A 57,671-nucleotide genomic window follows, 5' to 3' on the forward strand; every position below is an offset into this window, starting at 1 on the left:
TCTCATCGATAGGATCACCCAGAACGTCCATAATGCGTCCCAGGGTTTCTTTACCCACTGGCACCTGAATCGGAGCGCCAGTGTTATTGACAGCCAGCCCACGGGAGACCCCTTCAGTGGAACCCATAGCAATGGAACGCACAATACCGTCGCCCAGCTGCTGCTGAACTTCCAGAACCAGACTTTTTTCGTCCACTGTCAAAGCATCATACACTTTGGGAACACTTTCCCTTGGAAATTCGACGTCGATGACGGCGCCGATTATTTGTACGATACGACCGCTACTCATAACCTACCCTCTACCTTTTTCTTTTTTACAGCCGTGCGCTACAGACAGCAGCGCTTTAAACGGCCGCGGCGCCGCTCACGATTTCTGACAATTCCTGTGTGATCGCTGCCTGACGAGCCTTGTTGTAAACCAGTTGCAAATCGTCAATCAGGTTTCCGGCGTTATCGGTAGCACTCTTCATAGCGACCATTCGGGCCGCCTGTTCACAGGCATTATTTTCTACCACAGCCTGAAAGACCTGGGATTCGATATAACGCACCAGCAAACCATCCAGCAAAGCTTTAGCATCGGGTTCGTAGATGTAGTCCCAGGGCTTCTTCAGTGAATCATCGTCGTCTGCCACCAGAGGCAGCAATTGCAAGGACGTCGGTTTTTGCGTCATGGTGTTCACGAATTCACTGTGTACCACGAACAAACGATCAATCTTGCCTTCCTCATAACTGTCGAGCATCACCTTTACGCCACCAATCAGGTCGGCAATATTGGGTGAGTCGCCAATGTGGGTCATAGCTGCCACAACGTTGCCGCCATAGCTGCGAAAGAACGACACTGCCTTGCTGCCGATCAGGCAAAGGTCAATCTCAACGCCTTTGTCTTTCCAGCCACTCATTTCAGAAACGGCTTTCTTGAACAGGTTGATGTTAAGACCACCACACAAACCACGATCTGTTGAAACGATAATGAAACCAACCCGCTTCACTTCCCGCTCAAACATATAAGTGTGCTTGTACTCGGCATTAGCGTGAGCAACATGCCCGACAACCTGACGGATACGTTCAGCATAGGGGCGGCTGGTTTCACGCCGGTCCTGTGCTTTACGCATTTTGCTCGCTGCCACCATTTCCATGGCGCTGGTGATCTTCTGCGTACTTTTAATGGACGATATCTGCGTCCTAATCTCTTTTGCGCCTGCCATTTTCAGTCCTCAAGCCAGCTACCGTTACCAGAAGCTGGCTTTGATACACAGATGTTTACCAGGTCTGGGTGGCCTTGAACTTTTCAATGGCTTCCTTGATACCTGCCTGAATGTCGTCGTTGTAGTCTCCGGTTTCATTCACTCTGGAGATCAACTCACTGTATTCAGCCCTGGCAAAACTGAGCAGAGCAGCTTCGAAATCACCAATCTTGTTCAGGGCAACATCTTCCAGATAGCCATGTTCTGCCGCATAAATAACAAGCCCCATTTCCGCCACTGACAACGGTTCATACTGCTTCTGTTTCATCAGCTCAGTCACACGCTGACCGTGTTCAAGCTGTTTACGTGTCGCTTCATCAAGATCGGAAGCGAACTGGGCAAATGCCTGAAGTTCGCGATACTGAGCCAGTGCCAAACGAATACCGCCACCCAGTTTCTTGATAATCTTGGTTTGTGCCGCACCACCTACCCGGGATACCGATACGCCAGCGTTCATCGCCGGACGAATACCCGCGTTGAACAGATCGGTTTCAAGGAAAATCTGACCATCGGTAATAGAAATAACGTTGGTAGGTACAAAGGCCGATACGTCACCCGCCTGAGTTTCAATGATGGGCAGAGCCGTTAATGAACCGGTCTGGCCTTTAACTTCGCCATCGGTAATTTTTTCTACGTAGTCAGCATTAACACGGGCAGCACGTTCCAGCAGACGGGAGTGGAGATAAAAAACGTCACCGGGATAAGCTTCACGACCGGGAGGACGACGCAGCAACAGGGATATCTGCCGGTATGCCCAAGCCTGCTTGGTTAAATCATCATAAACAATCAGGGCATCTTCACCGCGATCACGGAAGTACTCGCCCATGGAACAACCACCAAAAGGCGCAAGGAACTGCATCGCAGCCGGATCAGCAGCACCGGCAGCCACAACAATGGTGTGTTCCATCGCACCGTGTTCTTCAAGCTTGCGTACAACGTTGGCAATGGTGGATTGCTTCTGGCCGATGGCGACATAGACACACTTAATGCCTGTGCCTTTCTGGTTGATGATGGCATCAACGGCCAAGGCGGTTTTACCAGTCTGGCGGTCACCAATGACCAGCTCACGCTGACCACGCCCAATGGGTACCATTGAGTCAACGGACTTGTATCCGGTCTGTACCGGTTCATCCACCGACTGACGGGCAATAACCCCCGGTGCGACCTTTTCAATGGGTGAGCTTGCAGAGGCTTCCAGAGGCCCTTTGCCATCAACCGGATTACCCAGTGCATCCACCACACGACCCAGCAGTTCTCTGCCCACCGGAACTTCGAGAATTCGACCTGTACACTGGACACTCTGACCCTCAGCCAGATGACCGTAGTCGCCTAAAACAACAGCACCTACGGAGTCCTGTTCCAGGTTGAGAGCCATGCCGTATACGCCACCGGAGAATTTGATCATCTCCCCGTACATAACGTCGGCCAGACCATGGATTCGAACGATACCGTCGGTCACGCTGACAATGGTACCTTCGTTTTGTGCTTCACTGGACACATCAAGTTGCGCAATGCGGCTTTTGATGATGTCACTGACCTCGGAAGGATTCAGTTGCATAGCTTACCTGCCAAATTTGTAGCTATTGAAAACAGCCTTGAGCTGGAAAAGCCTGAGCTGATAAATAGCTAAAAAATAACTATGAAATCATTGCATCAGCCAACTTGGTCAAGCGGGTACGAACACTGCCATCGATCACAAGATCGCCAGCTTTTACAATCACCCCACCCACCAGTTCGCTGTCTATTTGTGTGTGCATCCGGACACTTCGCCCCAGACGCTGCTCAACTTTCTTAGCGATCTTCTCTTCCTGAGATTCCGTCAGAGGGAACGCTGAAGTTACGACTACATCCTGATAACTCTGATCTTGTGATTTCATCTGCTCGAACAGCGCATCAATATGCGGCAGCAGAGAAATACGTTTTTTATTGGTAAGAATTCTGATGTAATTTTCGACTTCAACCGTAAGGCTGCCTTCACACAACTGGATAAAGGCCCCTGCCTTCATGTCACCGTTTGTCGACGGATCTTTCAGTATCCGGTCAACGGCCTCACGCCTGGACACACTGGCACAGAGTGTCAGCATCTGAGACCACTCATCCAGCTGGTCAAGCTCCTTGGCCAGTTTGAATGCGGCTTTAGCGTAGGGACGGGCGCATGTGGTCAATTCCATGGATAACCCTCTTTATAGTTCCGCAACCAGGTCATCAACCAGACGGCTGTTGGCGGACTCATCCAGATTTTCACCAAGAATCCGTTCAGCTCCGGCGACAGCAAGAACCGCTACCTGGGCGCGTAATGTTTCACGAGCCCGGTTGAGTTCCTGTTCGATATCAGCCTGGGCTGCTGCTTTCACTCTTTCAGCTTCTTCTCTGGCCTGCTCTTTGGCTTCATCAACAATCTGCCCTGCACGCTTGTTGGCAAGATCAATGATTTCCTGGGCCTGCTCACGCGCACCCTGAAGCTGTTCAGTGACTTTCAGTTGTGCAACTTCCAGCTCCTCGTTGCCACGGGCGGCGGCAGCCAGACCATCAGCAATTTCTTTTTTCCGGGTGTTCAGAATCTGCATAATGGGTGGCCACACATACTTCATGCAGAACCAGACAAACACCGCAAACGCAATTGACTGACCAATAATGGTCGCATTTATATTCATGCAAACTCCTGTGCTCCAGTTGTTTCAAAAGATGTTTCAAATCAACCCGCACTGTTTTTTCTTATCAGCCTGAAACAACATCACCATCAAGGTTCCTGCTCAAACTGTTTGGCTCCCAGTAAGCCGGCTGTACTGCTTAAACCTTCTAGCCGGGTCTTTGAATCAGCTTACTGCAACTGCCAGATACAAGGTGCTGCTGATTATTGAGCACCTATTGAACGAGAGCCACAAACGGATTAGCAAAGGTGAAGAACAGAGCGATACCCACACCAATCATGGTCACGGCATCAAGCAGACCAGCTACGATGAACATTTTCACCTGCAGCATAGGTACCATTTCCGGTTGACGGGCTGCACCCTCAAGGAATTTCCCCCCCAGAATACCGAAGCCTATAGCGGTTCCCAATGCGCCAAAGCCAATCAACAGGGCAACTGCAACTGCGGTCAGACCTACTACCAAGTCCATATTTCCTCCCGACATTCGTCGTTTAGTATTACTTCTCGAGTTAAAGATTCGTTTTATGGTTTATAAACAAAGCAACACATACAGCCGTGAAGCTCCAGCTTGCAGAAGCCTGTCAGCCAGACTCCTAATGATCTTCATGGGCCATACTCAGATACACCACTGTCAGCATCATGAAGATAAATGCCTGCAGCGTGACCACCAGAATATGGAACACCGCCCAACCGAAATGCAGTGGCAACTGGAAGTAACCAATCATTGCAATCAGGATGAAGATCAACTCACCGGCATACATGTTGCCGAACAGTCGCAACGCCAGAGAAACAGGTTTTGCAATCAGGGTGACGAATTCCAGCACGAAGTTAATTGGAATCAGCAGCGCCTGAACCGCCTTATTCGGGCTATTGAATGGATGAAGTGTCAGCTCAGCAATAAAGCCACCAACACCTTTCATCTTGACAGAGTAGAAGATAATCATCGCAAAGACGGTAAGAGACAGTCCAAGCGTAATATTCGGGTCGGTGGAAGGTACAACCTTCATGTAAGGAATGCCCAGCAGGGTGGCAAGTCCAGGAATCCAGTCCACAGGCACCAGGTCCATCAGGTTCATAAAGAACACCCAGACAAAAATAGTCAGGGCCAGCGGCGCAATCAGGTTGCTCTTTCCGTGGAAGGTGTCTTTAACACTGCCGTCAATAAACTCAATGATGGTTTCAACCACATTCTGTAAGCCACTGGGGGTACCAGAGGTAGCACTTTTCGCGATTTTTCTGAACAGGAAAACAAAAATCCCGCCCAGAAATACCGACCAGAACAGACTGTCCAGATGAAATGCCCAGAAGCCCATTGCCTGCGCCTCATAGGCACTATGGGCAATAGTCCAGACAGGTTCAGCCAAAATAGAACCGTCAGCCCGTTCGAATCCGGCTGGCAGTTGGCCAAAGGTCAGATTCTGCAAATGGTGCTGAATATATTCAGAAGCAGTTGCTGCCATGGAGTTCCCCGTTAACCATCAAAAGCTAATCGTTCTTTACTGACGACGCCCGACCAGCAAAGGTGTAAACCAGTTAACCGCCTGAACCAGTACGAATGCGCCAAACAGCGACAGCGGCTCAACCGGTTTCACCAGAGTAAAAATCAGGACAAAAGCCAGCATGGTTAATGCAAACTTACCTGCTTCTCCCTGGTAAAAAGACCTGGCAATTTTTTGTGCAGCGTTTGCACCCCTGTAACGAAATGCCTTCCAGACCAGATAAGCATTAGGAATAGAGCACGCCAGCCCGCCCAGAAAAGCGGAAGTAGCATGGATAATTCCCATCGGTAACAAAAACAGGGACAAGCACAATGTAGTCAACAACTGGGCAAGCACAACCCGATGAACCGCAGGGCGGCGCAAATGCGGATAGCGGCTTACGTTACTGTATTTCCACGCCCTGACTTCAGACATAGAGTTCACTGCCCACTGGACTGTTATGCGTAAATAAAAGGTTACGCATTCTGGTTTGCACAATTCGGACACCGGCATTGATTATTTTTCGTTCACCGGTTATTGCAGGGTTTTCAACTGCAGCTTCTGGTCAGAAAAAACTCTCTTTCCGAAAGCCCGAATCACCTTAAGGGAGTTCAGTTATTAGTCTGATGCAACGTTTTTGTCTATTTTTTGTTACATCACACTGAATTTTTAGCGTTTTTTCTCTCCCCTAGCGGCGAGCAGTATAATGTGTAGAAGTACCTACATTCAACCGATAGATTAACAGTAATTAACTATTACTCTTCGAGGTAGAGCATCATCTACTTAGAAAACAGTACAAACAACACCCAACACGGTTACTTATTCATCATCAGAAAACAGGCTGAAAAATAAACGACATCTCTACAGCCCTTTATATATGCACATTAAATGCATGTTCAAATTTTTTTACATACTAAAGCCAGGCCTGTTTTTTTTGACCTGGCCCTGTCCGGCTAACCCTGTCAAAAAGTCAGTCAGTCTTGAGAGTGGATAGTATTTACTGCTGGCTCTCTCTTTTAGAAAGAATAAAGTCGGTTGTTTTTTGAACAACACCGCTGCGGTATTTATTCCGATTAAGCAGAAGATAGAAATACCTTTTAAGGGTAAGGTCCCTGACATTAATGATCGACAGCAGGCCACCATTTACTGCACGCCAGACGGCCAGCCTGGAAATGCACGCAATCCCCAAACCGTCCATAACGGCCTGTTTGATGGCTTCTGAGCGATTCAGGCTCATCAGTATTCTGGGGGTAACCAGCTGTGAAGCGATGACTTCATCAAACAGTTCCCGCGTACCAGAACCCGACTCTCTCAGAATCCAGCTCTCGTCTTTCAGGTCTTTAAGCCCAATATCCTCTTTGTTCGCCAGAGGGTGGTCCGGGTGCGCAATAATAACCAGCTCATCCTCCCGCCAGGTGTGAACATCGATATCCGGATGCAGACAAGTGCCTTCAACAACTGCCATATCAATATCCATAGCCACCAGGCTATTGACGATACTGCGCGTGTTATCAATCGTCAGTTCGGTGCGGATTCTGGGAAACTCTCTGGAAAAATCCCCAAGGATTCCGGGCATCAGATTGTTTCCAACCGTAGAGCTGGCACTGATTTTAAGAACGCCCTGCTCATAGCAGCTGCCATCAACAAACTGCTGCTCTATCTCTTTTGCCCGGTCAACCAGCTCACAGGCCATGGGCAGCAATGCACGACCAGCATCGTTTAAAGTCATGGATGCCCCCTGGTGTCGATCAAACAGCGATCCCAGGTGTTTTTCAAGCTCAGACAGCGCCATACTGGCCGCAGGCTGGGAAATAAACAGCAACTCGGCTGCAGCCGTTACCCTTCCACACTGCGCAACGGCCTTAAAAATCTCCAGCTGCCGCAAAGTGATATGCATATACTCTCTCCACTATCTCTGTTAACTGGTCACTTCAGGGATAAGAATCATTTATATCTCCCTGATTATTTATTGATTATTCAGGTCTACACTTAGTTCATATACTGCGCCCATAAATTGCCAAGGCAGTTTTCCTTTTTGTCTTTGTTAATAAGGAAAGGGCATGAAACATACTTCAATTAAATCCTGGGTGGAATTAAAGAAGCAGACTCCCGTCTTTGAGCAGATTGTTCATTTAAAAAGGCGTCAGAGAAATGCGACTTGCTGGAATCACATGTCCCTGTTTTTTCGCGAAGCGGATAAACATTTGAAGTGACTCCCCGCAGGGCTTTGCAGAATCGCCTGAGGCCCTGATATACCAGCATTCTGACAGGTAAACGAAGCCGTAACAATAATGAGCAAAAGGCTATCGCGCTTTACTTCCTGAATAAACAGGGTGTAAAGCCCGGCAGCTTTATAGCTTTCGGACTTTGACGTTACCGCAGAAGACTTAGCCGCAATTGATTGCGGCTTTTTTTGACTTTAGGAGCCGTACCCCACTCCAGCATAATCTGCCTTATCATCAGTCCCGTCCTTCCGAAACCACCTTCACACGTATGGTGATTGACTACCCCTCATTTAATCTAACCATAAAGACGACACTTATCGTTTTATTGTGACACCTGTCAAAGAGGCTTATCCAGAGATAAAGGCGTGCATATGATCACTTTCACCTCCTGATCATGGACGACTGTGTTGAGATGACAGACTCACTTCATATTGGAAAGCACTGATATTTGAAAAAAAGCCAAACCATTACTAAAAATATTGATGCAAATAATTATCATTTGTTTTTATGGTGTGAAATGAAAAAAAATCAGGCAGATGTCCAACAGCGACAGAGTCGTGTACTTAAACAACTGGCATTTCTAACTGCTTTGGCTGGTGCGCCCAACTGGAACAGTCAGGCTGAAGTCATTCAGCTTGATAACAGCAATTTTGTTCAATACCTGAATGCGGATCAACCGGTTAATGGTACCTACCAATTATCCGACAACATTGACCTTAGCCGATACGCCCCGTGGAAGCCGGTAGGGAATGCTTCTACACCACTAACTGTCACATTAGACGGCAATTATCGTATTATCTCCGGTTTGAACGTAGCAACCTCTTCTAATAACACAGCATCGGGACTGTTCGGAATGCTGCTGGACAGCCAGGTTCGACAGATCATACTCAGGCAACCGCAAGTCTCCAGTTCCGGTCCATCAAGTCCGACAGGCGCTCTGGTTGGTGAGCTGTGGCGGAGCCGGGTGGAAGAGATTGTCAACTTTAACGGAACGGTCACTACTACGGGTGATGTGAGTGACACCGGGGGAATTACGGGAAAAGCCCGGGATAACAGTGTTGTACGCAACACGATCAATACTGGCAGCATAACGGCAATAACAAAATCCAATGTGGCCGGTATCTCAGGATCAGCAGATCAACAATCCTCCGTTGCAAGCAACCTGAATGAAGTTAGTGATATGACGCATTTTAACGGAAAGGTGTATCTAACAGGAAAGGCGGGAAACCATACGCTTATCGGGCTCTATCTCCTTCATAATCAAATTTATTATTCTACAAAGGGTGCAAGATACGAAGAAGAGCTGGGGCAGCGTATCGTGATGTCACCAGATGGCAAAAAGCTGTATGTTGCCGGTGTCGGACGAGATGGGGGAAATCCCTATTCTGTGTTTGTTCGGCAGTAGTCACCTCATTTGGTGATGAAGGCGAGAGCATTGTCACCAACAATAAACCTGAAAAAAGCCAGCAGGATATTCTGGTTCATGGCGACTGGGTCTATGTTGCGACGGTCAGCCCTGAGGGGGAACAGTATTCAATCCGCAGGTTCGCAACGGATACAGGCCAGATGGACGGCGGTTTCATCATAGAGGATACCATCGATGAACCTGCAAGTTCGTCTGATTCATTTTCAATGGTGAGATTAACCGCCAGTGAAAACACCATTCGTACCCTCATTTACAACAGTGATGAGCAGTTCTCTGTAATCACCTATGAGGACGGACAGAAAATTAATCAGGGCAGCAGGAAATTTGACCACCTTGCTATGAACTTCATTCATCCGGTTATGGTTGGTGACAAAGCGTATCTGGCAGTTTTGTACCATGATAAATCCGCAGGTCGCAGCTCTGTCGTCTTTATGTTAGAAATTTCGCTGGATTCTCAAAGTTATCTGTCAGGGCAAACGACTGCCGTTGTCACATCGCCCAAAGGCCTGGCTGACTGGGTCATTCCGGTTGCTGTCGCAGCACCAGTGGTAGCAGTTGTTTCGATAATTACGATCATCCTGGTCGCCAAAAACAAGGGAAGGTCATTGCGTTTGCAAGGAGATATGGAAATGCAAGGAATGGCCCTGCTGGAGTAGTCACCTTTTTGAAGAACATAATGCCAGAGCTTGCTCCCGGAGTCGTTGCTGTCATTGCGTACAGGGCGACTCCGGGGATGCGGGAGACAGGGTTGTTCTCACGAAGGCGGGGATTCACCATGGACAGGGGATTTTCGCTGTGAGAGCGTTTGCAGATTTTCTACAATAAGCTAGTTTTCAGGGAGGATATTTAAGAGTTCAACTCATCCCTCAGTACAATAATGAAATCATTACATAATACGAAGCCAGACCGTTTTACATCGGGTTCAGAACACTTCTCTAATGTCTTTTATAGCTGGTTATATGGCTGCTTACTGATTATTCTGATTTTGCTTTCCCCTCCTGCACTGTCATACAACGTTTTTTTACAGGATGCAGCCGAATTCAGACCCGGGTCGGAGGAACATGACCACATACTCATGTCAGCTACCCCCCAAAGTTTAAATGTTGCCCATGTTAATGACAGCTCACTGGGCGCCCTGGTTAATATTTTATTCAATGACCTGAGACGAAGACTGGCCTCTTCTGAACAGACAAATCACAACCCTTCAACCTACCCGCTTGCCGAGCTTTACCCTGATCGTGAACGGCAACATGTTGTGTTCATGGATTTTTACAACAACTTTGGCGGCGTGGAGTTTGAAGTCGTTACTTGTGACAGGTTTGGAAATCACATCTCTTTCAACTTCGCAGAACTCCTTAACCACATGCGAGTTACGAACAATGTGTCCTTGTCTTCCCAGGATAACTTTGGCGTACCGGGACTGAATATTTTTAACGTCCTGATAAGGGAGGATGTGATGGGAAGTATTGTCAACATGCTTCAGAATCATTCTACTCAGAATACTGCCACCATCGAAGTTCCCGCATTCTTGCCGGTTGGACAACCCCCTTATTTTGATACCAGAACGTGGACATCCTATGTTGCTGCTTTCGGTCAGGGCGAGCAGCAAGGCAACCTGATTTACAGCGAATACCCAAGAGTGTTTGAAAGGGCTCCGGAACCGAGGCGTCAGGGGCTGCTGGTCAGAATACGTCATTTAAGTGCTGATGAAATGCAAACCCATCGACACAGAGGCAACATGACAAACCGCCTTTACAATGCGTTGACCGGTGGTTGGAATACGCTCTCCTCCTGGTTATTCGGCTCTGGCAACTCAAATACAGCCGACACCGGGGTTGACGACACAACCTTTGAATCAAATTTCGATGGAGATATAGCTTCATTACAAAAGTGGCTTACTCATCAAATAAGAGAAGTGAAATCCTGGGGTGGGCAACTGACCACTTTGAAGCACTGAGTCAACACCAGCCAGCAGACCCCCGAACAACATACGTCTCAAGCTCCGATAATGCTGAGTCATATTGGTAACGTCCAACAGCCTTTGAAAGCTTTCGGACTTTGATATAAACGAAGAAAGTTCAGCCACACTGCATCGCGACCTTAATTCTCAGTTTTAACGTGACGCTGGGTTTTACTTCTGGCTTTCTGCAACAGCCTGAATATATTCAAGCTGTTCAGAAATCGTAAATGCATTGGGCCGTTGAGCCTTGATCAGATCAATCACATTGTCCAGGGGCATACCCCGCTCCAGCATAATCTGACCGGCCATCAGTCCTGTTCTTCCCGAACCGCCCTTACAATGAATAGCTATAGACTGTCCGTTGTTCAGTAACTGATGAATGTCGTCTGCATACTTTGCCCATGCAGAAAAAAACGGTTCACGTGGGCCTTCATCGTCGACAATTGGCAGGTGGAACCACTGCATACCGGCCTTTTTAACCTCAAGAGGCAAGTCAGCTACGCCACTTTCGTTCAGGTCTACTGTTGGCATCAGTGTTAAAACCGCACTTGCCCCCCACTCTCGCAGTGTTGTCAGCGAATCAACAAGTGACTCATTCCGGGTACCCGGACAAGGGGTTAAACCGATTTTTCCATCAGAATTAATAACAGGCACAAACCAGACAGGGTGTGATGAACTCATCGCGCTCTCATTCAGGGTTATTGCAAAAGTGCTGGATTCTAAGGGGTTTACGATAAAATTACCGCTATTTCATGACTGCAGGATAACGCCTGGTTCAACCGCTGCCGAAGACGATCAGATAGAGGGGCGAAGCCCCGGAACGAACTGGAACCATTTGTTACATTTGTGGCAGGCTACGAACCAAAAAGCTGGGCTACTGTTTTCATGGGTAGGAACATGCGAACTCTACCATTATGTTCACACAATACATCAAAGCCATATTTTGCATAAAATGTCTCTGCAGCATCCGTTAAGCAGTCAACAATAATGGCGTATGCGCGCATATGAGAGTTTATTGCCCACAGGTACTTTAGGGCATTTATCAGGCATATTTTTCCTAATCCCTCACCATGAAATTCTCGATGAACCGCAAGCTGTGCGATCAAAAACACAGGGACGGGATATCGTGGCAACTTCTTTGCTAAAGCTTCAGGTAAAGTATTTCGACAGATAGAGCCTGGCGCAATGCTGTAAAATGCACAGATTGGTATTTTTTGATTTGGCAAAGGGTTTGATGCAGGCAGAACCATTGTACGACTGATACCTGCCTGCATATGTTTTGCAGCTTGAGTTTGGATGAACAAATTTAATTCAGTCTCACCAGAATCAAATGATGCTCTATCGTGGATATCTTTATCGAGTTCCACAAACTCCTTTGACCAGCTCACTTGACACCTTTCTCCTCGGTAAATGCTAAGGCATCCACCAAAGCTTTATTTGGAGCCTTTGCCTTTTCGCAGGCTTCTGTAAAGCGATCAAAAACATCGTTTTCGACTGTAATGCTCTCATATTCAGAAATAACCTGAGTAGAGTCTTCATCCATGAGCCTGACAACGTATTCGGTCAAACTCCTCAGCCCCAGCAGGGCTGAAGCCTTCTCTGCTTTAGCCTTGATCTCCTCATCAAGTCTTAGGTCTAAGCGTGCAGTAGCCATTTTTTACCCTCCATTTGTACGGATATATTCCGTATAGAAAGAGTTTAGACCTGAGAGCTCCTATAAACAAGTTGTACGGATGAATGACGGATTATTTTAGCGACTATAACAATCTCAGTAACAGCATTAATCTTCTTTTAAGTCGATTGTGTACACTGCAAAACCTGAGTCATCCTTATCAATCTGCTTCATCTCGTATACCGCATACTCTTTGATGAAATCAGCCGCTTTCCTGCTCGGAGACGTTTCAATCACAATTTCCAGGTCGGTATCGGTCTTGATCGGTGCCAGCTTCCAGTTATTGGTTGCAGTGGGTTTTACAGAGCCCGTTTCTTCCGTTGCTTTAGCGATGTAATGAGACAACACCTGCCTGTTTTCATCGGGCGAGGCAAAAGCAATATGATCGTCACCTGTTCCGGCAAAATTATCACTACCAGAAGCCCTGAAGTTATTGGTAGCAATGATAAATTCCTGATCGTCTCTGACCGGCCTCCCTTCAAAGGTCAGATCTACAATCCTCTCTGACTGAGGATGAATCAAGCGGCCATCTCCATCATATTTAGCGGGTTTAGTGACATCGATCTGATATTCAACGCCATCGATGACATCAAAATTGTAGGTTCTGAAACCATCCCAGTTAATCAGGTGTTGCCGTCTGGTACTGTCAGGATCAATCTGGTTAAACTGCCCGGCAGACATTTCCAGCCAGTCTTTCAGCTCTTTACCATTAATTTTTAAAGCGACCAGGGTGTTCGGATAGAGATAAAGATCTGCAGCATTACTGAATGTCAGAGTACCAGCTTCCACTTCGGTATAACGACTTGGATCATTTTTGTGTCCACCCACTTTGAAGGGCGCTGCAGCTGAGATGACCGGAAGTCTGTTCAGGTCCGGATCCCCCTCAATAACCTCTTTTACATAGTCAATCTGGGCATCATTAACAATCTGAATGGTTGGGTCATCCTGAACGAGAGCCAGATAGCTGTACATCACATCATCAGCTTTACCAATAGGCTGACTGGCAAATTCTTTAGTGCCTTTATGTTCAACTTCCACGGCTTTGATAACATCCGGATCGGCTTCAACCAGAGCTTTATTGCGACGCCCATCATAGACCGGGCGGGCCTGAGAGTGAGCAGAAACCACCTTCCATTCGCCACTGCTGTTGTCCAATGTTAAGTCAACAACTCCCAGATGGTCTCCCCAGCGCCCCGGCATCACAGCGGCGACACCATTAATGGTACCTTGATCAATATTGACCCCTTTAATGCCCTTATAGGCAGGCCCCGGAAACACTTCATGAGAATGACCCAACAGAATGGCGTCAATGTCTTCTACCTGCGAGAGGTAGTAAGCTGAGTTTTCAGCCATGGTGTTGTATGGGTCGGTACTGATGCCTGAGTGAGGGATTGCAATAATCACATCCGCCCCCTCTTTTTTCATCTTCGGTACCAGTTTTTTAGCGGTCTGCAAAATATCTTCGGTGACCACCTGCCCTCCAAGGTGTTTCTTGTCCCACTGCACAACCTGTGGCGGAACAAACCCGATAAAACCAACCCGCACAGGCTGTTTTTTGCCGTTGTTATCTATAAATACCTTGTCCTGAATAACATAGGCATTGAAGAGGTGCTGCCTGTTTTGTGCAGACAATAGATTAGCGCAGACGTAAGGAAAGTTGGCACCCGCCACCGCCAGTTTCAGGTACTCCAGCCCGTAGTTGAATTCGTGATTACCAATGTTGCCAACATCGTAGTTCAGCAGGTTCATCGCTTTATAAACCGGGTGGACATCACCTTTTTGCAACCCCCGCTCAGCCATATAGTCCCCCATTGGAGAGCCCTGAAGCAGGTCACCGTTATCCACCAGAATACTGTTGTCTACCTCTTTTCTGGCATTACGGATCAACGTTGCCACCCTGACCAAACCTATCTCTTCAGACTGTTTTCCTTTGTAATAATCAAAATCCATAACATTGGCGTGAATATCCGTTGTTTCCATAACTCGCAACTCTATGATCGCTGCATAGAGATCATCACTGAGAAGCCAGCTTGCCAATACTGTTATGAATACTGCCCGAAGAAACACCATAAAGAACCCGCTAAATGACTGAAGAAGGAAAGCGCGGAAGTGTAGGAAAGATCAGGAGAGAAGGAGAACAGAATGAACCTGCTTAAAGCCTAATCATCTAAAAAATAAAATAGATATAGTTATATCGTATGACCAGAAAGACAGGCCGCTCTGACCCGAAGGATCAGGTCAGAGCGGCCTCAGCTATTTTAGAACAACGGATTAAAGCTCAAAGTTGGCATCAATCAAATGACCAACAGAGTGCTTGGCTACCAGTTCCTGCTGCTCAAACCAGGCATCCAATAGCTTGCGGTGGTCTTCTGAAGAAGAAGCATACCGTTTAGCGGGTACCACAAAGCCAGAAAAACCTTCTTTAGTGCCACCGCCACCAAAGACCAGCTGGTTGGCATCGATCACATTCGTCAGAAAATCGTCAAAAAAGGCATCCATGGTTTCCTCAGTGGTGGAATCGGCAAAGGTTAAGTCCACCTCAAAACCCAGGACTTTAAATTCATCGACGTACAACTTTTTACGCAGGCGCCTGCTGCGCTTTTTAGCATCGACCTTGATCATCAGTTACAACCTTAAAGATACTCATCAAAATGATGCACTAGAAGATACGACAGATAGTCCACCTTGGCAAAGCCGTTACCAGAGTCGCTAAGTTATAGGCTAATCTTCTTGTTAACGGGCTGATAACCGCGCAGGGATGATCATGAAAGTTTCAATGGCCAGGGCATATTTCAAGCAACATATGGGCCTTGCCAGTATAAAGGAAAAATTTGCTCAAAAATTCGGGTTCAAGGTTAAAACCAATGAACAGGTCGAAGCTAAAATCCCCAAAGGCGTTGAGACAGATGCTCCCCTCACCCACCCAAAGCCTATAAAATCCCGACAAACAAAAAAAGCAAAGCCATCAGCATGGGCTAACTGGCAGATGGCGCGCAGCAAAAAGCAATCAAGGAAGCTATTCGGTGAAATGCTGCAAAACTGGATGTCAGACAAACCGGAAAAAGCGGTTCAAAGCTACGTGAAATTCCGTAGGCAGCTCGAGAAGACCATGACACTGGAAAAATATGAAGATATGTCTGCTGATGACTACGCTAACAAAACCGAATCTGTATTGATGGATTTTATTGCCTCACTTAAAACCAAAGAGCCATTAGAGAAAATAAAAAATGACTTGCGACATGGTGGCAAGATATACCGGGGGCTTTGTGCCCTGACTTATTTGCAGAACGGAACCAACGATGAGGGGAAACTGTGGAGGCATTCATTAAGCGATAAGGCAAATGCAGCCCTAACCTCTATCAATACCCTTTGTCTGGATCTTTTTAAAAACTTCCTTCCCTTAAAAAACGAAGCTCTTCAAGAAGCATTAATGAAAGAGACTGATCCTGAAAGAACCAACCAGTCCGAACAGGAAGTTGAAGACATAAAAGCTGCTTTTTCTGCTCTGAAAAAAATAAAATAATCGTTGTTTTGCAAGACTATTCCTGCAAAACAACGAAGTGACCCCGTCAATGGATATGAGCTAACACCCCATCCAGCTCATCAAGGCTGTTATAGGAAATAACCAGCTTGCCCTTGCCTTTCGCATTGTACTGAATGGCTACTTTGGCACCAATTCGGTCAGTCAGGTCATCCTCAAGGCGTTTGATATCCGGGTCAACCTTCTTCTCTTTGCCTTTTTTGCCTTGCTCTTTTTCCTGCTGAATACGACGCGCCAGTGCCTCGGTCTGGCGTACAGACAAGCCTTTTGCCACCACGGAACGAGCCGCTTCCAGCTGTTCCATCTCAGGCAGAGGCAGCAAGGCCCGGGCATGCCCCATTTCCAGATCACCATACTCCAGCAGTTTTTTCACCTCATCACCAAGGGACATCAGGCGCAGAGTGTTGGTGACCGCAGTACGGGATTTGCCCACGGCTTCAGCCACTTCCTGCTGTGTGAGTTCAAACTCTTTCTGAAGACGGGACAGGGCAATCGCTTCTTCGATGGGATTAAGATCTTCACGCTGGATATTTTCGATCAACGCCATAGCGATGGCCGCGTCATCAGGAACATCACGAATCAGAACCGGCACTTCGCCCAGACCGGCAATCTGGGCTGCACGCCAGCGTCGTTCACCAGCAATGATCTCATAACGGTTTTCAGTCAGAGGGCGAACCACGATCGGCTGCATGATTCCCTGAGCCTTGATACTTTCCGCCAGTTCTTCCAGGGCATCCGGGTGCATATCACGACGGGGCTGGTATTTACCCCGAACCACAAATTCCACCGGAAGCTCTCTAAGCTCTTTATGTAACGAGTTATCAGAAGAGTTAGAAGAACCTTCTACAAGATCGCTCACAGACGCTTCAGGCATAGCGAGATCGCCAGACACAGAAGCCGATAAATTGGCACCGCCAAGTAGTGCATTCAAATTGGTGCCGAGACGTTTTTTAGCCATTAGCTCACAGCTTCCCTTTGAGTCTTGAACTTAATGTCGTGCCTGCGGATCATCTCTCCAGCCAAAGCAAGATAAGCAATAGCACCACGGGAGTTCTTATCGTAAGCCAGTACCGGCTTACCATGACTGGGCGCTTCTGCCAGCCGCACATTCCTTGGAATCACGGTGCGGTATACCTGATCACCAAAATGGCTGATCAGCTGGCGAGACACCTCGTTAGTCAAACCAATACGGGGGTCGTACATGGTTCGCAACAAACCTTCAATATGCAACCCGGGATTGAGCGTCTGACGGATACCGGTAATGGTTTCCATCAGGGCCGTTAACCCTTCCAGTGCATAATATTCACACTGCATTGGAATGATCACACCTTCTGCTGCCACCAGGGCGTTCAGTGTCAGCATATTTAACGACGGTGGGCAATCAATCATGATGAAGTCGTAGCGATCCTGAATCCTCTTCAGGGCATCCCGCAGGCGGGTTTCCTTCCCCATAAGGTTCATCAGTTCTACTTCGGCAGCAGTCAGGTCAGAATTAGTGGGAAGAATATCGTAACCAGCGTCATCACTATGCACAATGACATCATCTATGGCATTTCGTCCGGTCAGCACATGGTAGGAAGACAGTTCCAGATCATGCTTGTTCACCCCACTACCCATGGTGGCATTGCCCTGGGGGTCCAGGTCAATCAGCAACACCTTGCGCTTGGTGGCGACCAGAGAAGCGGACAGATTCACGCAGGACGTTGTTTTGCCAACGCCACCTTTCTGATTGGTTACCGCGAGTATTTTTCCCACTGCCTTATGTTACCGTTCGTTCTATTAATTCTTTATCTGCTTCAGCATAACGAGATGACGCTGTGCCTCACAACCCGGAACCGACAAAATATGACTTTCGGTCTCTTTAATATCAGGCCGTACTGCGTACAGATCCTGTAATTCTTCTTCCGGATACAGGCCTTTCATCGCAAGAAAGGTACCTTCCGGACTCAAAAGATGATGCGTTCCTTCCACCATATCCAGCAAAGAGCTGAAGGCTCGTGACATAATAACATCAAAAGGTTGCTCACCCTGAAAGGATTCACAGCGGGTATTTTCAACCCGAACGTTTTTTAAACCCAGCTCCATTTTTGCCTGAGTCATGAATCTGGTTTTTTTACCATTACTGTCCAGCAAAGTGAATTGCTTTTCAGGGTACATAATCGCCATGATCATGCCCGGCAGACCGGGGCCGGAACCCACGTCCATCAGGTAATCTCCGGTCATGTACGGTGCAATACTCAGACTGTCGAGAATATGGCGGGACACCATCTCATTAATATCGCGCACGGCTGTCAGGTTGTAAGCCTTGTTCCATTTGGCCAGCAACTCAACATACCGGGTCAGCAAATCAGCCTGCTCTTCAGTTAACGACACAGACAGTGTATTTGCACCCCGGCAGATACTTTCACGTAGGGACATTTCAAACTAACCCGGAAAAAAATCAATAGGTTAGTTTATTGTAATTCGCCAGAAGCGTCGAACGCAGACTCATACCAATTCCGTCCTGCCTAAAGCATCAGCAACAGAAGCCGATGTGAACTTTCAGGTTCACACGAGCTAAATCTGATGGCTGACCCACAAGAACAATTCGAACAACTGATTCAGCACCTGAGTAGCATCAGTGGTCACGATTTCCCCATCAATGACAACGCCTGCACGCTGGTCAATGAAGACAATGAAGTTGCTGCGGTCATTGAGCTACCTGAAGACAGCGACCTGCTGTTAATCCATACAATGGTTGCCCGGCTACCTTCTGATCCGGAAGTACGCCATGGCAGGGCTCTGCAACTGCTGACACTGAACAGCAGCCCGGACAAACTGCGTGGAGCCTGGTTTTCCATCGATGAAGAAGGCTACGGCATTCACCTGACAACCAGCTCGCCAGTCGACAGCCTGACAACCGGTATATTCGAAAACCTGCTCTTCAATTACATCCAGCTTGCCGAAAAGCTGAAGCAGGAACTGACAGAAGAAGAGCTGGAACTTGCCAGCCCTCCTCCCCCACCGGCCGCAGGATTACAGGTATGAGTCCGGGCGGAGCCAGTTTTCCTACAACGGGACCTTCAGGGGTTGATCCAAACAGACCCTCCCTCCAGCCTGATAACGAAAAACGCTCATCTGCGCCAGTTTCAAACCCGGCCCTGAAAGAACGTCTGCAACAATTCAAATCCGGGCTCAGTGGATTACCGGGAAAGCTCAGGGGACACTTTCAGTCTCTGCACCGGCAGCCACCCGAAGTAACTCCGCAGCTTGTTTCAAAAACAGCAAAAGCCTATGCCGTTGAAGCCCCACCTCCAACCGATGCAAAACAAAAAGTTCAATTAGCCATCGATGCTGAAATTGCAGCATTTCCTTATCATCGGTCCCTGGACAAAATCGCCTCGATTTCACAAACCTCTGAGAATAACCCAGGCATCGAACCGGAAGCTGGAAAGCACCTGAAATCTGGAAAATGGGATACCGCTCGTCCTCTTGCCCTGGAGGCAGGCAAGGCTGCAGGACTTTCCACAAAGGGTTCTGAAGGCTTTATTTATAATAAAAAATCTGGCTTCACAGCCTATATTCTCCACAACCCGGCATCAAAAGAAGTACGACTTGTTTTTGGTGGAACCACATCCGGCAAAACAACCGGGGGACTCGTTAAACGTTCCCTGCTGAACCGTGGGTTCACTCTAAGGCAATGGATTGCCAACGGCAAAAATGCCGTACTTGGCAAAACACCCGACAGTTACAGACAAGCCAGTGAGCTGACTCAGGAAGTACAGCGTTTGATGGCAACAGACCCGAAATATAAGGACTATACCCTGACTGTCTCTGGTCACTCCAAAGGCGGGGGAGAAGCCGCCTATGCGGCTCTGAGCCAGAAAGAACCTGTGCACGCCATTTGTTTTTCCAGTGCAGAGCTTGGCAAAGAGATGCGAGAGTCTATCCCCGAGGAAACAAGAGCCAGTGCCGAAGCGTATGTTCACCATTATTACGTAGAAGGTGACGCAGTACCTGTTATGGGTGACAACGCGATCATTAAGAGAACGGGCAAGCCCGGACATATCGGCAAAGTGACCACACTCCCTGCAGATAATGAGGGAGCCAGTGGTCTGGATCGCCATGACAAGTTCACCCGTCATATTCATCACTTTGCAAAGTCAGGTTAATCTGAAACCCTCTTGTGCGATCCGCTCTGAAGTGACTGCTCCCCGCCCTCTCGGGGCGAGGGTTTACGGCGATTTTGCTAAAAAAGATGTGCTTCTGAATTTTCGGTAGAATCAGAGTATATTGATCTGAAATAACCTCTGGATCACTCAATATGAAAGAAAGAAGTTATAGCTTTCTGGCTTCGGCCCTCTTAGTGATTGTACTGTTAAATGGCTGTTCAGGGGGGAGAGAGTCAGTGGAACATGCAGTAAACGGCGAACTTCTTCAGACGGCCCGGCCTACCGAAAAAGAGCTGGAATTCGTTAAATCAAAAGCCAACAGACTGAGTAAAAATACATCCGGTTACTGGGAGGCCGATTTTGGCGATGGCATTACTCTCATCTATGTGCCTGCGGGATCTTTCACCATGGGAAATAATGCCCTGTCGGAAAAAGTGGTGAAAGAATCAGAACCCGCTTCACCTGAGCACAGGGTTAGTCTGGATCACTACTGGATCAGCAAAACGCCGATCACTATAGGTCAATTCAGAAAGTTTGTTGAGGACACAAAATACGTTACGGATGTGGAGCAGAAAGGAAGCGAAGGTCCCTTTATCTATGACTTTCCTTCGTCTGGATTTCTACCCAAAAAAGGGTACTACTGGGACAACGCTTTTAAAGACGTCATCAAAAAATACCCTGAAATTACCGTTAATGACCAGCACCCGGTTAACTGCGTCAGCTGGAATGATGCAATCGCCTACACCCGCTGGTTAAAAAGCAGGACTGGGCTGAAGTTTACACTGCCCACGGAAGCTGAGTGGGAATACGCGGCCAGGGGAAGTGACGGTCGTATCTATCCCTGGGGAAATGAAGCACCCGATGGGAAAAAGGCAAACTACGCAGATGATACCTTTGATAAATACTTCCCTGGTACCGAGCAGTCTATCGTGGATAAAGGAACTAATGATGGTTATGCAATCACCTCTCCGGTCGGTGTGTTTCCAGAGGGCAAGTCGCCCATTGGAGCTCTGGATATGGCGGGAAACGTGACCGAATGGGTTTATGACTCTTTCTATAAGTATGAAAATAAGCCTATGAAGAATCCGATCAGTCTGAAAGACAATAATATCAGAATGATGAAAGCCGGTTTTTGGGCAGGCTCTGCCGGAAGATCCGGAGCCGTGCCCGATGAACTTGTTTTTGGCCATAACATCCGTTCGGATGCAAGACAGGGTGATGACCAGAACAGTGCCGACGATCACCTGGGGTTTAGAATCGCAATATCCTATGTCCGGAGAGATCGGTAGCACCAGGCATTGTCGGGGAGGTCGTACAGCTGCTACCGCATTACTGCCAGCTACCCAGAATCCATTAAGAGCCTTTTATAAGATGTAGATGAAAGCATTTCTGAAAATAGTATTTGCAGTCAAGAAACAGGCTTTCTTCCAATAATCTGGACCACTCTGGTACGACCAGATTGAAAGTTTCTCACCAGATTCGACATCACCTCACTGAATCCTTCACCACGAAAAACTTTATGACTCTGCGGAAGCTCTTTCTCTTCCCTGAGTTTTTCCTGAGCTATTTCCAGCCACGCTAATGCTTCCTGGCTTTTGTCATCCCATGATAAAATCTTTAACCCGGAGTAAGTGATTGCTTGCTTTTGTTCTTCAGCACTGGCCAGAAAACTGATCTTTTCTGTTTCTGCCCAGGGAACAGGAAAGTCGATAGGCACACCGGTACCGGCAATAATGTCGTAACAGGCCAGCATCCCGTCCGGCTTCAGAACTCGCGCAAGCTCAGTAAAGAAACCCGTTTTGTTTCCAATGTTCATTGAAACGTGCTGAGTCCACACCACGTCAAAACTGTCGTCTTGAAAAGGAAGCTCAAGAACACTGCCCTGTTGATAACTGAGCCGGTCATCTAACCCGAAACGTCTGGCAAAGGATCTGGCAACATTACAAAACGTCCCTGACAAATCAATACCAGTGATATGACAACCGAACTCTGACGCGAGGTATCTTGATGGTCCGCCCAGGCCAGAACCTGCATCAAGAATTCTGGTTTCAGGCTGCAAGTTCAGAAGCTCAGCCATTTCCACTGTGGCTTCCCGCTTTCGCAGATGAAACTCGTCCAGACCTCCCAGATCTGTCCACACCAGATTGTTGAGATCTTTACCACTCTTCTGCAGTGCCTGAAGAATTTTCTCTTCAAGGTCAGTGGAACGACCACAATAGTGCTTTGCAACATCTTGCTCAATCATATTAATTACCCGTTAAATACCAGATAATATCTACAGTAAAGCCTTTAAAATAAGCTTTATTACATAAAAGCACTATTCTAGTTTAATTTAAATGGGTAACTGTTTTTTATTTTTGCTAATAAAAAACCCTTGAAAGCCAATGCTAACAAGGGTTTAAGCTTTTTTTACGACTTTTCAGTAGTTACCCAATTTGTCTAAGATTGGTTCAGCCAACTTTTCAGCTAACGACTGAGCGCTTTTTCAGATGAATAAGCAGCAGTGATACCGCTGCTGGTGTCATCCCCTGAATCCGGGAAGCCCGGCCCAGGGTTTCAGGCTGGTTATCTTTCAGCTTCTGTTTGATCTCATTGGAAAGGCCTTCAATGCCATCGTAATTCAGGCCAGAAGGGATCGCAGTGTTCTCATAACGGCGCAGACGCTCAATCTCCTCCGTCTGGCGATTGATATAGCCTTCGTATTTGGTAGCTATTTCAACCTGCTCCCTTACCTGTGGATTACTTTCAGATTCGCCTGACAGCTCCGCGACATCATCATAGGTCAGCTCAGGCCGACGCAGCAGCTCCTGCAGGTTGTATTCCCGGGTCAGAGGGTTGGACAGCGTGTCTTCAAGCTTTGTTGAAGCCTCGCTCTTTGGCTGGATATAGGTGGTACGCAGGCGTTCGCTTTCCTTTTCAATGCGCTCTTTTTTATCCACATAAGCCGTCCAGCGCTGATCATCCACAAGGCCCAGCTCACGGCCTTTTTCCGTCAGGCGCAGGTCTGCATTATCTTCACGCAGAATCAAACGGTACTCCGCACGGCTGGTAAACATACGGTACGGTTCGCTGGTACCGTTGGTAATCAGGTCGTCGACCAGTACGCCAATGTAAGCTTCGTCACGGCGAGGACACCAGCTCTCCTGATCTCTGGCACGCAAAGCAGCGTTCATACCCGCCAGCAGGCCCTGTGCTGCTGCTTCTTCATAACCCGTCGTACCATTGATCTGACCAGCAAAGAACAGACCGTCAATAGCTTTGGTTTCCAGAGAGTACTTCAGGTCACGAGGATCAAAGTAATCATATTCGATGGCATAACCCGGACGGGTAATATGCGCATTCTCCAGACCACGGATAGAGCGAATAAATTCTATCTGAACATCGAATGGCAAACTTGTGGATATACCATTTGGATACAGCTCATGTGTGGATAACCCTTCTGGCTCAAGAAATACCTGATGAGAATTCTTGTCAGCAAAGCGGGTGATCTTGTCCTCAATGGAAGGGCAGTAGCGAGGCCCTACACCCTCAATCACGCCGGTAAACATGGGTGAGCGGTCCAGACCTCCACGAATCAGGTCGTGGGTACGTTCATTGGTATGGGTAATAAAACAGGACACCTGCTGTGGATGTTGCTCCACAGAGCCCATATAAGACATGACAGGCGTAGGCGTATCACCAGGCTGCTCCTGCATCACCGAGAAGTCCACGCTGCGGGCATCAATACGTGCCGGAGTACCGGTTTTCAGACGTTCAACCCGCAGGTTCAGCTCACGCAGGCGATCCGCAAGAGCAATGGATGGAGGGTCGCCCGCACGGCCACCACTGTGATTTTCCAGACCAATATGGATGCGTCCCCCAAGGAAGGTACCAGCCGTAAGAACCACGTTATCTGCCAGGAAACGCACGCCCATATTGGTCACAACACCTGCAACCTTATCCTGATTCATCACCAGGTCATCTGCCTGTTGCTGAAATATCCACAGGTTTTCCTGATTTTCCAGAATGGTACGAATAGCCTGCCTGTACAAAGCGCGATCCGCCTGAGCGCGGGTAGCCCGTACAGCTGGTCCTTTACGGGCATTCAAAACCCTGAACTGGATACCGCCCAGATCGGTTGCCAGCGCCATGGCGCCACCCAGGGCATCCACTTCCTTCACCAGGTGGCTTTTGCCAATACCGCCAATCGCGGGATTACAGGACATCATGCCCAGAGTTTCGATGTTGTGGGTCAGCAGCAGGGTTTTAACACCCATACGTGCTGAAGCGAGCGCTGCCTCGGTACCGGCATGGCCGCCACCGATCACAATCACATCAAACTGAGTTGGAAAATCCACTGCCAAGGTCAGGTCACCTGCTTCATTAGTCTGGAAACTGGAAAAAACGGCTAAGTATACATCAGCCACTTTCCAACAACATGCTTCTGTCAACGGTTTACGTTGGAAAGAAAATCCGGTGCAAGAGCTTACTCACAAGCCTCTGTCGCTTTCAGTCGTAAAGCCCGAAGAAATCTGCGATAGCTATCCAGCTTTGAAAGTGTCAGGACCTAGGAGCCTGACCGAGAATAGACTGCCCTACTGCGGTCGTAGCAAATTGGTCTGAAAATGCGCTTTTGTTCGTTAAATAGCTCGCTATTCGCCTCACAAAATCGAATTTTCATCCTCAATTTTCTACGATCCTCGCTACGGGCGCTATTCTCGGTCAGGCTCCTAGTTGATAAGTAGTTGTTAAAAATTAAACAATTTAATTTTCCTATTGATGTTTTGTTATTTTTATTATTAATGGTGTGAGTATTTTTTGTGGATAACCCATTCAAACCCTTTACAGTCAATAGATTAGGAATTGAATAACCCTGTCAGTCTCTTGTGAGATTCCTGCTGTTAACCTGTTATTTTCCTGTAGGAAACAGTGCTTTTTATCCACATAGAGCAGCCTCGAACAAGTAAAAAATAATCCTGATAATGACTTCTATCCTGTGAATAGTTTTGTGATCAACCTCCAGATCAGTCCACAAACAACCTGGCAAGTCAGATAGAAAGCTTGCATCAACCGGGTAGGTATAAGTGCGCAGGCTATACCCAATAAGGCTCACATAAAGAGTGAACATTCGTACAAATTTGTCTGGTCAACGAAGCCGAACTATGTACAATACGCAAATGCAAATTATTCCTATTTAGAACGATTGAAAAAGTAACGGCAATGAAACTGACTAAATCTCTTCTGCTGACAGCCTGTATTGCTGCAACAGCTTCTGTATCTGCAGCCAATGAAGTTAATGTTTACTCTTATCGCCAACCTTTTCTGATAGAGCCTCTGTTTGAAGAGTTCTCCAGGGAAACCGGCATTCCTGTCAACGTGGTGTTTGCAGATAAAGGGCTGACTGAGCGCCTGCAGCGTGAAGGCCGCCTCAGTCCTGCAGACGTTGTTCTGACAACCGATATCAGTCGTCTTATGGAGCTGGTAGAAAAAGACCTGAGCCAGTCTGTGGATAGCGAAGCGCTGGATAATACGATTCCAGACCAGTTCCGTGATCCTGATGGTCAATGGTTTGCCCTGACTAAACGGGTTCGAAATATTTACACCACCCGACGGGAAGGTAAGCCGGAAAGTATTTCTTATGATGATCTGGCAGACCCGAAGTTCAAAGGTAAAATCTGTACCCGCAGCGGCAAGAATGCCTATAACGTCGGCCTGGTTGCTTCCTATGTTGCAAATTACGGCGAAGAAAGAACCAAAGAGTGGCTGGAAGGCTTCAAAACCAACCTGGCCCGTCGCCCACAGGGAAATGACCGGGCTCAGGTACGGGCAGTCAGCGAAGGCGTATGCGACCTGGCGCTGGGCAACAGCTACTACTACGGTGCCATGCTGAACGATGCAGAGCAGCGTGAATGGGCAGAATCAGTTCACATCAACTTCCCGAATCAGCAGGGCAAAGGTTCTCATGTAAACGTCAGTGGAATGGTACTCGCCAAACATGCACCTAACAAAGAGAGTGCGGTAAAATTGATGGAATTCCTGGCCAGTGACAAAGCTCAGGCAACATACGCTGAAGTTAACATGGAATACCCTGTTAACCCTGCGGTCCCTGTATCAGAGCTGGTTGCCTCCTGGGGTGAATTCAAAGCAGACGACCTGCCAATATCCAAGCTGGCCGAGAATTACTCAACCGCCCTGCGCCTGCTGGATGAAGTTCGATTCGATCTCTAACCAACCGGTGGCAACGCCCCTGAAACAGTGGCGTTGCCCCGAGCAACAAAGCAGTTAACTTTCATCTATGAAACACAGTCTTTCACTGTACTGGAAAGCCGGCAGCTGGTTGCTGGCTTTTCTGTTATTTACGCCCACCCTTTCGCTGGTGTATGAAGCCCTGGCTCCAACCGGTGAAATCTTCCAGCACCTTCGAAATACCGTACTGTCGACGTATATTTTAAACACCGTGCTTCTGATCTCCGGCGTGGGTCTTCTGGGGCTGGTACTGGCCCTTCCTGCGGCCTGGGTAATGGCATCCCATAATATTCCCGGCAAGAAGTATCTGCAGTGGCTACTGGTGCTGCCTCTGGCGATGCCTTCCTATGTCATTGCTTATATCTACACCGACCTGCTGGAATACGCTGGTCCGGTACAGCGAGCTCTGCGGGCCATCATGGGCTGGCAAAGCGCAGCAGACTACAGCTTTCCGGAAATTCGTTCGCTGGGAGGAGCCGTGGTTGTACTGGCACTGGTTCTCTACCCTTATGTTTACCTGCTGGCACGTACTGCATTCCTTGAGCAATCACAAAGCCAAGTACTGGCAAGCCGACTGCTTGGGTGTAACCCGGTACAGAGCTTTTTCAAAGTATCCATGCCAATGGCTCGCCCTGCCATCATTACCGGTCTGGCTTTGATGGGCATGGAAACTCTGGGCGACTTTGCCACGGTCAGCTATTTCGCCGTACCTACCCTGACCTCGGCGGTATACGACACCTGGCTGGGCTATGGCAGTCTGAATGCAGCGGCGAAAATATCTGCCATTATGCTGCTGGTTGTTACCGTTCTGATTTCTCTTGAGAAATACAGCCGTCGTCGTCAGCAGCTTTATCAGAAAGGCATTGGTCAGGATCACCGCGATCCTACCGACCTGAATGGCTGGAAGAAATACCTGGCAATGTTCTGGTGCTGGATGCTTGTCGTTCTGGGCTTCGCTCTACCCGCTGTTATTCTTCTGGATTATGTGGTGACTTATTTCGACGTCTCCTGGAGTCCAGAGCTTATTACCTATGGTGCGAACAGCCTGAAAGTATCCATTGCCGCTGCATTTTTCGCGACACTGGTCGCGTTGTTTCTGGGTCTTTATCAGCGTCTGCAGGCTTCACAGATGGCGCGCATGCCAGCCCGTCTGGTTTCCTCTGGATATGCTATGCCTGGCAACGTTCTGGCTATTGGTGTATTGATCCCTCTTACCCTGTCCGACCATGGCATCAACAACCTGATCATGTCTCTGGGTTATAACCCGGTAGGGCTGATTTTAAGCGGCTCTATCGTTGCCATCATTTTTGCCTACATGGTGCGCTTTTCGGCAGTGGCCGTCGGTAGCGTTGAATCCAGCCTTGGTCGTGTATCTCCGTCACTGGATATGGCCAGCCGGACACTGGGCTGCTCTCCGGGAGAAATGGTGAAGCGGGTTCATATACCGATGGTGCGCAAAGGCCTGCTCACAGGTTTTCTGCTGGTATTCATTGAAGCCATGAAAGAGCTTCCGGCAGCCCTGCTGCTCAGACCTTTTGGTTTTGAAACCCTTGCCACCTGGGTGTTTCAGTACGTTTCTGATGAAAAGCTGGAGCATGCAGCCCCGGCGGCACTCATTCTGGTTCTGGCCGGACTGTTGCCGTTGATTCTGTTGAACCGATCTCTGGAGAATCAGAAATGAACGCCCTGGATATTAACAGCCTGAGTTACAGCTACGAAAAAACCAATGTGCTGACAGACCTGAACCTGCAGATTGAAGCCGGTGAAATTGTCTGTCTGCTGGGGCGCAGTGGCTGTGGAAAAACCACGCTGCTGAAAGCCATCTCAGGACTCATTCAGCCAGATAACGGCTACATCGCCCTGCATGGAAACAAGGTCAGTTCCGCAGAAGGCATGTTTCCACCGGAACAACGTGGCATCGGTATGATTTTCCAGGACTATGCCCTGTTCCCTCACCTGACGGTAGCGGACAATATTGCCTTTGGCCTGAGAAACCTTAGCCAGTCAGACACGAGGAAGCGTGTTCTGGAAATGTTGGAACTGGTTAACCTGCACGGTCTGGATAAGCGTTATCCACACGAATTATCGGGCGGACAGCAACAACGTGTTGCCATTGCCAGAGCGCTGGCTAACCGCCCTAACCTGTTGCTACTGGATGAACCGTTCTCGAATATCGACAGTCAGGTTCGTCAACGCCTGATCAGGGAGATTCGAGATATTCTCAAGCAGCAGAAAGTCGCAGCACTGTTTGTTACCCACAGTCGGGAAGAAGGCTTTGCCTTTGCCGATTCTGTGGCCGTCATGCACGAAGGAAAAATTCTGCAACGGGGACGATCCTTTGATGTGTATAACCAGCCTTCCTGCCGCTTTGTTGCCGAGTTTATGGGTGCGGGTAACTTATTGCAGGGCAAAGTTATTAACAGCCACCAGATCACTACTCCGATAGGGGTTGTAGAGTCTTCCACAAAGGTTTGTACACAGCCAGGAACGGCTGTGGAATTATTTATTCGACCTCAGATGCTGACTGTGGAAAAGTGCCTGTGTAAAAACCCAAACGATCCTGCAACTATACGACATCAGCAGTTTATGGGGCGAAGCCTGCGTACCGAAGTGGTTCTGAAAGATAAACTGTTTGTTGTGGATAATACTGAGTTACTGCCAGAAAAAACGGCGGTGCATATCCATGTAAAAGACCATCAGCTGGTGCTGTTTAACCAGCAGGGTCAAGCCATTTAATACCCATTTATTAATCTACCAGCAAAATGCGTAAAGCCAGTTAAACTTGGCTTACGCATTTTTTTGTCAAAGGCATTTTTTTGTCAAAGACTATGGCAGATCATATTTCGTTCGGGATCACGGTGTTCGTTGGCTTTTTTGCAATAATGAACCCTATTGCCAATACACCGATTTTTATCAGTCTGACCGATGGCATGCGACCCAATGAAAAACGCTCCATCGCCTTTCGCTCTAACCTCATTGCTTTTCTTGTTGTGGCTGTCTTCTGTCTGCTGGGAAAAGCGATCTTTCAGATGTTCGGAATAACAATTCCGGCTTTTCGAATCACTGGCGGCATACTGGTATTTCTGATTGGCAAGGAAATGCTCACTGGCCGTACCTCGGAAGTACACACCCCCAGCCAGGAAGATAATGAGAAAAGCCTTGATGCCAAATTAAGTATTGCCATCATCCCACTGGCTACACCTATTCTGGGTGGTCCGGGTATTATTGCTTCCGCTATGAATTTTGTCAGCGACAAGGGCTTGCCGGAAGTCATTATCTGTCTGGTTGCATTAGCCCTGTTGAGTATCATTACTTATTTTTTCTTTCTTTCCGGCGAACGTTTTCTGAAGTTTATTGGCGAAAGTGCCATTAAAGTCATCAGTCGTATGATGGGGCTGATACTGGCCGTTATGGGGATACAGATGATTATTCTGGGGATATATGGAGCGATGCACCTTAATCTTTGATGCACCGCGCTCAATGGTTTATTTACCAATACAGAACGACGAGAAAATTCTCCCCAGCAGGTCATCACTGCTGAACTGCCCGGTAATTTCTCCCAGCGCTTTCTGGGCGTGTCGCAGGTCTTCCGCCAGAAGCTCGCCTGCGCCCATATACTCAAGCTGTAAACGACCATTGTCCAGAAATTCACCAGCACGGCGCAAGGCATCCAGATGACGACGACGGGCAGAGAAACCACCTTCCATAGCCCCTTCATAGCCCATACAGGCTTTTAAATGCTCTCTGAGCGCATCCAGTCCATGTTCTCCCATGGCGCATACCCTGACGACAGGAACGCCGTCAGCGTCTTCTATGCCCGCCTGCTCACCGGTCAGGTCTATTTTATTACGTATAACGGTTAATTTATCTTTCGACGGCAGGCGGTCAACAAAATCCGGCCAGATATCGTGAGGATTCATGGCATCCGTCCCGGTACCATCCACCATCAGCAATACACGATCAGCGTCTTCAATTTCCTGAAACGCACGTTCCACACCAATCTGTTCAACCTTGTCGTCAGTTTCACGCAGGCCGGCCGTATCAATAACATGCAATGGCATACCGTCGATGTGGATATGCTCACGCAATACATCGCGGGTGGTTCCGGCAATGTCAGTAACAATCGCCGTTTCACGTCCGGCCAGGGCATTCAGAAGACTGGATTTACCGGCATTGGGGCGACCGGCAATAACAACGGTCATCCCTTCCCGCTGGATAGCCCCCTGCCCGGCCTCACGAACCACCTCAGCCAGATCACCGATGATAAGGTTCAGGTCATTACTGACTTTGCCATCGGCCAGAAAGTCAATTTCCTCTTCCGGAAAGTCAATCGCCGCTTCCACATAGATCCGAAGCTGAATCAGCGACTCAACCAGAGTGTTAACCCGCCTGGAAAACGCCCCCTGCATGGAACGCAGGGCGGAACGGGCTGCCTGCTCTGAGCTTGAATCAATCAGGTCAGCAATGGCTTCTGCCTGGGCAAGATCCATCTTGTCGTTCAGAAAAGCCCGTTCCGAGAACTCTCCCGGATTGGCCTGTCTGACACCCAGGTCAAGAATACGGCGCAACAGAATATCCAGAATAACAGGCCCGCCATGCCCCTGAAGCTCCAGAACGTCTTCACCGGTAAAGGAGTTCGGGTTCGGGAAAAACAGGGCAATCCCCTGGTCCAGCACTTCATCATTCTGATCATGGAACGGACCATAATGGGCAAAACGGGGCTTAGGCTCGACCTTCAGAACCTCACGTGCCACTTTCAGGGCATCAGGCCCGGAAACCCTGATTATGCCCACTCCGCCGCGTCCCGGTGCGGTAGCCTGTGCAGCAATGGTGTCGTTGTGGATAGAGCTGAGATCGGACATGTATCGGTTACGTCGTAAGTAAAAAATGAAGCGTAGTTTAGCGGCTGTAGTCTAATTGATCATCAGGCTTAACAGCCATGAATAAAAAAACGACCCGGGAGCAAAGCCGCCGGGTCGTTTTTTTGAAGCGCTGGAAAAAGAACGTTAAGTACTTTCTTTCTCAATCTTCTTGGTAATGATGAACTGCTGGATAATCGACAGCGTGTTGTTGGTTACCCAATACAGTACCAGACCAGCCGGGAACCACAGGAAGAACACGGTAAAGATAACAGGCATCAGCTTCATCACTTTCGCCTGAACAGGGTCTGGCGGAGTTGGGTTCAGCAGCTGCTGAGCGAACATTGAACCACCCATGATCAGCGGCAGGATGAAGTATGGGTCCATCTGGGACAGGTCATGAATCCAGCCCAGCCATGGCGCCTGACGCAGCTCAACAGATTCCTGCAGTACCCAGTACAGGGCAATAAACACAGGCATCTGAACAAGAATTGGCAGACAGCCACCCATTGGGTTGACCTTCTCCTTCTTGTACAGCTCCATCATCTCCTGGGACAGCTTCTGACGATCTTCGCCGTGCTTCTCTTTCAGCTCTGCCATCTTCGGTCCCAGTTTGCGCATTTTCGCCATGGAACGGAAGCTGGTAGCGTTCAGCGGATAGAAGATCGCTTTTACACACACTGTCAGCAGGATAATGGACCAGCCCCAGTTACCCACGATGGACTGAATGAACTTCAGCAGGGTAAACAGAGGTTGAGCCAGGAACCACAACCAGCCAAAGTCCATGGTCAGCTGCAGACCATCGGCCAGTTCTTTCAGACGAGCCTGATCCTTTGGACCTGCATACAGGTCAGCACCTACGGTAACAGTCTGACCCGGCTGAACAGCGACGTTATCGATAAAACCGACAAAGTGGTACTGCTGGTCATGGGACAGGTTAGTGTAGTAGGTATGGCGCTGAGTCTGATCCGGCACCCACGCGGTGACGAAGTACAGCTGCAGCATAGCCGCATAGCCACCTTCGACATTCTGCTCAAAGCGGGACTTGCTGAAGTCCTTGAAGGGCAGTTTCACGTAAGGCTTGTCCACAGAACGCACCGCAGCACCATTGTAGGTGTTCATCGGTGCGCTGGAGTTGACGGTGCTTGGATCTTCAGAACCATCGCGTTTCAGCTGTGCATAAAAGCGATCCTGCCATACGGTATCACCTGTGTTCTCAATGATATAATCCATGCGGATATCATAAGAGTCACGGACAAACGTATAACGCTTGGTCAGGTTCAGCTCGTCGGTGGAACGGGTCAGGTCAACAACAACAGTGTCCTTCCCATCATCCAGGGTGAAGCTGTGTTGCTTGACGTTGTACAGTGGACGCTGGTTGTTAGCCTGTGGGCCATCAGCTCGCATCAGTGCGCTCTGTGCAGTGTATTCACAGGTCACGCTGCCGCTGACGCAGTCTGATTTCTGTACCAACAGTTCGAAGGGAGGAACCTCCTCATCTTCTTCCGGTAGCCAGGCAGGGTATTTAGGCAGGCTCAGACCGATAATATCGCCACCGGCGGGATCAATCTGAACATTAAGGGTATTTGTCTTTACGCTGACAAGTTGAGCGGATGGCGATGTATTACTATTACCGTCAATGGTAACCGTACCTGCGCTATCGGAGGAGAGTGTCGGCATGTCTGAACCGCTTTGTGCGATAGAGACATTGGACATGCTTGTTATTGCTTCTTCCCCGGTTGGTCGGGCTGGTTGATTGTAATCTTCGTTCCATTGTTGGAGTGTCAGTACACCAACAACAGCTACGGCGCCTATCAGGAGTGTTCTTTGCAGATCCATGATGTCCGAGCCACAGATTCTGGTTGATGGGAATGATTGTCTGATTCTGTCCGATTGAGCCTGTCTGAGGGTTCCGGCACCGGATCGAAGCCTCCCGGATGCCAGGGATGGCAACGCAGCAGTCTTAAAATAGTGAGTTTGCTGCCTTTCAGAAAACCATGGCTATCGAGTGCTTCCTGAGCATAAGCGGAACAGGTTGGATAAAATCGACAGCGCCCTGCCATAAGAGGGCTTATGCAATAGCGATAGACCTGGATCAGACCTTTGGCGAGTAGTCTCGGCAGATCTTTGATCGTACTTGTCACGCTGTTTTGCATGTCTTTTTACTCAATCTACCCTGGACTTCAGGAGACAGTAAGGCTTAGTTCCATAAGCTGTGCTTACCAATCAAGGCAAAAGCCTTCCCTGGTGACGCAAGCGACTGGAGGCAGTGTCTACCTCCCCAGTCACCCAGCTCTACAACGTCCACCAAATTGTTAAGTGGTTTTATCCACAGCTTTGGGCTGTCTGTCCTCAAGCTGCCTGGATTGTTCCCACTCACCCAGACGACGTGCCAGCTTGTGCCACTGTCTGGATAGCAGTTTGTTTATGTCGTAGTTTTCGAGCTCATCCAAGCCTCGGCGTGCCAGTACTACGATATCCAGATGACCCAGTTCGCCCTGCTTCAGACGAAATGTCTCACGGATATGTCGCTTGACACGATTTCGACCGGTGGCCTTACGGATATTCTTTTTGGCAATTACCAGACCCAGTCTGGAATGATCGTGATCGCTCACTCTCGCCAGAATCAGTAAGTGCCGACTGGATACCTTGATATCAGCCCGGTCAAATACCTGCTTAAAATCAGCTGCTGAGCACAACCGCTTATCGCGGCTAAAAGCGAAGCTCACCTGACAGTCTTACTGCTTAAATCAGGCGCTCAGACGCTTACGGCCTTTAGCACGACGACGGTTGATAACAGCACGACCGCTCTTGGTAGCCATACGAGCGCGGAAACCGTGGGAACGAGCACGCTTCAGGTTAGATGGTTGAAAAGTTCTTTTCATGATGACACTACTCTTGGTTAATCAATCTTCTCAGGAAGACGCTGTACACCCTTTATGGATATACAAAAAGACGGGCATTCTAAGGAATTGACTAATCTGCGTCAATTTGCATTTGTCAAGAGTTTGCCGCTGACCCCCATGTTGTTGCCCTTATATTGATTAGCACCAGTCTATAGAGCCCTGCTTTTGATACTGATGATAAAAATTCAACACCCACAAAATTTTCGTTTGTCCTTAATTAATTAACTTTTCCTTCTCTGTCAAAAAACGTAGTTGATTTTATTCACTCTACCTTCACTGACTAACAAATCTGAGCCAGTTTATAAATTAAAAAAATATATATTTTTCTTGTGTAGTGTTGTTTTGTTTTTATGATTGTTATTTAGCATGCCAGTTTCTGTGGATAAGCCGCCTTTTCTCAGTAATATCAAGGCCTAAGACCTGTGCATCAAGCTGTAGAAATCACGGTATTTAGCTGTTCCTTACCTGATGATGAGTTGTGAATAAACTGACCAGTTATACACAGACTAAGTTATGCAACTGGTTATACACAGCTCACTCCTATGGATTTACCCTGCTAGTAAACAGGTCTATCCACAGCAAAAAATAAAAAAATAATTTACATGAAAGACTGGCTTTTCTGTTGATAACTATATGAATTAAAAGCACAAAAAAAGTGGTGATCAGCTCTGCAATCATCCAGGGAAGGTGTGGATAACTTTTGGGCGAAAGGATACAATTGTTCGGAATACCCAGCCTTCCAGGAAGTTATTTAGCAGGCAGGGTGATAAGCTTCATCATCATCCGGTTTCGGGGTCATTACCCGGCTCGTTATCAGGATAGTTTTCAGGAGAGCGCCTGTGCCCCTTGAGCTCTGGCAAAAATGCATAGATCTTCTTCAGGATGAGCTGTCATCACAGCAGTTCAATACATGGATTCGTCCGCTAAAAGTAATGGGGGATGAGCATGACTTATGTCTGCTGGCTCCTAACCGCTTTGTATCAGACTGGGTGAAGGAGAAGTTTTTGCCGAGAGTTGAGGAAATTCTCGATGAGCTGACGGATGGGCAACCGCCGGCTGTTGCACTGGCAGTGTCAAACCGCCGGCCACAATCCCTGAGTCGTCGTTCCAGCAGCAGAACTTCTGCACATGCCAGCAGCACACCTTCATTTTCTTCACAGTTTGCACAGCGTTCTGTGGCTTCTGTGCAGGAACAGCCAGCCGCTTCCCCTAAGCCAGCCTTTCATAACCCGATTCAGGATTCGGTGAAAAGCTCTGCGACAGGTTCTGCTTCAAAAGAGCTACAGGAGCGAATCGTTACTGAAAAGCTGGTGGACAACCTGGAAGTGAACAGAGCGCCCGAGCCTCTGTTAATGCAGGAGTCTCTGGCTGTGGATGAAGTACAGGCCAAACCTGTTGTTAAACAGCAGCGTAAAGTTAATCCACTGAAAGGCACTCATAAAGACTCTCTTAAAGAGAGTGGGCTTGTAACGGAAGAGCCAGACCCTTCCCGGGAAATTGTCACGTCAACCCGTCAGGTTGAAGTGGAAGGTTCCATTAAGCATCATAGCTCTTTGAATGCCCAGTTCACCTTTGAAACGTTTGTTGAAGGTAAATCCAACCAGTTGGCACTGGCGGCTTCCCGGCAGGTGGCAGAAAACCCCGGAGCGGCCTATAACCCACTGTTTCTCTATGGTGGTGTTGGTCTGGGTAAGACTCACCTGATGCATGCAGTGGGTAATTCTCTGGTAAAGCACAATCCGAATGCCAGAGTGGTTTACCTGCATTCAGAACGGTTTGTGGCAGATATGGTAAAAGCGCTGCAGCTCAATGCGATCAACGACTTCAAGAGATACTACCGGTCTGTGGATGCTTTGCTGATTGATGATATCCAATTTTTTGCGGGTAAAGAACGGTCACAGGAAGAGTTTTTCCATACTTTCAACGCTTTACTGGAGGGTGGCCAGCAGATGATCCTGACCTGTGACCGCTATCCCAAAGAAATCAGTGGCGTTGAAGAACGTCTGAAATCTCGTTTTGGTTGGGGATTAACCGTAGCGGTTGAACCCCCTGAACTGGAAACCCGCGTTGCGATTCTGATGAAAAAAGCAGAACAGCATCGTGTCGATCTGCCCCATGAAGCGGCTTTCTTTATTGCACAGCGTATACGCTCTAATGTTCGGGAGCTGGAAGGAGCGCTCAAGCGTGTCATTGCCAGCGCACACTTTATGGGAAGGAAGATTGATATAGACCTGATCAGGGAGTCTCTGAAAGATCTTTTAGCCTTGCAGGACAAGCAGGTCTCTATAGATAATATCCAGAGAACAGTGGCAGAGTATTACAAAATCAAAGTTGCTGATATCTTATCCAAACGACGCAGTCGTTCTGTGGCAAGACCCCGACAGATTGCCATGGCGCTGTCCAAGGAATTAACCAGTCACAGTCTGCCGGAAATTGGCGATGCCTACGGTGGTCGAGATCATACTACGGTGCTACATGCTTGTCGCAAAGTAAAAGAGCTAACGGGTACAGATAGTGAGATTCGGGATGACTACAAGAACCTGTTGAGATCTTTGACCAGTTAATTATTCTGGTGAAATAGTTTCTGGTTTAATAGTTTCAACAGATTTTATTGAATTTGAGAAAAGAGCACCGGCTCTTTTCCAGCTAGCAAGAGAAAGGAAAGCGATGAAATTTACCATTAATCGGGAAGCATTGCTGAAGCCACTGCAACTGGTGGCGGGCGTTGTAGAGCGCAGGCAGACACTACCTGTTTTGTCTAACGTCCTGATGGTGGTGGACGGTGATCAACTCTCCCTGACAGGTACAGACCTGGAAGTGGAACTGGTTGGCCGCGTTTCTCTGGATGATGTCTCTGAAGGCGGCGAGATTACTGTTCCGGCACGTAAGCTGATGGATATCTGTAAGTCTCTTCCTGAGAACGCCATGATTGAGTTTTCTCAGGATGATCAAAGGGTTAAGGTGCGCGCCGGACGTTCACGCTTCACACTTTCTACTCTGCCAGCTAATGAATTTCCAAGCATTGAAGAAGAAGCAGGCTCGATGACCTTTACCATCGGTCAGACCCGGATGCGTCGCCTGATTGATCGCACAGCCTTTGCTATGGCTCAACAGGACGTTCGTTATTACCTGAATGGCATGTTGCTCGAGGTCAGTCAGAACTGTCTCCGGGCTGTTGCAACCGACGGTCACCGTCTTGCTATGTGCGCAGTTGATGCTGACATTAATCAGCAGGATCGACACCAGGTGATTGTGCCTCGCAAGGGTATTCTGGAAATGGCTCGCCTTCTTACCGAAGGTGACGAGATGGTACATATCTCTCTGGGTGCTAACCATATTCGTGCCAAAGCGGGTGACTTTATTTTCACCTCCAAGCTGGTTGATGGAAAATTCCCGGATTATGATCGTGTCGTCCCTCGTGGTGGTGACAAAATTATTGTGGGTGATCGTCAACAGCTGCGGCAGGCTTTCCAGCGTGCTTCTATTCTGTCCAATGAAAAGTACCGTGGCATCCGTCTGATTCTGAATGATGGTTTGCTTAAGGTGATGGCAAATAACCCTGAGCAGGAAGAAGCTGAAGAAGAAGTGAGCCTGAGCTATCATGGTGATGCTATCGAAATTGGCTTTAACGTCAGCTACCTACTGGACGTCCTGTCTGTTATTTCCGGAGACTCTGTGAAGATCACCCTTTCTGATCCTAACAGCAGTGCGTTGCTGGAAGAGTCCGAAGGTGGCGATTCTACTTACGTTGTTATGCCGATGCGTCTGTAAATACTGTATGAAAATGCACAACTCTCAAATATCGACACATCCTGTTAAGTCGCTGTTTTCTTCCGAGGGTTGTGCATGACCATCCATAAATTGATGGTTAAAGATATTCGTAATCTGGAATCTTTAACCATGCAGCCCTCTCCCTCCATCAACATTCTTTATGGCCTGAACGGTAGTGGCAAGACCAGCGTGCTTGAGGCTATCCATCTGCTGGGGCTGGCTCGTTCTTTTCGCAGTAACAGGGTAAAGCCGGTTATTCGCAGGGATCAGCCAAAATGTACTGTTTTTGGTCAAATTCGCCACTCAGGCAGTGCTATGTTGAATGTTGGTGTATCCAGAGCCTTGCAGGATGAGAACTTTCAGATACGAGTGTCTGGCGAAAACTTAAGGTCGACTTCTGAGCTGGCACGCCACCTGCCTTTGCAGTTAATCAATCCCGACACCTTTCGGTTACTGGAAGGCTCTCCGAAAGACCGTAGACAGTTTTTAGATTGGGGAGTGTTTCACGTGAAACAGCGTGATTTTATTCCTCTCTGGAAACGCCTGCAGAAGGCGCTCAAACAGCGGAACAGTTTGCTGCGGCATGGTAGAATATCCAGTTCTATTAATCGTTCTGTTCTGGATCAGATTCGCTCTGAACTCCCTGTCTGGGATTCTGAACTGGTGAAAGCTACTGAAGCTGTTCATCTGTTAAGACAAGAGTACTTTGAGCAGCTCGCTCCTGTCTTTCATGAAGTGCTGGGTCAATTAACGAGCCTTGAAGGTATTAAGCTCAGTTATTACCGGGGATGGGACAGACTACGCTCGTTTGCTGAAGTACTTGCAGAAGGAGTGGAGAGAGATATTCAGTCGGGTTTCTCGCATTCAGGACCTCAGCGAGCCGATATTCGGGTAAAAATGGATGGCATAAATGCCATAGATATTCTTTCGCGTGGACAGTTAAAGCTGGTTGTCTGCGCGTTAAAGTTGGCACAAGGCTTGTTGTTCTATCAAAAGACCGGCAAACAATGCGTTTTTCTGGTGGATGATTTGCCATCGGAGTTGGATGCTCCTCACCGGAAAGCCCTGTGTTCAATACTACAAAATATGAAGAGTCAGGTGTTTATCACCTGTGTCGAGCAATCAGCGCTGTCTGATTGCTGGCTGCCTGAAGTCAATGTCAAAGTGTTTCACGTGAAACAGGGGCGACTGGAGGCTAATAAACAGATCTATCCTGGGCGTGAGATTCGCCAGGCTGAATCGTTGGAGATAGAGCATGAGTGAACAAAATTACGATGCGTCCAATATTAAGGTGCTGAAAGGCTTGGACGCCGTTCGTAAGCGCCCAGGTATGTATATTGGTGACACGGATGATGGTACAGGTCTGCACCACATGGTGTTTGAGGTCGTTGATAACTCAATTGACGAGGCTCTTGCGGGCTATTGCGACCAGATCACTGTTATCATTCATCCGGACGAATCCATTACCGTTAAGGATAATGGCCGTGGTATCCCGGTAGACATCCACGAAGAAGAAGGTGTTTCTGCGGCCGAGGTCATCATGACGGTTCTGCATGCTGGCGGTAAGTTTGATGACAACACTTACAAGGTGTCCGGTGGTTTGCATGGTGTAGGGGTATCGGTGGTTAATGCCCTGTCAAAAGAGCTGAAAATGACCATTCGCCGTGGTGGACAGGTTCACCATCAGGTGTATGTGCATGGCGTTCCTCAGGAGCCTATGAAAGTTATCGGTGAAACTGAAAACAGCGGTACCGAGATTCATTTCATCCCATCCGAAGAAACCTTCAACAATATCCAGTTCAGCTACGATATTCTAGCCAAACGACTGCGTGAGTTATCATTCCTGAACTCCGGTGTTTACATCAAACTGGTGGATGAGCGTACCGGTAAGGAAGATGACTTCCGCTATGAAGGTGGTCTGAGTGCATTTGTTGAATATCTGAATACCAACAAAACAAACATTAATAAGGTGTTCCATTTCAATATAAATCGTGAAGACGGTGTCGGTGTTGAAGTGGCTTTGCAATGGAATGACGGCTTTCAGGAAAGTATTTACTGCTTCACCAACAACATTCCACAGCGTGATGGTGGTACTCACCTGGCGGGCTTCCGTGCAGCCCTGACCCGAAGCCTGAATGGGTATATTGAGCGGGAAGGTTTTGCCAAGAAGCAGAAGGTTTCCACTTCCGGTGATGATGCCCGTGAAGGTCTGACGGCTATTATTTCCGTAAAAGTACCAGACCCTAAGTTCTCTTCCCAGACCAAAGACAAGCTGGTGTCATCGGAAGTAAAAACAGCCGTAGAACAGGAGATGAGCAAATACTTTTCTGATTACCTGCTGGAAAATCCTCAGGAATCCAAAGCGGTTGTTAATAAAATGCTGGATGCTGCACGCGCCCGTGAAGCGGCCCGTAAAGCCCGTGAAATGACCCGCCGGAAAGGCGCTCTGGATATTGCCGGATTGCCTGGAAAACTGGCGGACTGTCAGGAAAAAGATCCAGCACTGTCAGAACTGTATATTGTGGAGGGTGACTCTGCGGGTGGTTCTGCCAAGCAGGGACGCAACCGTAAGACTCAGGCTATCCTGCCGCTGAAAGGTAAAATTCTGAACGTAGAGAAGGCTCGCTTCGACAAGATGCTGTCCTCTGCTGAAGTAGGCACTTTGATCACAGCGATGGGCTGTGGCATCGGTCGCTCTGAATTTAATATTGAAAAGCTGCGCTACCACAACATCATTATCATGACGGATGCGGATGTTGATGGTTCTCACATTCGTACACTGCTGCTGACTTTCTTCTTCCGTCAGATGCCAGAGCTGATTGAAAACGGCTATGTCTACATCGCTCAGCCTCCTCTGTACAAGATCAAGCGTGGTAAGCAGGAGCAGTACCTAAAAGATGAAGCTGCACTCAGTGAATACCTGACGCAGGCGGCGCTGGAAAATGCCAGCATGCACGTGAATGAGAATGCTCCGGGTATTGCCGATGAGCCGCTGGAAAACTTAGTGAAAGAATACCGTCAGGTGATAGCGGGTATTGAGCGACTGTCCCGCCTGTACCCAATGGATATCATGAAGGAAATGATTTACATGGCTGAGGTGGAAGAAGCCAGGCTCGGTGATGAAGCCTTTATGAAAGACTGGACAGACAAACTAAATGAACGTGTTCAGCAGATTGACCTGGCTGGTCGCACCATTACTTTCGAATGTATTGAAGATCGCGAGCATCATGCCTGGCTGCCGAAAGTGACGATTCTGGCGCATGGTATTCCGTCTGAATACACCTGGAGAAATGACTTCTTCACCTCCGGCGATTATCGTGCCATCGTCAAGCTGGGTAAGCAGTTGCAGGGACTGCTGGAAGAAACGGCGTTCTTCCAGAAAGGCGAACGTAAAAAAGAAACGACCTCGTTCGAAGCGGGCCTTGAATGGTTGATGGTTGAATCGACCAAACGAGTTGGCATCCAGCGCTATAAGGGTTTGGGAGAGATGAATCCGGATCAGCTCTGGGAAACCACCATGGACCCGGATGTACGCCGGATGCTGCGAGTGACTATTGAAGATGCGATTGCTGCCGATCAGATCTTTAATACCCTGATGGGAGATCAGGTTGAGCCGCGTCGTGATTTTATTGAAACCAACGCTCTGCGTGTGGCAAACCTTGACGTGTAATCAACTGCAAAGCTGGTTGCCATAAGGGCTTGAAAGCCGGAGACTGCAAAGAGTTTCCGGCTTTTTTGTATACTCCTGTTCACTTAACGGCTATTCATCCAGGCTATTTATCTAACAATAGGAATCGCTATGTACCAGTCACTTATTCGTCAAGAACTTGAAGAAGCACAACAGGTGCTGGATCGTTTCCTGAACGACGAAAGCTGTATCAATGCCATTAATGATGCAGCCGTACTGATTGCTGACTCTTTTAAAAATCGAGGCAAGGTTATTTCCTGCGGCAATGGCGGCTCTCATTGTGATGCCATGCATTTTGCGGAAGAGTTGACTGGCCGTTATCGGGATAATCGTCCTGCCTACCCTGCTATTGCTATTTCTGATGTCAGCCACCTGTCCTGCGTATCCAATGACTATGGCTATGACCATGTCTTTTCCCGCTACATTGAAGGGGTCGGATTTGAAGGCGATGTCCTGCTGGGAATCAGTACCAGCGGGAACTCCGGAAATATCATCACAGCCATTGAAGCAGCCAGAAAGAAAGGCATGAAGGTTGTTTTATTAAGCGGAAAGGACGGTGGCAAGATGGCTGGAATGGCGGATGTAGAAATACGTGTGCCGCACTTTGGTTATGCAGATCGTATTCAGGAAGTTCATATTAAAGCGATTCACATCATGATTCAGTTGATTGAAAAGCTGATGGCTGAATAAACGGTATGAACCGAAAGGTGCCCTCTTGATTGAGGACATCTTTCCATTGACGATCTATTGTTATCAGAGTTTCGGAAAATTCGCGCTTCCTGACCTGGTATAAAAGATGTTAACCCTTAAAAGCTTGACTCTTTCTTCCAATATTCTTGAATTAACTAATCCTGTTAATTTTCTAAATACTACAAATATGTCTAACGCCTGCTACACCCCCGGCAACTGGTGTTCTTATAATCGCAGGGCAGAAACTGTTATGGTAAATCCAAAGCCTTCCTACTTTTCTGGCTACGTTTTTCGTGGAGACACCAGAAAACCAGAAATTATCTTTGAACGTGGCTTTGAATTGCAGTTAGAGCCCTATAGCAGAAGAACAGAGTCGAGAATAGTAGGCGCAATAGGCGGTATTACCGGAACTCTTGGTGTCTCAACAAGCGTTTGTGCCAGCGCTTGTGGTCATTACTCTTTCAGGCCTACAGAGCTGGATCCGTTTACGCCGGGAGGTGGATCAGGCTTCGTCTACCTGATCGACGCAACAGAGTTTAAAGGCTTTGCCATACCCACCCCCAGGCCCGATGATCCTATAGTTTCATTTAACCCGATCCTGAGGGATATTTATGAAGTCAATTTTGCTTCTTATATCACGGGAAATTACATAGTGGGTATAGTGTGGGCGTACGGCAAACAAGATGAGGGATGGTTAAACTCTCGCGGTTTCTGGCCTTATAATCCCGCTCGACTCTGGTTAGCAGTAAACCCATATTTTGAGAAACCATTGTTACAGCCTGACAGGATCATGAAGGGAATGGAAGCGGCAATACATGTGCAGAATCAGTTTAATGACCATTAAACGACGTTTAACCTGAAAACGCGCATTTTCAAATGAATTACGATTTAGTTGTCAGCTCCGGGGTAGTGGACTGGCTTCCCTGCATGAAGCATACCTCAAGGTATGCGATCTCAATCAGCTGTATTCATTTCCTCAAGTGCCTTTTCAATCCACTGCCTTGACTCCTCATTCAGCTGAGCTGGCGTCTTTCCTTCAATACTGATTTCCTTACCAATACGAATCGAGATAGTGCCGGGACGTTTTATCCATGACGTGTTGGGCCAGCAACTACCGGCGTTGTGCGCGACAGGCAAGATATTCCTTTCCGCTTTACGAGCAAGGTTAATGCCTCCCCGGGAAAACTTACCCAGCTCACCATTAGGTACCCGTGTCCCTTCGGGGAAAATTAAGACCCAAACATTGTCTTCCAAAGCCTGCTTGCCCTGCTCTACGATTTGTTGCAGAGAACGCCTGGGATCATCACGATCAATAGCAATGGGCTTGATCAGTCGAAAAGCCCAGCCAAAAAAAGGAATGTTCAGCAGTGATTTTTTTATCACCTGGGTTTGTGGTGTAAAAAGCGTCTGCAGAAAGAAGGTTTCCCAGGAACTCTGATGGTTACAGACTATGACACAGGGAGTGTCAGGAATATTTTCCTTCCCCTTGACTTCCCACTTCACTCCTGCAATCCAGCGAGTCAGGCTGATGGTGACATGACCCCAGATTTTTACCAGAATGTGTCTTTTTCTGAAAGGAGCCAGTGGCAACCCTATCAACATGAATGACGACCAGCAGACTGTCCATACAGTCAAAGCCAGGTAGAGCAAAATTGTTCTTAAACTATATACGACAACGGACATTTAAAACCTTTTTCTATGTTGTCATGGTTATTGTCAGGAAAATTGTCAGGGATGACCCAGCAAATGATCCGTAAAGTCAGCCAGTGATTCAAAAACCGGAACGTCTTCGAGCTCCTCGCCTTTTGCCAGCGTTCTTTCACCTTTCCCTGTTCTGACGAGCACCGGCTGGCAGTTTTTCCGTCTGGCACATTGCAGGTCTTTTAATGAGTCGCCAACAAACCAGGCGCCACTGGCGGGCAAACCAAGGCGTTGTTCAATCTGGTCGACCAGGCCGGTTTCCGGTTTTCTGCACTGGCAACCTTCGTCAGGTCCGTGGGGACAGAAAGTGATGCAATCTATATGCCCACCCTGCTCCTGAACCAGATGGTTCATTTTGTCATGCATGGCTTCCAGTTCGGACATGGGGTAATAGCCCCTGGCAATACCCGACTGGTTGGTTGCAACGGCAAGGGTGTAACCGGCTTTACTTAACCTGCCAATGGCTTCAATGCTGCCGGGAACAGGAATCCATTCATCCACAGAGCGAATGTAGTTATCGGAGTCTTCGTTAATCACTCCGTCACGATCAAGAATAATAAGTCTGGTCATAGGCAGAGCCTTTCAGCGGCTTATAGAGCTTTCAACGGCTCATATAGTAACTAAAAAAAGAGCGGCTGTTGCCGCTCTTTTTTTGTTGTTTATCAGGATTTCTGTAACAACGAAATATCAGCAACGTGCAGGAACAGGCTGCGAAGTTGCTTCAGCAAAGCGTAACGATTCAGACGAACGGCTTCGTTTTCTGCATTCACCAGTACCTTGTCGAAGAAGTTATCAACAACGTCCTTTAATGGTGCAAGGCTCTCCATTGCCTGACTGTACCGACGCTGTTCCAGAGCAGGCAGAACCTCTGCTTTTTTGTCAGCCAGAGCCTTTGCCAGAATCTGTTCTGCGTCTTCGCTCATCAGGCCTGTATCGACAGAATCCGGAATCAACAGATCACCGGCTTTGGCCATGATGTTGGAAACCCGCTTGTTCGCAGCAGACAGTGCATCCGCTTCATCAAGCTGGCTGAAAGCATGAACCGCTTTAACACGCTGGTTAAAGTCAAACGGTTGGGAAGGTTTCAGGGCCATGACAGACAGGAACACCTCGGCAGGAATCTTCTCATCCTGATACCAGGCGCGGAAACGTTCCAGCATAAATTCCAGAACTGTTTCTGTCAGGGCTTCACCGGCAGGCAGTTCAACGCCCTGTACCTTGTAACCCTCAATAGAGTGATTAATCAGGTCCCTCAAGTCCAGATCCAGTTTTTTCTCAACGATAATACGCAGAACACCCAGAGTCGCACGACGCAGCGCAAACGGGTCCTTGCTGCCGGATGGTGGCTGTTTAATACCAAAAATACCGGTGATGGTATCAATCTTGTCGGCAATGGCGACAGCGCTGCCCGTCAGGTTGGATGGCAGTTCATCACCTGCAAAACGTGGCATGTACTGTTCGTTCAGGGCGATACACACCTCTTCCGCCTCACCGTCAAAGGCACCGTAGTATTGCCCCATGATGCCCTGCAGTTCCGGGAACTCCAGAACCATTTCAGAGTTCAGATCAGACTTGCACAGCTCACCGGCACGTTTAGCCAGCTCTGGCTGTCCACCTTCCTGTTCAGCAATGAAAGCGGCCAGGCGGGCAATACGGTCCGTCTTGTCATAAACAGAACCTAACTGCTGTTGGAATACAACAGGCTTCAGGTTTTCACGGCGGGCTTCCAGTGTGGTCTTCTTGTCGGTATCGAAGAAAAATTTGGCGTCAGCCAGACGTGGGCGGATAACTTTCTCGTTACCTTCTACCACCTGAGTCGGGTCAAGGCTTTCAATATTGGACACGGTGATGAAGTAAGGCATCAGCTTGCCTTTTGCATCGACCATGTGGAAGTACTTCTGGTGCTCTTTCATTGAAGAGATCAGGGCTTCAGCCGGTACTTCCAGAAACTCTTTATCGAACTGACCGGACAAAGGCACAGGCCATTCGTTCAGGGCAGCCACTTCGTCCAGCAAGTCTTCATCGATCACCGCTGTACCGCCAGCGGCAGTAGCCACTTCATTGACTTTAGTCCTGATGGTTTCACGGCGGGCTGCAAAGTCGGCGACGACCTTACCGTCTTCCAGCAGCAGCTTCTGGTAATCCGTAGCGGCGTTGATGGTCAACTCTTTATTGGCATGGAAGCGGTGACCTTTAGTGGTGTTGCCGCTCTTCAGCCCGAGGATTTCACAATCAACGACCTCAGAATCCATCAGCATGACCAGCCAGTGAACCGGGCGTACAAATTCAGCACGGCTGGCGCCCCAGCGCATACGCTTTGGAATCGGCAGAGCCGCCAGTGATCTGGAAACGATTTCGGGCAGCAGTTCTTTCGTCTGCTGACCCGGCTGAATGGCGCGGAAAACCAGCCAGGCTCCTTTCGGGGTATCCAGCTGTTCCAGTTGATCAACGGATACACCGTTAGAACGGGCAAAACCTTCAGCGGCACGGGTTGGGTTGCCATCAGCATCAAAGGCTGCTTTAACCGCAGGGCCACGACGCTCCAGGTTCTGGTCAGGCTGAGCCGCTTCCAGACCTTTTACCAGCAGTGCCAGGCGGCGTGGTGCAGCGAAAGATTCAAAGCCTTCAAAGGACAGTTGTGCGTCTTTCAGGCCATCAATAATGCCGGTGGTGAAAGCATCAGACAGTTTTCTCAATGCCTTTGGTGGCAGTTCTTCAGTACCCAGCTCAACCAGGAAATCTTGCTGACTCATTACTTTTCCTCCTGAGCAGAAAGCTGTTGCGCACTCTTTTCATTAAGAGCAGCTTCACGAATCTCGTCGCTGGCCATTGGAAAGCCCAGCTTACGGCGTGTATCGAAGTAAGCTTTAGCCACAGCGCGAGCCAGAGTACGCACACGCAGGATATAGCGCTGACGCTCAGTAACAGAAATGGCGTGACGGGCATCCAGCAGGTTGAAGGTGTGGGAAGCCTTCAGCACATATTCATAAGCAGGCAGAGGCAGACCCAGCTCTACCAGACGGGCAGATTCACTCTCAAAGAAATTGAACTGGTTGAAGAGTTCCTGAGTGTCGGCATGCTCGAAGTTGAAAGTAGACATTTCCACTTCCTGCTGCAGGAATACGTCGCCATAGGTGACGGTACCCTGTGGGCCTTTTGTCCACACCAGATCATAAACGTTATCCACGCCCTGAATGTACATGGCCAGACGTTCCAGACCGTAAGTGATCTCACCGGTCACTGGGAAGCACTCAATACCACCGACCTGTTGGAAATAAGTGAACTGAGTCACTTCCATACCGTTCATCCAGACTTCCCAACCCAGCCCCCAGGCGCCCAGGGTCGGGGATTCCCAGTTGTCTTCTACAAAACGAATATCGTGTACCAGAGGGTCAATGCCCAGCTCGCGCAGGGAGTCCAGGTACAGGTCCTGGATATTGGCCGGAGAAGGCTTCATCACCACCTGGAACTGGTAGTAGTGCTGCAGTCGGTTGGGGTTCTCACCATAGCGGCCATCGGTTGGACGGCGGCTTGGCTGCACATAGGCAGAGTTCCAGTTTTCAGGACCAATGGCACGCAGGAAGGTGGCAGGGTGAAAAGTGCCAGCCCCTACTTCCATGTCCAGTGGTTGCATGATCACGCAACCCTGTTTGGCCCAGAATTGCTGCAGGGCAAGAATGAGGCCCTGGAATGTTTTGATGTCAGGCGTGCTTTGAGCAGTCACTTTACTACCTCATGGAGGCTCGAATTCGGTTTTATAGTCCCTGGATGCCCTTATTGAAATTGCGAGAGGGCAAGATTCCGGTTAGCCGGAAAGTGGGGATGAGTTATCGCAAATAGAGACGGATTATACCGTTTTACGCCGCAGAGTATAAGGTTGTGGATAAGATGTTAATTGATGTGGATAAAGGGGTTAAAGAGACTTCTTATCTGAAGGTGTGTGATTTAAACGATAACTCGTCTTTCCCAGTTACTTTTGGCTTTCAGCATATTCTTCTGGAGATCCTGAAGAATGATGTCCGGGAATCTGTAGAAGCCATCAAACTCTCCTCCTCTGTTTTTACCACTCTTTTGAGTTGATATGTAGTGAAACGCTTCCTGTTTTGAGTTAAAGGCTTTCAGCCCCCCTTGATTTGGATTTGTGAAAAAATCAACATCGTAATCAAAATTGTGTGGATCATAAACAACGTACTGGTAGCTCCCATCGCGGGCTTTTATTCTGAAAATGCCGTAGGCATAGGCACCCTGCCCGACAACAACTGAGCTTGCTTTATCGAAGTCATGGTTTTCAATTTCATGGCGAGAGAGGACTTTAGTATCAGTACGGTTAAAGTGTACCCCGTCTATTCGTGCAGTGGGTGAACCTTGCTCAGTTCCTATCATAGCGTAGCTATAAAAAGCGTTGGCAAAAGGTGGTAATTTGTATCGGTCTGTATTTCCTAGCAGAGCTTGTAGAATAACCGGTCCGAAACCATAGTGCTTCCTGATTAGATAGTTTCTGACGAGTTGACGGTCTTCAGGACTCAGTTTATCGAGCTGGTCTTCAATGGTTGCAACAAGCAATGGAAATGAAACCTTAATACCAGTCGCCATAAATATAGCGAGTTGAAGTGAATTAAACCCACAGGCCCATGCTTCTTTATTCCCTCCGCTTCCGGCTTGGAGGTTTTGATAAGGTTTGCGGTTGTCAACTAACTTGTTTTGCAGGTATGCAAAGGCTCTCTCCGCCCCTTTCTTTGAGTACCCGGGAAACCCACCGCCCCCTACGTCTTCACCGTCGAATGAGCCAGCCCTTACCAGTTTGAGCTGGTTTGTATCCATGTCTTTTACAACAAGGATTTCATCACCTGGCAGGTAGTCCCTACTGGATACTGGCTGAAGTTGTACCTTAAATTTTTTGAGTACCAGATGATTACTGTTGGAATAAGCGATACGGTCACAGTCGGTAGGCTCTGCTGGTTGAAACCTGATTGGAGTGTTTTCTAACCAGGAGGCATCAGCCCTTCTGAAACCAAGGTAAGCCTGTTGCAGTAAAGGGCGTGATTCGGATGGTCTGTCCAGCAAGACCATTTCTTCCGCTGAGATAAAACGAACCCTGTCAACATCAGACTGATCCAGTTTAAAACCACCTGAAACTCTTGAACCGGGTGACACAGGTACGTCACGTCTGCGTCTTTCATGTTCAAGCATAAACTCAACGGGGCGAGCCGTTGCGGCTCCATCAGGAGTAAAAGGTGAATGTACAGGCCGGACACCAGGCTTTGGTGTCGTCATTAAACCAAGAGGGACCATAAACTGCTTGTAATCAACAACAGGTGTTGCAGCGCCTGCTTCGGTTAGAGCCTCTTTGCTGGTTCTTAGCTGTTCTTCTGCGATAGCGGCTTTATCGAATAGATCCTGTTTTTTAGCCCCTTTGTACTGGTTTTCAATCTGTTCCAGCTTTCTTATCAGTTTGGTTTTTATCTCGTTGTACTTTTTGGGGTTCGCTCTTAAACGTTCATCGGGTGGAATAACACTGATAAGCGTCCCTTTATCGTTATACGAAATAGAAAAGCCCAGGTTAGCCGGAATACCGGCAGGGTTACTGCCCAGCCTTTTTAACGCAGGGATGTGATTGATCAGGCTGGCCTGAGCCTGTAAGACACTGGTTTTGCGTAACTGCTGTATATAGTTTGCTTTTGCAACAGCTCTGGCATTAACAGCGGGAGAAGCGGCGACAGGCGTTATATTTCTCGCCCTCAGAGGCGTGGGCTTACCTGCCTTCCCTCTTGCTGTTGATGGTGAGGGTTCAGGTGTTCTTTTTACTTTACCGTCTGAGCGTTTGCCGGGTGGAAGGTTATCGGTATCAGATGAATAAGGTCGACGGACAAATGGCGGTTTGGGATTAATTGGCATTTTATAAACCGCTCAGTTAATACGTATGATTTTTATCGGTTCAGCACACAATAAACTTAGATCTTGCTGAGTACCGGAACGGTACCTGAAGCAGTTAGTAAACACTTGTATTTGACTGGCTGGACCGGCAGAGCCTTTTCAAGGTTTGTTTTATGGTGCCGAGACCGGATAGTACTACGGCTGGCATTGCTCAGGGACGCATCAATGAGAATCAAAACGAGGCAGTTCATAGCTTTGGAAGGCGTTGCTTTATTATTCCTGTTATTTCTTGGCCGGTTTGCTATTGCTGAAAGTATTGTCAGTTGTCCTGCCGGTATGAAATATCAGGGAAATGTCTGCTACCAACCCTGCAAATCTGGTTACACCGAAGATGGTCCGGTTTGCCGGAAAGGGTGTTCGAGTGGTTTCAGCTGGGATGGTTCTGCCTGTTCGAAATTTTATGGGGTGGTCAGTTATTACCCGGACAGTTACGCGCGAAGCACCGGTATTCCAGAGACATGCAACTCCAGCTCTATCAACAAAGATTTGCCTGCGGCCAGTGGTGAGACTGCCTTTACTATGCTGGTTTCTTCCGATAGCCAGTATCCCTGGTGGAACCGGACGAATGTGAGTGATGAAGAGGTCAAAAGAAGAGGAGAGCTGACTAATAAGCAGCAGATTCGGGCAATGAACAATATTACCCGGGTTTCACATACATCGGGTGGGAAAACGGTAACGGGAACATGGCCTGATAGCAGCAATGTTCTGTCTTCAAGGCGTGGTGCAGCCATTACAAAACCAAAAGGGTTGGTTATCAATGGTGATTTAACCGCCTTCTGGCATGACTGGCAGGTGGAGAAGTATATGGATCTGTATCATCGAAATGATGCTGACCCCGATAATCTGGAAAACCTCAAGCTGGATTTATTTCCGGGTCTGGGAAACCATGATTACTCCAATAATGCCGGGGATTGCTGGTGGACGCGCAATCTGGAGTATGTAGCACTGGGTTCCCATGGTTGTGCCAAAAATGCCAGCCATTACATCAAGAAAATGGTTAGCTGTAAGCTGGTCAGTAATTTTCCATCCGGTCAGATATCCGGTTTTGATGAAAGCAGTCTTGCTTATTCATGGGCGGTAGGAAAGTATTTCTTTATTCAGCTGCATAATTACCCTACTTATTCTTACAGTGAAATTGATGTATCGACATCCATTTCGTGGCTGAGTAAAGAGTTGGAGCGAGCTAATAAGGCGGGGTATCGCAGTGTTCTGTTGATGCATGATTATGGTGAACATATGAGGCAGAGTAATTCTGAGTTTCTCTCTGCCATTGCCGGTAAAAATGTAGTGGCGATTTTTGCAGGGCATATACATCAGAACTATGGCTATCAGGGAAGCGTACCGGGTTATTCGGAAATCGCTTTTTTTCGTAGTGGTGCTGCAGAATACAATACTTTTTTATTAGCGGAGTTTGGTAAAGACTATATGACGGTTGGTGTTATCAGTAGCCTTGATGGCAAACCGAAGTTTCTGGATCCAGGTTCAGGCACTAAGATGAAGACCATCCAGTTTTCTTCTCCATAAATTAAAGGTCAGCTGTGTGCTGACCTGCAATTCCCGGTTATTGCCAGATTTCACTGCCCTGTGAGTGAAGCCGTTATGAGGCTGCCGCAGCCAGTCTTTTTTCCATATTCCCAAGAGTAGGAAATTCTTGCGTTTCAACCTGTAGAGGCGGGTTAATTTTGTCTGCCGACAGGCTCTCAAGTTCATCGACAAGCCCTTCCCACAGAGGGACATGTTGTTGCAGATAATGAAGCCTTTGCAGATCTTCTCCCTGAAGCTGTTTAAAACCACTATTGTGTCTCTGCATAAGAACATTAAGTTCTTTTTTACCCGATTCAGCCTGTTTTCGCAGCCGTTGCTCCGGCGATGTTAAAATCAGTTTCAGGGCTGTTTTGGCACCATGGTAAAGCCCACCCAGGACAAAAGAGATGGCACCTCCAACCAGTGCGCCCTTAGCAGCGCCTATGGCGGTTGAAAGCCCTATAGCCATCAGACTGGGAGGAAATCCAATGGTTGCTACGATTGCAGTGGCAAAGCCCATGCCCGCGCCGATTATTGCACCCAGTTTCATACCGGTCTTGCCGACTTTTCTGGAGCCAATCCAGGCACTGTGACAGGTTTCTCTCCAAATACCTTTTCGCGAATAGGTAAAGTCTTTAAGAATATCTTCGCGACTTCGAGCCACATTATGGTGTCCAAGTCTGGCTGTAGCGAAAAGATCTGACTTATGGAAAGACGCCAAACCGGAATTGTCGGCTGCGCGGAATTTTCCCACTGTATTTCTACTCGATTGTGTGTACATCCCTGCCCCCTTTGATTGTTATTCAGGCTGAGACGATTGTATGGAGCTAAATGACTGAATGGCATAACAAAACGGTCAGTATTTCTGTCAGTTTAAGCCACCGGAATACCGCCTGAATGCCCTGAGCCTGAGCCCCTTATCGTGTATTTTTATGGATTTTGGAGAAGAAAGTGGCAGCAGGTTTGTTGATCCTGCTGCCTGCGGGAATCAATAACGCCAGAAGACAGGAGTAAACAGTACCAGAAGAGTAAATATTTCCAGTCGTCCCAATAGCATGGCAAAGGTCAGAATCCACTTTGCTACATCGGGCAGGCTTTCATAGTTACCTGCAGCTTCTCCAAGAGCAGGGCCCAGGTTGTTCAGGCAGGAGGCCACCGTCGAAAAGGCAGTCACAATATCCAGACCAGTTGCCATCAACAGCAGAAACATCACAACCAGCAGGAATACATAAGTGGCAAAGAATCCCCAGACCGCTTCACCTACCCGGCTGTGTACCGGCTGGCCGCCCAGCTTGATAGTAAGGATCGCGTTAGGGTGAACCAGACGATGCAACTCACGAATGCCCTGCTTGAAGATCAGCATGATACGCACCACTTTCATGCCACCCGCAGTTGAACCGGAACACCCTCCGACAAAACTGGTAATAAACAGCAGCAGTGGCAGAAAGGTTGGCCAGACAGAGAAACCGGTGGTTGAGTAACCGGTTGTCGTAGCAATGGATACGACCTCAAATACACCGTATTCCAGTGATGTCCAGAAACCATAAGTATTCGAAAGATACAGGGTAAACACCGTGATCAGGGCAACGGTTGAAAGAACCAGTACATAGCCTTTTACTTCAGAATCCCCTGAGTAATGGGATAGAGTTTTGTTGCGCCAGGCAAAGAAATGCAGGGCAAAGTTGATGCCTGCGAAAAACATGAAGAAGGTGGTCATCGCATTAATCAAAGGCGACTGGAAATAACCAATACTGGCATCGTGGGTTGAGAAGCCACCGATGGCAATGGTTGAGAAACTGTGACTGATGGCATCGAACCAGTCCATGCCCGCCAGTTTATAACCAAGAGCGCAGGTAACCGTTAACGCCATATAGAGCATCCATAATGCCTTGGCCGTTTCTTTGATCCGGGGTGTCAGCTTACTGTCTTTTACCGGCCCGGGGGTTTCTGTGCGGTACAACTGCATACCACCAATGCCCAGCATCGGCATAATCGCTACCGCCAGAACAATGATTCCCATCCCGCCAAACCACTGAATCTGCTGGCGATAAAACAGAATGGAACGGGGCATGTCGTCCAGTCCGGTCAGAATGGTAGCTCCGGTGGTCGTCAGCCCCGACATTGATTCAAAAATCGCATCTGTCACTGACAGGGACGGTGCTTCCATCATCAGAAAAGGCAAAGAACCGACCAGCCCGAGAACCAGCCAGAACAGGACGGTAATAACAAAACCGTCCCGGGTTCTCATGTTGCCGCGTACTTTTCGGTAGGGAAGCCACATGGACATACCGCCCAGCAAGGTCAGGAAGAACGTGTAGATAAAGAGTGAAATCTCAGCCTCGCCGTAGATCAGCCCGACTATCATAGGCGGGATATTCGACAGACTGAATACCATTAATAGGAAGCCCAGAACGGGCATGACTACTGAAAGTTGCATACAACCCCTGTTTTAGTTTTCTTGCTGCCATGCAAAAGCCTGACTCGAACGCGTTACCAATGTTCCTTTTGTGTCAGGCCCGGAGTATCGAAAACTTCAATACTCCAATCGGCGCAATGTATGCGCCGGTATTGTGTTGTAATAAGTATTAATGTCCTATATGGATAATCCACATAGGACAGGGTCAGAAGAATCCAAGCCCAACCTGGAAAAGTCTTTCCACCTCATGAATACGTTTTTTATTGGTTAGGAACAGGATGATATGGTCGCCGGATTCAATACGAGTGGTGTCGTGTGCAATCAACACCTCATCATTACGAACAATGGCACCAATGGTGGTTCCCGGCGGTAGCTCTACTTCCTGAACGGTACGGCCTACGACCTTCGATGAACTTTCATCGCCATGGGCAATGGCCTCCATAGCTTCTGCAGCGCCCCGACGCAGGGAGTGTACGTTGACCACGTCACCTTTACGGACATGCTTCAACAGGCTGCCAATAGTGGCCAGCTGTGGCGAGAGGGCAATATCAATTTCGCCACCCTGTACCAGGTCAACGTAGGCCGGGTTGTTGATCAGTGCCATTACCTTGCGAGCGCCGAGCCGTTTCGCGAGCATGGCCGCCATAACATTGGCTTCATCATCATTGGTCAGGGCGCAGAACACATCGGTTTCCTCAATATTTTCTGCGATCAGCAACTCTTTATCAGAAGCATTGCCGTTGAAGACCATGGCCTTGGTCAGCGTTTCCGACAGGAACTGACAGCGTGACATGCTGCGCTCAATAATTTTAACCTTGAAATCATTTTCAGCGGATTGCGCCAGCCGCAAACCGATGTTGCCACCCCCGGCAATAATGATGCGTTTGTAGTCATCATCCAGACGCTGCATCTCGCTCATTACGTCACGAATATGACGACGGTCGGCAATAAAAAAGACTTCGTCGTCTGCTTCCAGAACCGTTGTTCCCTTGGGCATAATCGCCTGACCCCGGCGGAAAATCGCAGCCACACGACTTTCGACGTTTGGCATGTGCTCTTTCAGATAACGCAGCTCCTGACCAACCAGCGGACCACCGTAGTACGCTTTCATGGCAACCAGCTGTGCGCGTCCTCCGGCAAAATCCAGTACCTGCAAAGCCCCCGGGCGCTCTAACAAGCGACGGATGTAGTTAGTAACAACTTGCTCCGGACTGATCAGTACGTCAACCGGCAGAGCGTCGTCACCAAACAGGCTGTCTCTGCTCAGGTACGCTGCCTGTCGGATTCGGGCAATCTTGGAAGGCGTATGAAACATGGTGTAGGCAATCTGGCAGGCGACCATGTTGACTTCGTCACTGTTCGTGACAGCAACCAGCATATCGGCCTCATCAGCTCCCGCCTGCTTGAGCACAGAAGGGAAAGATGCCATGCCCTGTATGGTGCGAATATCAATTCTGTCCTGCAGCTCCCGGAGTCGTTCACCATTGGTGTCGACCACCGTTATATCGTTTTCCTCGCTGGCAAGGTTTTCAGCGAGGGTTCCACCGACCTGACCTGCCCCAAGAATGATAATCTTCATGAATCAGTATCCTTAACTGCCCTGTGCCTGTTTTTTAATCAGGCTATAAAAGAATCCGTCCCCGCTGCCGGGAAAAATCTGTCGTCCAAACCCGGTATCGTGGCCCCAGTGACCTTCAATGGTTTGCAGGCGGGCGTCCGGGTGGCTGCTCAGAAATGCTTCAACCTGTTTGCTGTTTTCAGCAGGCATGACTGAACAGGTGGCGTATAACAGAGTGCCGCCCGGTTTCAGCAATGTCCACATCGTATTGAAAATGCGTTGTTGCAATTGCGCCAGAGCATCAATGTCTTTCGGTTGACGCAGTAGCTTGATGTCCGGGTGGCGACGTATAACGCCTGTTGCTGAACAGGGAGCGTCCAGCAGAATATGGTCGTACAGTTGTTTATCCCACCACTGTTCAGGCTGTGTACCGTCGCCATGCATCAGGCGTGCGGATAAGCCGATGCGGTCAAGGTTTTCCTGAACCCTTGCCAGTCGCTTCTCATCCACATCCAGTGCATCCAGCGTTATATCGTCGTTTAACTCAAGCAGGTGACAGGTTTTACCCCCAGGAGCACAGCAGGCATCAAGAACCCTTTCTCCGGGCTTTGCATCAATTAATACGCCAGCCAGTTGCGCTGATTCATCCTGAACGCTGACCCAGCCTTCAGAAAAGCCCGGCAGCTGATCCACAGGAACCGGCTTAGCCAGTGTAATGGCCTGGGGAGCAGTGGTGGACGGTGAAGCCTGAATGCAATGATCCAGCAGCTTTTTCAGATAGCGGTCGCGGGACAGATGCTTCTCATTGACCCGCAGAGTCATAGGGGGCTGTCGGTTGTTAGCCTTGAGAATTTCCTGCCAGTGTTCTGGCCAGCCTTTTTTCAGCTTACCGATTAACCATGCCGGGTGAGCAGTGGCGCAGATTTCATCGAAATGCTCGCTGTCCTGCTCGTCCAGACAAGTCAGCTCATCACTGTTGCGCTGGGCATTACGCAGAACGCCATTCACCAGCCCCCTCGCCCAGGCTTTGCCCATACTGCGCGTCACCTGAACCGTTTCCCCAATGGCGGCGTGTGCCGGAATGCGGGTGTAGAACAGCTGGTACAAGCCCACCAGAATCAGGCTGTGTACCACCTGTTCTTTCTTTTTGAGCGGCTTATCAACCAGCTTGTTTAGCCAGGCGCTGAGACGGAAGTAGTAGCGGATGGTGCCGTAGCAGAGTTCGGCCAGCAGGGCCTGGTCTTTTTTTGGCAACGTTTCCTGCAGGTCAGGCAGTACCTGACTCAGGGATTCACCGGATACAACCCGGGTGACGGCGGTGGCTGCCGCCAGCCTTACAGAAGATTTTCTGGCCATTAGCTGAACCGTTTTCCGGCTGTGAACAACTCTTTTTTGCTATTCAGCAGGTCGCTGACAGACATGGCTTTGCTACCGGGAAGTTGTACTTTGGTAACTCGCAGGATACCGTTTTGGCAGGCGATATCCAGCCCTTTCTTATCGGAATTGAGCAGAGTGCCTGGCTCTTTGTCAGAGTCTTCAAAAACGACGATGGCTTCCCAGATCCGAATCGTCAAACCTTCAAATTCGGCTGTTGCAACAGGCCACGGGTTAAATGCCCTTACCAGACAATCAAGGTCTGCAGCGGGTTTGCTCCAGTCAATTTTCGCTTCTTCCTTGCTCATCTTGTGGGCATAGCAGGCCAGATCATCATCCTGCTCTTCAGGTGTCAGAGTGCCTTCGGCAATCGCGTTGACGGCTTCGACCAGTGCCGGTTGGCCGACTTCAATAAGGCGATCATGCAGGTCTGAAGATGTATCAGACGCATTGACCGGGCAACAGGCCTTGATCAGCATATCCCCCGTGTCCAGCCCTGCGTCCATCTGCATAATGGTGACGCCGGATTCTTTATCACCTGCTGCAATTGCCCGTTGAATCGGGGCAGCACCGCGCCAGCGGGGCAGAATCGAGCCATGCACATTGATGCAGCCATGCTTTGGGGTATCCAGAACTACCTGGGGCAGTATCAGTCCGTAAGCCACAACGATCATCAG

Annotated in this window: 52 protein-coding genes (2 of these 52 only partly in view); 18 read left to right on the plus strand and 34 right to left on the minus strand. The window is 48.5% G+C overall.

The window, feature by feature from the left end; translation table 11 throughout:
- From atpD to V5J35_RS11815, 9 genes are all read right to left on the minus strand, one after another.
- On the minus strand, window positions 1–289 hold the start of the coding sequence (gene atpD, locus V5J35_RS11775; protein ID WP_354007316.1) for a F0F1 ATP synthase subunit beta. It extends 1,088 nt beyond the left edge of the window; only the first 289 of its 1,377 coding nucleotides appear in the window; the start codon lies at window positions 287–289; its stop codon lies beyond the left edge, outside the window.
- 55 nt (window positions 290–344) lie between these two features.
- Window positions 345–1,205 carry a F0F1 ATP synthase subunit gamma gene (atpG, locus tag V5J35_RS11780; RefSeq protein ID WP_354007317.1) on the minus strand — a complete coding sequence of 287 codons (861 nt, stop codon included), beginning with the start codon at window positions 1,203–1,205 and terminating at the stop codon, window positions 345–347.
- Window positions 1,206–1,260: 55 nt separating this feature from the next.
- The gene (gene atpA, locus V5J35_RS11785) at window positions 1,261–2,802 is read right to left on the minus strand and encodes a F0F1 ATP synthase subunit alpha (RefSeq protein ID WP_354007318.1); all 1,542 of its coding nucleotides are present in this window, start codon (window positions 2,800–2,802) and stop codon (window positions 1,261–1,263) included.
- A gap of 79 nt (window positions 2,803–2,881) precedes the next feature.
- Window positions 2,882–3,415, minus strand: coding sequence for a F0F1 ATP synthase subunit delta (locus V5J35_RS11790; RefSeq protein WP_354007319.1), 534 nt, complete (start codon window positions 3,413–3,415; stop codon window positions 2,882–2,884).
- 12 nt (window positions 3,416–3,427) lie between these two features.
- Window positions 3,428–3,898: a F0F1 ATP synthase subunit B gene (locus tag V5J35_RS11795; RefSeq protein ID WP_354007320.1), complete on the minus strand. Its 471-nt coding sequence runs from the start codon at window positions 3,896–3,898 to the stop codon at window positions 3,428–3,430.
- Window positions 3,899–4,109: 211 nt separating this feature from the next.
- Complete coding sequence (gene atpE, locus V5J35_RS11800; protein ID WP_034878947.1) at window positions 4,110–4,364, minus strand: F0F1 ATP synthase subunit C; 255 nt, start codon at window positions 4,362–4,364, stop codon at window positions 4,110–4,112.
- Between the two features lie 124 nt (window positions 4,365–4,488).
- The gene (gene atpB / locus V5J35_RS11805; protein ID WP_354007321.1) at window positions 4,489–5,355 is read right to left on the minus strand and encodes a F0F1 ATP synthase subunit A; all 867 of its coding nucleotides are present in this window, start codon (window positions 5,353–5,355) and stop codon (window positions 4,489–4,491) included.
- A 36-nt stretch (window positions 5,356–5,391) separates the two neighbouring features.
- Complete coding sequence (locus V5J35_RS11810; protein WP_354007322.1) at window positions 5,392–5,808, minus strand: F0F1 ATP synthase subunit I; 417 nt, start codon at window positions 5,806–5,808, stop codon at window positions 5,392–5,394.
- Window positions 5,809–6,370: 562 nt separating this feature from the next.
- Window positions 6,371–7,270, minus strand: a complete 900-nt coding sequence (locus tag V5J35_RS11815) for a LysR substrate-binding domain-containing protein (protein ID WP_354007323.1) — start codon at window positions 7,268–7,270, stop codon at window positions 6,371–6,373.
- Between the two features lie 845 nt (window positions 7,271–8,115).
- On the opposite strand from V5J35_RS11815, the gene V5J35_RS11820 reads away from it, so the two are divergent.
- The 3 genes from V5J35_RS11820 to V5J35_RS11830 all read left to right on the plus strand — a co-directional run bounded on the left by V5J35_RS11820 (window position 8,116) and on the right by V5J35_RS11830 (window position 10,981).
- Window positions 8,116–9,003, plus strand: a complete 888-nt coding sequence (locus V5J35_RS11820) for a hypothetical protein (RefSeq protein ID WP_354007324.1) — start codon at window positions 8,116–8,118, stop codon at window positions 9,001–9,003.
- A gap of 161 nt (window positions 9,004–9,164) precedes the next feature.
- Window positions 9,165–9,680, plus strand: a complete 516-nt coding sequence (locus V5J35_RS11825) for a hypothetical protein (protein WP_354007325.1) — start codon at window positions 9,165–9,167, stop codon at window positions 9,678–9,680.
- A gap of 419 nt (window positions 9,681–10,099) precedes the next feature.
- The gene (locus V5J35_RS11830) at window positions 10,100–10,981 is read left to right on the plus strand and encodes a hypothetical protein (RefSeq protein ID WP_354007326.1); all 882 of its coding nucleotides are present in this window, start codon (window positions 10,100–10,102) and stop codon (window positions 10,979–10,981) included.
- Window positions 10,982–11,155: 174 nt separating this feature from the next.
- On the opposite strand, the gene V5J35_RS11835 is transcribed toward V5J35_RS11830, so the two are convergent.
- From V5J35_RS11835 to V5J35_RS11855, 5 genes are all read right to left on the minus strand, one after another.
- Window positions 11,156–11,665 carry a cyclin-dependent kinase inhibitor 3 family protein gene (locus V5J35_RS11835; protein ID WP_354007327.1) on the minus strand — a complete coding sequence of 170 codons (510 nt, stop codon included), beginning with the start codon at window positions 11,663–11,665 and terminating at the stop codon, window positions 11,156–11,158.
- A gap of 173 nt (window positions 11,666–11,838) precedes the next feature.
- Entirely contained in the window at window positions 11,839–12,372 is a 534-nt protein-coding gene (locus V5J35_RS11840) for a GNAT family N-acetyltransferase (protein WP_354007328.1), read from the minus strand.
- A complete protein-coding gene (locus V5J35_RS11845) occupies window positions 12,369–12,638 on the minus strand; it encodes a type II toxin-antitoxin system TacA family antitoxin (protein ID WP_354007329.1) in 270 nt (89 codons plus the stop codon). The genes V5J35_RS11840 and V5J35_RS11845 overlap by 4 nt, the downstream gene beginning before the upstream one ends.
- Window positions 12,639–12,764: 126 nt before the next feature.
- Window positions 12,765–14,693: a bifunctional 2',3'-cyclic-nucleotide 2'-phosphodiesterase/3'-nucleotidase gene (locus tag V5J35_RS11850; RefSeq protein WP_354007330.1), complete on the minus strand. Its 1,929-nt coding sequence runs from the start codon at window positions 14,691–14,693 to the stop codon at window positions 12,765–12,767.
- Between the two features lie 234 nt (window positions 14,694–14,927).
- Window positions 14,928–15,278, minus strand: coding sequence for a YggL 50S ribosome-binding family protein (locus V5J35_RS11855; protein ID WP_354007331.1), 351 nt, complete (start codon window positions 15,276–15,278; stop codon window positions 14,928–14,930).
- A 142-nt stretch (window positions 15,279–15,420) separates the two neighbouring features.
- On the opposite strand from V5J35_RS11855, the gene V5J35_RS11860 reads away from it, so the two are divergent.
- Window positions 15,421–16,179: a hypothetical protein gene (locus V5J35_RS11860; RefSeq protein ID WP_354007332.1), complete on the plus strand. Its 759-nt coding sequence runs from the start codon at window positions 15,421–15,423 to the stop codon at window positions 16,177–16,179.
- 46 nt (window positions 16,180–16,225) lie between these two features.
- On the opposite strand, the gene V5J35_RS11865 is transcribed toward V5J35_RS11860, so the two are convergent.
- The 3 genes from V5J35_RS11865 to rsmG are packed head-to-tail and all read right to left on the minus strand — an operon-like array spanning window position 16,226 to window position 18,615.
- Entirely contained in the window at window positions 16,226–17,155 is a 930-nt protein-coding gene (locus tag V5J35_RS11865) for a ParB/RepB/Spo0J family partition protein (protein WP_354007333.1), read from the minus strand.
- A complete protein-coding gene (locus V5J35_RS11870; RefSeq protein ID WP_354007334.1) occupies window positions 17,155–17,952 on the minus strand; it encodes a ParA family protein in 798 nt (265 codons plus the stop codon). The genes V5J35_RS11865 and V5J35_RS11870 overlap by 1 nt, the downstream gene beginning before the upstream one ends.
- A 24-nt stretch (window positions 17,953–17,976) precedes the next feature.
- Window positions 17,977–18,615, minus strand: coding sequence for a 16S rRNA (guanine(527)-N(7))-methyltransferase RsmG (rsmG, locus tag V5J35_RS11875; protein WP_354007335.1), 639 nt, complete (start codon window positions 18,613–18,615; stop codon window positions 17,977–17,979).
- A 147-nt stretch (window positions 18,616–18,762) separates the two neighbouring features.
- On the opposite strand from rsmG, the gene V5J35_RS11880 reads away from it, so the two are divergent.
- The 3 genes from V5J35_RS11880 (at window position 18,763) to V5J35_RS11890 (ending at window position 21,637) form a co-directional block, all read left to right on the plus strand.
- The gene (locus V5J35_RS11880; RefSeq protein WP_354007336.1) at window positions 18,763–19,224 is read left to right on the plus strand and encodes a type III secretion system chaperone; all 462 of its coding nucleotides are present in this window, start codon (window positions 18,763–18,765) and stop codon (window positions 19,222–19,224) included.
- Window positions 19,221–20,348, plus strand: coding sequence for a Tle-like phospholipase domain-containing protein (locus V5J35_RS11885; protein ID WP_354007337.1), 1,128 nt, complete (start codon window positions 19,221–19,223; stop codon window positions 20,346–20,348). The genes V5J35_RS11880 and V5J35_RS11885 overlap by 4 nt, the downstream gene beginning before the upstream one ends.
- Window positions 20,349–20,584: 236 nt before the next feature.
- Window positions 20,585–21,637, plus strand: coding sequence for a formylglycine-generating enzyme family protein (locus V5J35_RS11890; protein ID WP_354016389.1), 1,053 nt, complete (start codon window positions 20,585–20,587; stop codon window positions 21,635–21,637).
- Between the two features lie 119 nt (window positions 21,638–21,756).
- On the opposite strand, the gene V5J35_RS11895 is transcribed toward V5J35_RS11890, so the two are convergent.
- Window positions 21,757–22,593 carry a class I SAM-dependent methyltransferase gene (locus tag V5J35_RS11895; protein ID WP_354007339.1) on the minus strand — a complete coding sequence of 279 codons (837 nt, stop codon included), beginning with the start codon at window positions 22,591–22,593 and terminating at the stop codon, window positions 21,757–21,759.
- Between the two features lie 217 nt (window positions 22,594–22,810).
- A complete protein-coding gene (gene mnmG, locus V5J35_RS11900; protein WP_354011286.1) occupies window positions 22,811–24,685 on the minus strand; it encodes a tRNA uridine-5-carboxymethylaminomethyl(34) synthesis enzyme MnmG in 1,875 nt (624 codons plus the stop codon).
- An 862-nt stretch (window positions 24,686–25,547) separates the two neighbouring features.
- Here mnmG and V5J35_RS11905 point away from each other — a divergent pair.
- From V5J35_RS11905 to V5J35_RS11920, 4 genes are all read left to right on the plus strand, one after another.
- The gene (locus V5J35_RS11905; protein WP_354007340.1) at window positions 25,548–26,555 is read left to right on the plus strand and encodes a Fe(3+) ABC transporter substrate-binding protein; all 1,008 of its coding nucleotides are present in this window, start codon (window positions 25,548–25,550) and stop codon (window positions 26,553–26,555) included.
- 67 nt (window positions 26,556–26,622) lie between these two features.
- Window positions 26,623–28,254, plus strand: coding sequence for an ABC transporter permease (locus tag V5J35_RS11910; protein WP_354007341.1), 1,632 nt, complete (start codon window positions 26,623–26,625; stop codon window positions 28,252–28,254).
- Window positions 28,251–29,309, plus strand: coding sequence for an ABC transporter ATP-binding protein (locus tag V5J35_RS11915; RefSeq protein WP_354007342.1), 1,059 nt, complete (start codon window positions 28,251–28,253; stop codon window positions 29,307–29,309). Before V5J35_RS11910 ends, V5J35_RS11915 begins: the two co-directional genes overlap by 4 nt.
- 80 nt (window positions 29,310–29,389) lie before the next feature.
- On the plus strand, window positions 29,390–30,040 hold the full coding sequence (locus V5J35_RS11920) for a MarC family protein (RefSeq protein WP_354007343.1): 651 nt from the start codon (window positions 29,390–29,392) through the stop codon (window positions 30,038–30,040).
- Window positions 30,041–30,058: 18 nt separating this feature from the next.
- On the opposite strand, the gene mnmE is transcribed toward V5J35_RS11920, so the two are convergent.
- The 5 genes from mnmE to rpmH form a co-directional block, all read right to left on the minus strand.
- Window positions 30,059–31,435, minus strand: coding sequence for a tRNA uridine-5-carboxymethylaminomethyl(34) synthesis GTPase MnmE (mnmE, locus tag V5J35_RS11925; protein ID WP_354007344.1), 1,377 nt, complete (start codon window positions 31,433–31,435; stop codon window positions 30,059–30,061).
- 144 nt (window positions 31,436–31,579) lie between these two features.
- Window positions 31,580–33,271, minus strand: coding sequence for a membrane protein insertase YidC (gene yidC / locus V5J35_RS11930; RefSeq protein WP_354007345.1), 1,692 nt, complete (start codon window positions 33,269–33,271; stop codon window positions 31,580–31,582).
- Window positions 33,247–33,588, minus strand: a complete 342-nt coding sequence (gene yidD, locus V5J35_RS11935; protein ID WP_354007346.1) for a membrane protein insertion efficiency factor YidD — start codon at window positions 33,586–33,588, stop codon at window positions 33,247–33,249. The genes yidC and yidD overlap by 25 nt, the downstream gene beginning before the upstream one ends.
- A 159-nt stretch (window positions 33,589–33,747) precedes the next feature.
- Window positions 33,748–34,161, minus strand: a complete 414-nt coding sequence (rnpA, locus tag V5J35_RS11940; protein ID WP_354007347.1) for a ribonuclease P protein component — start codon at window positions 34,159–34,161, stop codon at window positions 33,748–33,750.
- A gap of 21 nt (window positions 34,162–34,182) precedes the next feature.
- Window positions 34,183–34,317 (minus strand): 50S ribosomal protein L34, encoded by a 135-nt coding sequence (rpmH, locus tag V5J35_RS11945; protein ID WP_354007348.1) that lies wholly within the window; start codon window positions 34,315–34,317, stop codon window positions 34,183–34,185.
- A gap of 860 nt (window positions 34,318–35,177) precedes the next feature.
- Between rpmH and dnaA the strand changes: the two genes are divergently transcribed.
- The 6 genes from dnaA to V5J35_RS11975 all read left to right on the plus strand — a co-directional run bounded on the left by dnaA (window position 35,178) and on the right by V5J35_RS11975 (window position 43,331).
- Window positions 35,178–36,902 carry a chromosomal replication initiator protein DnaA gene (gene dnaA / locus V5J35_RS11950; protein ID WP_354007349.1) on the plus strand — a complete coding sequence of 575 codons (1,725 nt, stop codon included), beginning with the start codon at window positions 35,178–35,180 and terminating at the stop codon, window positions 36,900–36,902.
- A gap of 103 nt (window positions 36,903–37,005) precedes the next feature.
- Window positions 37,006–38,109 carry a DNA polymerase III subunit beta gene (dnaN, locus tag V5J35_RS11955; RefSeq protein ID WP_354007350.1) on the plus strand — a complete coding sequence of 368 codons (1,104 nt, stop codon included), beginning with the start codon at window positions 37,006–37,008 and terminating at the stop codon, window positions 38,107–38,109.
- 75 nt (window positions 38,110–38,184) lie between these two features.
- On the plus strand, window positions 38,185–39,372 hold the full coding sequence (gene recF, locus V5J35_RS11960) for a DNA replication/repair protein RecF (RefSeq protein ID WP_354007351.1): 1,188 nt from the start codon (window positions 38,185–38,187) through the stop codon (window positions 39,370–39,372).
- A complete protein-coding gene (gene gyrB / locus V5J35_RS11965; RefSeq protein WP_354007352.1) occupies window positions 39,365–41,779 on the plus strand; it encodes a DNA topoisomerase (ATP-hydrolyzing) subunit B in 2,415 nt (804 codons plus the stop codon). Before recF ends, gyrB begins: the two co-directional genes overlap by 8 nt.
- 129 nt (window positions 41,780–41,908) lie before the next feature.
- Window positions 41,909–42,487 carry a D-sedoheptulose 7-phosphate isomerase gene (gene lpcA, locus V5J35_RS11970; protein ID WP_354007353.1) on the plus strand — a complete coding sequence of 193 codons (579 nt, stop codon included), beginning with the start codon at window positions 41,909–41,911 and terminating at the stop codon, window positions 42,485–42,487.
- 106 nt (window positions 42,488–42,593) lie between these two features.
- Window positions 42,594–43,331: a hypothetical protein gene (locus tag V5J35_RS11975; RefSeq protein WP_354007354.1), complete on the plus strand. Its 738-nt coding sequence runs from the start codon at window positions 42,594–42,596 to the stop codon at window positions 43,329–43,331.
- 110 nt (window positions 43,332–43,441) lie between these two features.
- On the opposite strand, the gene V5J35_RS11980 is transcribed toward V5J35_RS11975, so the two are convergent.
- From V5J35_RS11980 to V5J35_RS12000, 5 genes are all read right to left on the minus strand, one after another.
- Complete coding sequence (locus V5J35_RS11980; protein ID WP_354007355.1) at window positions 43,442–44,089, minus strand: lysophospholipid acyltransferase family protein; 648 nt, start codon at window positions 44,087–44,089, stop codon at window positions 43,442–43,444.
- Window positions 44,090–44,215: 126 nt separating this feature from the next.
- A complete protein-coding gene (gene gmhB, locus V5J35_RS11985) occupies window positions 44,216–44,758 on the minus strand; it encodes a D-glycero-beta-D-manno-heptose 1,7-bisphosphate 7-phosphatase (protein WP_354007356.1) in 543 nt (180 codons plus the stop codon).
- A 92-nt stretch (window positions 44,759–44,850) separates the two neighbouring features.
- On the minus strand, window positions 44,851–46,941 hold the full coding sequence (glyS, locus tag V5J35_RS11990) for a glycine--tRNA ligase subunit beta (RefSeq protein WP_354007357.1): 2,091 nt from the start codon (window positions 46,939–46,941) through the stop codon (window positions 44,851–44,853).
- A complete protein-coding gene (glyQ, locus tag V5J35_RS11995) occupies window positions 46,941–47,912 on the minus strand; it encodes a glycine--tRNA ligase subunit alpha (protein WP_354007358.1) in 972 nt (323 codons plus the stop codon). The genes glyS and glyQ overlap by 1 nt, the downstream gene beginning before the upstream one ends.
- Window positions 47,913–48,133: 221 nt before the next feature.
- On the minus strand, window positions 48,134–50,083 hold the full coding sequence (locus V5J35_RS12000; RefSeq protein ID WP_354007359.1) for a hypothetical protein: 1,950 nt from the start codon (window positions 50,081–50,083) through the stop codon (window positions 48,134–48,136).
- 204 nt (window positions 50,084–50,287) lie between these two features.
- On the opposite strand from V5J35_RS12000, the gene V5J35_RS12005 reads away from it, so the two are divergent.
- A complete protein-coding gene (locus V5J35_RS12005; protein WP_354007360.1) occupies window positions 50,288–51,646 on the plus strand; it encodes a metallophosphoesterase family protein in 1,359 nt (452 codons plus the stop codon).
- A 73-nt stretch (window positions 51,647–51,719) separates the two neighbouring features.
- On the opposite strand, the gene V5J35_RS12010 is transcribed toward V5J35_RS12005, so the two are convergent.
- The 5 genes from V5J35_RS12010 to fmt form a co-directional block, all read right to left on the minus strand.
- A complete protein-coding gene (locus V5J35_RS12010) occupies window positions 51,720–52,427 on the minus strand; it encodes a hypothetical protein (RefSeq protein ID WP_354016390.1) in 708 nt (235 codons plus the stop codon).
- A gap of 207 nt (window positions 52,428–52,634) precedes the next feature.
- Entirely contained in the window at window positions 52,635–54,083 is a 1,449-nt protein-coding gene (locus V5J35_RS12015) for a TrkH family potassium uptake protein (RefSeq protein ID WP_354007362.1), read from the minus strand.
- A gap of 184 nt (window positions 54,084–54,267) precedes the next feature.
- Window positions 54,268–55,641, minus strand: a complete 1,374-nt coding sequence (gene trkA, locus V5J35_RS12020; RefSeq protein ID WP_354007363.1) for a Trk system potassium transporter TrkA — start codon at window positions 55,639–55,641, stop codon at window positions 54,268–54,270.
- A 12-nt stretch (window positions 55,642–55,653) separates the two neighbouring features.
- Entirely contained in the window at window positions 55,654–56,976 is a 1,323-nt protein-coding gene (gene rsmB, locus V5J35_RS12025) for a 16S rRNA (cytosine(967)-C(5))-methyltransferase RsmB (RefSeq protein WP_354007364.1), read from the minus strand.
- Window positions 56,976–57,671, minus strand: the 3' portion of a protein-coding gene (gene fmt, locus V5J35_RS12030; protein ID WP_354007365.1) for a methionyl-tRNA formyltransferase. Its footprint extends 249 nt past the window's final position; only the last 696 of its 945 coding nucleotides appear in the window; its start codon lies beyond the right edge, outside the window; it ends in the stop codon at window positions 56,976–56,978. Before fmt ends, rsmB begins: the two co-directional genes overlap by 1 nt.

The organism is Endozoicomonas sp. NE40 (assembly GCF_040549045.1).
In the GTDB taxonomy this organism is placed as follows: Bacteria; Pseudomonadota; Gammaproteobacteria; order Pseudomonadales; family Endozoicomonadaceae; genus Endozoicomonas_A; species Endozoicomonas_A lisbonensis.

Bases quoted from the DNA above. Each gene is read 5' to 3' on its own strand.
- V5J35_RS12015 (WP_354007362.1), bottom strand. From the start codon at position 54,083: ATGCAACTTTCAGTAGTCATGCCCGTTCTGGGCTTCCTATTAATGGTA.
- V5J35_RS11810 (WP_354007322.1), bottom strand. From the start codon at position 5,808: ATGTCTGAAGTCAGGGCGTGGAAATACAGTAACGTAAGCCGCTATCCG.
- rpmH (WP_354007348.1), bottom strand. From the start codon at position 34,317: ATGAAAAGAACTTTTCAACCATCTAACCTGAAGCGTGCTCGTTCCCAC.
- V5J35_RS11820 (WP_354007324.1), top strand. From the start codon at position 8,116: ATGAAAAAAAATCAGGCAGATGTCCAACAGCGACAGAGTCGTGTACTT.
- lpcA (WP_354007353.1), top strand. From the start codon at position 41,909: ATGTACCAGTCACTTATTCGTCAAGAACTTGAAGAAGCACAACAGGTG.
- V5J35_RS11905 (WP_354007340.1), top strand. From the start codon at position 25,548: ATGAAACTGACTAAATCTCTTCTGCTGACAGCCTGTATTGCTGCAACA.
- V5J35_RS11790 (WP_354007319.1), bottom strand. From the start codon at position 3,415: ATGGAATTGACCACATGCGCCCGTCCCTACGCTAAAGCCGCATTCAAA.
- yidD (WP_354007346.1), bottom strand. From the start codon at position 33,588: ATGCAAAACAGCGTGACAAGTACGATCAAAGATCTGCCGAGACTACTC.
- atpA (WP_354007318.1), bottom strand. From the start codon at position 2,802: ATGCAACTGAATCCTTCCGAGGTCAGTGACATCATCAAAAGCCGCATT.
- V5J35_RS11860 (WP_354007332.1), top strand. From the start codon at position 15,421: ATGAAAGTTTCAATGGCCAGGGCATATTTCAAGCAACATATGGGCCTT.
- V5J35_RS11825 (WP_354007325.1), top strand. From the start codon at position 9,165: ATGGACGGCGGTTTCATCATAGAGGATACCATCGATGAACCTGCAAGT.
- rsmB (WP_354007364.1), bottom strand. From the start codon at position 56,976: ATGGCCAGAAAATCTTCTGTAAGGCTGGCGGCAGCCACCGCCGTCACC.
- atpB (WP_354007321.1), bottom strand. From the start codon at position 5,355: ATGGCAGCAACTGCTTCTGAATATATTCAGCACCATTTGCAGAATCTG.
- V5J35_RS11835 (WP_354007327.1), bottom strand. From the start codon at position 11,665: ATGAGTTCATCACACCCTGTCTGGTTTGTGCCTGTTATTAATTCTGAT.
- V5J35_RS11830 (WP_354007326.1), top strand. From the start codon at position 10,100: ATGTCAGCTACCCCCCAAAGTTTAAATGTTGCCCATGTTAATGACAGC.
- glyS (WP_354007357.1), bottom strand. From the start codon at position 46,941: ATGAGTCAGCAAGATTTCCTGGTTGAGCTGGGTACTGAAGAACTGCCA.
- V5J35_RS11815 (WP_354007323.1), bottom strand. From the start codon at position 7,270: ATGCATATCACTTTGCGGCAGCTGGAGATTTTTAAGGCCGTTGCGCAG.
- atpE (WP_034878947.1), bottom strand. From the start codon at position 4,364: ATGGACTTGGTAGTAGGTCTGACCGCAGTTGCAGTTGCCCTGTTGATT.
- V5J35_RS11865 (WP_354007333.1), bottom strand. From the start codon at position 17,155: ATGGCTAAAAAACGTCTCGGCACCAATTTGAATGCACTACTTGGCGGT.
- recF (WP_354007351.1), top strand. From the start codon at position 38,185: ATGACCATCCATAAATTGATGGTTAAAGATATTCGTAATCTGGAATCT.
- atpG (WP_354007317.1), bottom strand. From the start codon at position 1,205: ATGGCAGGCGCAAAAGAGATTAGGACGCAGATATCGTCCATTAAAAGT.
- mnmE (WP_354007344.1), bottom strand. From the start codon at position 31,435: ATGTCCGATCTCAGCTCTATCCACAACGACACCATTGCTGCACAGGCT.
- V5J35_RS12000 (WP_354007359.1), bottom strand. From the start codon at position 50,083: ATGCCAATTAATCCCAAACCGCCATTTGTCCGTCGACCTTATTCATCT.
- V5J35_RS11885 (WP_354007337.1), top strand. From the start codon at position 19,221: ATGAGTCCGGGCGGAGCCAGTTTTCCTACAACGGGACCTTCAGGGGTT.
- V5J35_RS11895 (WP_354007339.1), bottom strand. From the start codon at position 22,593: ATGATTGAGCAAGATGTTGCAAAGCACTATTGTGGTCGTTCCACTGAC.
- dnaN (WP_354007350.1), top strand. From the start codon at position 37,006: ATGAAATTTACCATTAATCGGGAAGCATTGCTGAAGCCACTGCAACTG.
- V5J35_RS11855 (WP_354007331.1), bottom strand. From the start codon at position 15,278: ATGATCAAGGTCGATGCTAAAAAGCGCAGCAGGCGCCTGCGTAAAAAG.
- V5J35_RS11980 (WP_354007355.1), bottom strand. From the start codon at position 44,089: ATGTTGATAGGGTTGCCACTGGCTCCTTTCAGAAAAAGACACATTCTG.
- V5J35_RS11845 (WP_354007329.1), bottom strand. From the start codon at position 12,638: ATGGCTACTGCACGCTTAGACCTAAGACTTGATGAGGAGATCAAGGCT.
- V5J35_RS11795 (WP_354007320.1), bottom strand. From the start codon at position 3,898: ATGAATATAAATGCGACCATTATTGGTCAGTCAATTGCGTTTGCGGTG.
- V5J35_RS11880 (WP_354007336.1), top strand. From the start codon at position 18,763: ATGGCTGACCCACAAGAACAATTCGAACAACTGATTCAGCACCTGAGT.
- gyrB (WP_354007352.1), top strand. From the start codon at position 39,365: ATGAGTGAACAAAATTACGATGCGTCCAATATTAAGGTGCTGAAAGGC.
- V5J35_RS11915 (WP_354007342.1), top strand. From the start codon at position 28,251: ATGAACGCCCTGGATATTAACAGCCTGAGTTACAGCTACGAAAAAACC.
- trkA (WP_354007363.1), bottom strand. From the start codon at position 55,641: ATGAAGATTATCATTCTTGGGGCAGGTCAGGTCGGTGGAACCCTCGCT.
- gmhB (WP_354007356.1), bottom strand. From the start codon at position 44,758: ATGACCAGACTTATTATTCTTGATCGTGACGGAGTGATTAACGAAGAC.
- rsmG (WP_354007335.1), bottom strand. From the start codon at position 18,615: ATGTCCCTACGTGAAAGTATCTGCCGGGGTGCAAATACACTGTCTGTG.
- V5J35_RS11975 (WP_354007354.1), top strand. From the start codon at position 42,594: ATGTTAACCCTTAAAAGCTTGACTCTTTCTTCCAATATTCTTGAATTA.
- V5J35_RS12010 (WP_354016390.1), bottom strand. From the start codon at position 52,427: ATGTACACACAATCGAGTAGAAATACAGTGGGAAAATTCCGCGCAGCC.
- yidC (WP_354007345.1), bottom strand. From the start codon at position 33,271: ATGGATCTGCAAAGAACACTCCTGATAGGCGCCGTAGCTGTTGTTGGT.
- V5J35_RS12005 (WP_354007360.1), top strand. From the start codon at position 50,288: ATGAGAATCAAAACGAGGCAGTTCATAGCTTTGGAAGGCGTTGCTTTA.
- V5J35_RS11910 (WP_354007341.1), top strand. From the start codon at position 26,623: ATGAAACACAGTCTTTCACTGTACTGGAAAGCCGGCAGCTGGTTGCTG.